The organism is Actinoallomurus sp. NPDC050550, from assembly GCF_040655075.1.
GTDB lineage: Bacteria > Actinomycetota > Actinomycetes > Streptosporangiales > Streptosporangiaceae > Actinoallomurus.
In genome coordinates this window covers 10,516-60,808 of sequence record NZ_JBFAJC010000062.1, presented here as the reverse complement: position 1 = coordinate 60,808, position 50,293 = coordinate 10,516, and the positions used below count along the sequence as shown (strand labels likewise).

General features: G+C 69.9%; 43 protein-coding genes and 7 tRNA genes. 15 read left to right on the top strand and 35 right to left on the bottom strand.

Going from position 1 to position 50,293, the window contains the following annotated elements; all coding sequences use genetic code 11:
- The 12 genes from AB0I04_RS46625 to AB0I04_RS46570 form a co-directional block, all read right to left on the bottom strand.
- Positions 1-528, bottom strand: a 528-nt coding sequence (locus AB0I04_RS46625; protein WP_360900269.1) for a hypothetical protein, incomplete at its 3' end; no start/stop codon positions are given.
- Positions 529-655: 127 nt separating this feature from the next.
- Positions 656-1,423, bottom strand: a complete 768-nt coding sequence (locus AB0I04_RS46620) for an SDR family oxidoreductase (RefSeq protein ID WP_360900266.1) — start codon at positions 1,421-1,423, stop codon at positions 656-658.
- 18 nt (positions 1,424-1,441) lie between these two features.
- Positions 1,442-2,452: a sugar-binding transcriptional regulator gene (locus AB0I04_RS46615; protein WP_360900263.1), complete on the bottom strand. Its 1,011-nt coding sequence runs from the start codon at positions 2,450-2,452 to the stop codon at positions 1,442-1,444.
- Between the two features lie 69 nt (positions 2,453-2,521).
- Entirely contained in the window at positions 2,522-4,018 is a 1,497-nt protein-coding gene (locus AB0I04_RS46610; RefSeq protein ID WP_360900260.1) for a sugar ABC transporter ATP-binding protein, read from the bottom strand.
- A gap of 10 nt (positions 4,019-4,028) precedes the next feature.
- Complete coding sequence (locus AB0I04_RS46605; RefSeq protein ID WP_360900257.1) at positions 4,029-4,994, bottom strand: sugar ABC transporter substrate-binding protein; 966 nt, start codon at positions 4,992-4,994, stop codon at positions 4,029-4,031.
- 76 nt (positions 4,995-5,070) lie between these two features.
- Positions 5,071-6,078, bottom strand: coding sequence for an ABC transporter permease (locus tag AB0I04_RS46600; protein ID WP_360900254.1), 1,008 nt, complete (start codon positions 6,076-6,078; stop codon positions 5,071-5,073).
- 26 nt (positions 6,079-6,104) lie between these two features.
- The gene (locus AB0I04_RS46595; protein WP_360900251.1) at positions 6,105-6,899 is read right to left on the bottom strand and encodes an SDR family oxidoreductase; all 795 of its coding nucleotides are present in this window, start codon (positions 6,897-6,899) and stop codon (positions 6,105-6,107) included.
- The gene (locus tag AB0I04_RS46590; RefSeq protein WP_360900248.1) at positions 6,896-8,413 is read right to left on the bottom strand and encodes an FGGY family carbohydrate kinase; all 1,518 of its coding nucleotides are present in this window, start codon (positions 8,411-8,413) and stop codon (positions 6,896-6,898) included. Before AB0I04_RS46590 ends, AB0I04_RS46595 begins: the two co-directional genes overlap by 4 nt.
- A complete protein-coding gene (locus AB0I04_RS46585; RefSeq protein ID WP_360900245.1) occupies positions 8,410-9,366 on the bottom strand; it encodes a transketolase C-terminal domain-containing protein in 957 nt (318 codons plus the stop codon). Before AB0I04_RS46585 ends, AB0I04_RS46590 begins: the two co-directional genes overlap by 4 nt.
- Positions 9,363-10,241, bottom strand: a complete 879-nt coding sequence (locus AB0I04_RS46580; protein ID WP_360900242.1) for a transketolase — start codon at positions 10,239-10,241, stop codon at positions 9,363-9,365. Before AB0I04_RS46580 ends, AB0I04_RS46585 begins: the two co-directional genes overlap by 4 nt.
- 140 nt (positions 10,242-10,381) lie before the next feature.
- A complete protein-coding gene (locus tag AB0I04_RS46575; protein WP_360900239.1) occupies positions 10,382-12,712 on the bottom strand; it encodes a LuxR C-terminal-related transcriptional regulator in 2,331 nt (776 codons plus the stop codon).
- A 57-nt stretch (positions 12,713-12,769) separates the two neighbouring features.
- The gene (locus AB0I04_RS46570; RefSeq protein WP_360900236.1) at positions 12,770-12,970 is read right to left on the bottom strand and encodes a hypothetical protein; all 201 of its coding nucleotides are present in this window, start codon (positions 12,968-12,970) and stop codon (positions 12,770-12,772) included.
- Here AB0I04_RS46570 and AB0I04_RS46565 point away from each other — a divergent pair.
- On the top strand, positions 12,962-13,243 hold the full coding sequence (locus AB0I04_RS46565; protein ID WP_360900234.1) for an alpha/beta hydrolase: 282 nt from the start codon (positions 12,962-12,964) through the stop codon (positions 13,241-13,243). The genes AB0I04_RS46570 and AB0I04_RS46565 overlap by 9 nt on opposite strands.
- Here AB0I04_RS46565 and AB0I04_RS46560 read toward each other — a convergent pair.
- The 3 genes from AB0I04_RS46560 to AB0I04_RS46550 are packed head-to-tail and all read right to left on the bottom strand — an operon-like array spanning position 13,240 to position 15,763.
- Positions 13,240-13,944 (bottom strand): class I SAM-dependent methyltransferase, encoded by a 705-nt coding sequence (locus AB0I04_RS46560; RefSeq protein ID WP_360900232.1) that lies wholly within the window; start codon positions 13,942-13,944, stop codon positions 13,240-13,242. The genes AB0I04_RS46565 and AB0I04_RS46560 overlap by 4 nt on opposite strands.
- Positions 13,945-13,973: 29 nt before the next feature.
- Positions 13,974-14,621 carry a response regulator transcription factor gene (locus tag AB0I04_RS46555; protein WP_360900229.1) on the bottom strand — a complete coding sequence of 216 codons (648 nt, stop codon included), beginning with the start codon at positions 14,619-14,621 and terminating at the stop codon, positions 13,974-13,976.
- The gene (locus AB0I04_RS46550) at positions 14,609-15,763 is read right to left on the bottom strand and encodes a histidine kinase (protein ID WP_360900226.1); all 1,155 of its coding nucleotides are present in this window, start codon (positions 15,761-15,763) and stop codon (positions 14,609-14,611) included. The genes AB0I04_RS46555 and AB0I04_RS46550 overlap by 13 nt, the downstream gene beginning before the upstream one ends.
- Positions 15,764-15,875: 112 nt before the next feature.
- Here AB0I04_RS46550 and AB0I04_RS46545 point away from each other — a divergent pair, with 112 nt between their 5' ends.
- On the top strand, positions 15,876-17,066 hold the full coding sequence (locus tag AB0I04_RS46545) for a serine hydrolase domain-containing protein (protein WP_360900223.1): 1,191 nt from the start codon (positions 15,876-15,878) through the stop codon (positions 17,064-17,066).
- A gap of 142 nt (positions 17,067-17,208) precedes the next feature.
- On the opposite strand, the gene AB0I04_RS46540 is transcribed toward AB0I04_RS46545, so the two are convergent.
- Genes AB0I04_RS46540 through AB0I04_RS46530 form a run of 3 tightly spaced genes read right to left on the bottom strand, consistent with a single transcriptional unit; the run spans position 17,209 to position 24,815 of the window.
- Positions 17,209-22,140, bottom strand: a complete 4,932-nt coding sequence (locus tag AB0I04_RS46540) for a DNA repair ATPase (RefSeq protein ID WP_360900220.1) — start codon at positions 22,138-22,140, stop codon at positions 17,209-17,211.
- Positions 22,137-24,212, bottom strand: a complete 2,076-nt coding sequence (locus tag AB0I04_RS46535) for a flotillin family protein (protein WP_360900217.1) — start codon at positions 24,210-24,212, stop codon at positions 22,137-22,139. The genes AB0I04_RS46540 and AB0I04_RS46535 overlap by 4 nt, the downstream gene beginning before the upstream one ends.
- 24 nt (positions 24,213-24,236) lie before the next feature.
- Positions 24,237-24,815 carry a hypothetical protein gene (locus AB0I04_RS46530; protein ID WP_360900214.1) on the bottom strand — a complete coding sequence of 193 codons (579 nt, stop codon included), beginning with the start codon at positions 24,813-24,815 and terminating at the stop codon, positions 24,237-24,239.
- Between the two features lie 326 nt (positions 24,816-25,141).
- Here AB0I04_RS46530 and AB0I04_RS46525 point away from each other — a divergent pair, with 326 nt between their 5' ends.
- The 3 genes from AB0I04_RS46525 (at position 25,142) to AB0I04_RS46515 (ending at position 27,433) form a co-directional block, all read left to right on the top strand.
- Positions 25,142-25,780: an alpha/beta hydrolase gene (locus tag AB0I04_RS46525; protein WP_360900211.1), complete on the top strand. Its 639-nt coding sequence runs from the start codon at positions 25,142-25,144 to the stop codon at positions 25,778-25,780.
- A gap of 99 nt (positions 25,781-25,879) precedes the next feature.
- Positions 25,880-26,770, top strand: a complete 891-nt coding sequence (locus tag AB0I04_RS46520) for an SAM-dependent methyltransferase (protein WP_360900208.1) — start codon at positions 25,880-25,882, stop codon at positions 26,768-26,770.
- A gap of 30 nt (positions 26,771-26,800) precedes the next feature.
- Positions 26,801-27,433: a uridine kinase gene (locus tag AB0I04_RS46515; RefSeq protein WP_360900205.1), complete on the top strand. Its 633-nt coding sequence runs from the start codon at positions 26,801-26,803 to the stop codon at positions 27,431-27,433.
- 4 nt (positions 27,434-27,437) lie between these two features.
- Here AB0I04_RS46515 and AB0I04_RS46510 read toward each other — a convergent pair whose 3' ends face one another.
- Positions 27,438-28,526: an aldo/keto reductase gene (locus AB0I04_RS46510; RefSeq protein ID WP_360900202.1), complete on the bottom strand. Its 1,089-nt coding sequence runs from the start codon at positions 28,524-28,526 to the stop codon at positions 27,438-27,440.
- A gap of 123 nt (positions 28,527-28,649) precedes the next feature.
- On the opposite strand from AB0I04_RS46510, the gene AB0I04_RS46505 reads away from it, so the two are divergent.
- Positions 28,650-29,525 (top strand): helix-turn-helix transcriptional regulator, encoded by an 876-nt coding sequence (locus AB0I04_RS46505; protein WP_360900199.1) that lies wholly within the window; start codon positions 28,650-28,652, stop codon positions 29,523-29,525.
- Between the two features lie 50 nt (positions 29,526-29,575).
- Here the strand turns inward: AB0I04_RS46505 and AB0I04_RS46500 are convergent, their stop codons facing one another.
- Positions 29,576-30,181 (bottom strand): helix-turn-helix domain-containing protein, encoded by a 606-nt coding sequence (locus AB0I04_RS46500; protein ID WP_360900196.1) that lies wholly within the window; start codon positions 30,179-30,181, stop codon positions 29,576-29,578.
- A gap of 127 nt (positions 30,182-30,308) precedes the next feature.
- Between AB0I04_RS46500 and AB0I04_RS46495 the strand changes: the two genes are divergently transcribed.
- The 3 genes from AB0I04_RS46495 (at position 30,309) to AB0I04_RS46485 (ending at position 31,744) form a co-directional block, all read left to right on the top strand.
- Positions 30,309-30,692 carry a nuclear transport factor 2 family protein gene (locus AB0I04_RS46495; protein WP_360900193.1) on the top strand — a complete coding sequence of 128 codons (384 nt, stop codon included), beginning with the start codon at positions 30,309-30,311 and terminating at the stop codon, positions 30,690-30,692.
- A gap of 75 nt (positions 30,693-30,767) precedes the next feature.
- Positions 30,768-31,658, top strand: coding sequence for a helix-turn-helix transcriptional regulator (locus AB0I04_RS46490; protein ID WP_360900190.1), 891 nt, complete (start codon positions 30,768-30,770; stop codon positions 31,656-31,658).
- On the top strand, positions 31,649-31,744 hold the full coding sequence (locus AB0I04_RS46485) for a DUF397 domain-containing protein (RefSeq protein WP_360900187.1): 96 nt from the start codon (positions 31,649-31,651) through the stop codon (positions 31,742-31,744). The genes AB0I04_RS46490 and AB0I04_RS46485 overlap by 10 nt, the downstream gene beginning before the upstream one ends.
- Before the next feature lie 58 nt (positions 31,745-31,802).
- Here AB0I04_RS46485 and AB0I04_RS46480 read toward each other — a convergent pair whose 3' ends face one another.
- The 3 genes from AB0I04_RS46480 to AB0I04_RS46470 form a co-directional block, all read right to left on the bottom strand.
- Entirely contained in the window at positions 31,803-32,852 is a 1,050-nt protein-coding gene (locus AB0I04_RS46480) for an aldehyde reductase (protein WP_360900184.1), read from the bottom strand.
- A gap of 29 nt (positions 32,853-32,881) precedes the next feature.
- Positions 32,882-33,337: a MerR family transcriptional regulator gene (locus AB0I04_RS46475; protein WP_360900181.1), complete on the bottom strand. Its 456-nt coding sequence runs from the start codon at positions 33,335-33,337 to the stop codon at positions 32,882-32,884.
- Positions 33,338-33,456: 119 nt separating this feature from the next.
- Positions 33,457-33,966, bottom strand: a complete 510-nt coding sequence (locus AB0I04_RS46470; protein WP_360900179.1) for a hypothetical protein — start codon at positions 33,964-33,966, stop codon at positions 33,457-33,459.
- A 151-nt stretch (positions 33,967-34,117) separates the two neighbouring features.
- Here AB0I04_RS46470 and AB0I04_RS46465 point away from each other — a divergent pair, with 151 nt between their 5' ends.
- Entirely contained in the window at positions 34,118-35,266 is a 1,149-nt protein-coding gene (locus tag AB0I04_RS46465) for a sensor histidine kinase (protein WP_360900176.1), read from the top strand.
- The gene (locus AB0I04_RS46460; RefSeq protein ID WP_360900173.1) at positions 35,263-35,916 is read left to right on the top strand and encodes a response regulator transcription factor; all 654 of its coding nucleotides are present in this window, start codon (positions 35,263-35,265) and stop codon (positions 35,914-35,916) included. The genes AB0I04_RS46465 and AB0I04_RS46460 overlap by 4 nt, the downstream gene beginning before the upstream one ends.
- Before the next feature lie 25 nt (positions 35,917-35,941).
- Here the strand turns inward: AB0I04_RS46460 and AB0I04_RS46455 are convergent, their stop codons facing one another.
- Positions 35,942-37,345: a glutamate decarboxylase gene (locus AB0I04_RS46455; RefSeq protein WP_360900171.1), complete on the bottom strand. Its 1,404-nt coding sequence runs from the start codon at positions 37,343-37,345 to the stop codon at positions 35,942-35,944.
- 121 nt (positions 37,346-37,466) lie between these two features.
- Positions 37,467-38,411, bottom strand: a complete 945-nt coding sequence (locus AB0I04_RS46450; RefSeq protein ID WP_360900168.1) for an alpha/beta hydrolase — start codon at positions 38,409-38,411, stop codon at positions 37,467-37,469.
- A 131-nt stretch (positions 38,412-38,542) separates the two neighbouring features.
- Here AB0I04_RS46450 and AB0I04_RS46445 point away from each other — a divergent pair, with 131 nt between their 5' ends.
- The gene (locus tag AB0I04_RS46445) at positions 38,543-39,145 is read left to right on the top strand and encodes a TetR/AcrR family transcriptional regulator (protein ID WP_360900165.1); all 603 of its coding nucleotides are present in this window, start codon (positions 38,543-38,545) and stop codon (positions 39,143-39,145) included.
- A gap of 120 nt (positions 39,146-39,265) precedes the next feature.
- Here the strand turns inward: AB0I04_RS46445 and AB0I04_RS46440 are convergent, their stop codons facing one another.
- Positions 39,266-41,050, bottom strand: a complete 1,785-nt coding sequence (locus AB0I04_RS46440; protein ID WP_360900162.1) for a serine/threonine-protein kinase — start codon at positions 41,048-41,050, stop codon at positions 39,266-39,268.
- 206 nt (positions 41,051-41,256) lie between these two features.
- Between AB0I04_RS46440 and AB0I04_RS46435 the strand changes: the two genes are divergently transcribed.
- Positions 41,257-42,642 carry a metallophosphoesterase gene (locus AB0I04_RS46435; RefSeq protein ID WP_360900159.1) on the top strand — a complete coding sequence of 462 codons (1,386 nt, stop codon included), beginning with the start codon at positions 41,257-41,259 and terminating at the stop codon, positions 42,640-42,642.
- Here the strand turns inward: AB0I04_RS46435 and AB0I04_RS46430 are convergent.
- From AB0I04_RS46430 to AB0I04_RS46395, 8 genes are all read right to left on the bottom strand, one after another.
- Positions 42,585-46,250: a LamG-like jellyroll fold domain-containing protein gene (locus AB0I04_RS46430; RefSeq protein ID WP_360900156.1), complete on the bottom strand. Its 3,666-nt coding sequence runs from the start codon at positions 46,248-46,250 to the stop codon at positions 42,585-42,587. The genes AB0I04_RS46435 and AB0I04_RS46430 overlap by 58 nt on opposite strands.
- Positions 46,251-46,826: 576 nt before the next feature.
- Positions 46,827-46,897, bottom strand: a tRNA-Asn gene (locus tag AB0I04_RS46425).
- Position 46,898: 1 nt separating this feature from the next.
- A tRNA-Met gene (locus tag AB0I04_RS46420) sits at positions 46,899-46,977 on the bottom strand.
- Positions 46,978-46,982: 5 nt separating this feature from the next.
- Positions 46,983-47,054 (bottom strand) — tRNA-Glu (locus tag AB0I04_RS46415).
- Positions 47,055-47,062: 8 nt separating this feature from the next.
- A tRNA-Glu gene (locus AB0I04_RS46410) sits at positions 47,063-47,134 on the bottom strand.
- A 6-nt stretch (positions 47,135-47,140) separates the two neighbouring features.
- Positions 47,141-47,233 (bottom strand) — tRNA-Ser (locus tag AB0I04_RS46405).
- Between the two features lie 7 nt (positions 47,234-47,240).
- Positions 47,241-47,313 (bottom strand) — tRNA-Leu (locus AB0I04_RS46400).
- Positions 47,314-47,368: 55 nt separating this feature from the next.
- Positions 47,369-47,440: transfer RNA gene (locus AB0I04_RS46395), tRNA-Trp, on the bottom strand.
- A gap of 352 nt (positions 47,441-47,792) precedes the next feature.
- Here AB0I04_RS46395 and AB0I04_RS46390 point away from each other — a divergent pair.
- On the top strand, positions 47,793-48,173 hold the full coding sequence (locus tag AB0I04_RS46390) for a hypothetical protein (RefSeq protein WP_360900153.1): 381 nt from the start codon (positions 47,793-47,795) through the stop codon (positions 48,171-48,173).
- A 30-nt stretch (positions 48,174-48,203) separates the two neighbouring features.
- Here the strand turns inward: AB0I04_RS46390 and AB0I04_RS46385 are convergent, their stop codons facing one another.
- A complete protein-coding gene (locus AB0I04_RS46385; protein ID WP_360900150.1) occupies positions 48,204-49,142 on the bottom strand; it encodes a hypothetical protein in 939 nt (312 codons plus the stop codon).
- Between the two features lie 182 nt (positions 49,143-49,324).
- Here AB0I04_RS46385 and AB0I04_RS46380 point away from each other — a divergent pair, with 182 nt between their 5' ends.
- Entirely contained in the window at positions 49,325-50,092 is a 768-nt protein-coding gene (locus AB0I04_RS46380) for a DUF72 domain-containing protein (RefSeq protein ID WP_360900147.1), read from the top strand.
- Positions 50,093-50,293 lie beyond the last annotated feature (201 nt).

Genomic DNA, 50,293 nt, shown 5'->3' with positions numbered 1-50,293 from the left:
CTCCCGCCCCGGAACAACGTCGATCGTGCCCTGAGCGTGGTTGGTGTACCACCCGGAGTCGTCCCACTGCCGCCAGCGCACGTCGCTGGTGTGGAGGTTCTTGTCCAGCGGGATGATCTTCCCGTGCGGGTACTGCGGGCTCATCAGCACGGTGCCCGCCGAGACCGGGCGGTTGTTCGCGTCCAGCTCGATGACGGTGGCGTCCACCTGCGGCTGCTGGGAGATCGGCTGGTCGCCCGCCGCCGCGGCGTACGTCTTGGCACGCTGCTCCGGCGTCTTGGCGTCCTTGTCGACCGAGTTCGCCTTGAGGGCGCGCACGGCGGCGGCCGTGGTGGGCGGGTCGGTGTCGATGACCTCTTGGAACTTCAGGCCGTCCATCGTCTGCTGAAGCATGTCGGCGATGGCGGTGATGGGCGGCGGGTCCGTGTCGGCACGTGCCGCCGGAGCCGGCGCGACGGCCGATCCCAGCAGCGCGCCGGCGGCCGCGAGGCCGATGATGCTCCGGCCCCGTAGGCGAGAGATTCTCATGATCGACAAGCTAAGTGAACAAGATCATCAGCGTGCCGATCTTTAAGGATTCCGAAATGTGATCTATCTCCCGGAAGGAACCTGCAACAGATCCGAGCCGTCGGGAAAGGCCCCGGCCGACGCGGCGCTACCAGCAGACGAAGCCGCCGTCGACGAGCAGGTCGGTCCCCGTGACGAAGCTCGCGGCGTCGCTCAGCAGGAAGACCACCGGCCCGACCATCTCGTCCACCGTCGCCATCCGGCCGAGTGGCGTGTCCGCCTCGAACCCCTTGACCCGCTCGGCGACCTCGGCGCGGCGGTTCATCGGGGTGGCCGTGTAGCCGGGGCTGACGCTGTTCACCCGGACTTTCCGGTCGCACCACTCCGTCGCGAGGCTCTTCGTCAGGTGCATCACCCCGGCCTTGGACGCGTTGTAGTGCGCCTGGGTCAGCCCGCGGTTGGCGATCGTGCCCGACATCGAGGCGATGTTGACGATCGAGCCTCCGCCGTTGCGCAACAGCGCACGCCCCTCCGCCTGGCAGGAGAGGAAGACCCCGGTGAGGTTGACGTCGATCACCCGGCTCCACTGGTCCGCCGGCATCTCCTCCGCGGGCGCCGCGTTGGCGATGCCGGCGGCGTTGACCGCGAGCCGGAGCGGGCCCAGTTCGCGCTCGGTACGGTCGACCGCCTCCGCGAGCTCGTCCTCGCGCGTGACGTCCGCGGGGACGGCGACGCCCCGGCGGCCCACGTCCTTGATCGACTGGACGGTGCCGGTCAGGTCGCTGCCCGGCAGGTCGAGGCATGCGACGTCGGCTCCCATCTCGGCCAGCCCGGTCGCGATGCGCCGGCCGATGCCGCTGCCGGCCCCTGTCACGAGGGCCACCCGGTCATCGAGCCGGAAAGAGGGTACGGACATGGAACGCTCCTGATCGTTTCATTCGGATTCCCTGGCCAGCCGGCCCGCGACGCCCAGGTCGGTGATCAGCACGTCGACCCAGCCGCCGCGCAGCGCGGCGCGGATCGCGGCGTGCTTGCGGTTGCCGCCGGCCACCCCGATGCGGCGCGGGACCGCACGGAACGCGTCCGGGGAGATCCCGATGACGCGGTCGTCCAGCGCGGTGCCCAGCAGGGCACCGGCCTCGTCGAAGAAGTGCAGGCAGATGTCGCCGACGCCGGCGAGTTCGCGCAGCTCACGCTGCTCCTCGAGGGAGAAGATGTTGCCGCTCTGCCGCAGCAGGGGCGACGGCTCGAGGCTGCCGATGCCGACGATGGCGATCGTCAGGCGCTTCCACGCCTCGGCGGCCTCGGCGACCTTGGGGTCGGCCGCGATGGCGTCCCGGGCGGCGCTGTTGCCGACCAGCCCCGGGGCGGGCACGAACACCGGGTCGGCCCCGGTCATGTCGGCGAGCCGGCCCATCAGGCGGGTCGCCTGCACCTGGACCGCCGGGTCGCCCACGCCGCCGACGAGCTGCACGACCTCCTCCAGGAAGCGCCCGCCCGGCCGGGACCGCATGGCCTCCACGGTCGCCAGCAGCGTCGCGCTCCAGGAGGAGATGCCGAGCCGGTCGCCCTCCATGAGCGTCGTCTCCAGGTAGACGGCGGTCGCCGCCCCGAGGGCCGGGATGACCGCCTCGGCCTCGCCCTCCACGTCGACGACCACGACGTCGCGCAGCCCGTACCGTGCCTGGATCGCCTCCTCCAGGTCGGCGAAGACGCCGTCCGGCGGGACGACGATCGTGCGCACGATGCCCAGCTCCGTGGCCTGCTTGAGGAGCCGGGACACCCGCGGCTGGGAGATCCGCAGCTCCTCGGCGATCTTCGGTTGCCGCATGCCCTGCTCGTGGTACAGGCGCGCGACCCGGGTCATGAGGCGCAGCTGCTCGTCGGTGGTCGCCATCCGGGTCGTACGGCGAGCCGCCGGGTCACTGTTGCGGCTGAAGGTCATCGAGGTCCTTTCTGCGGGGACCGGCGCGGAGCCGCCGGCGCGCGAGGCGAGGCGTTCACGCCACCGGCGTCATGCCGTCGCGAGGCGCATCACGGCGGCGTCCGTCGCGTCATCGCCGTCGAGGATGCCGCGCTGGCTCCCGCGGCTCAGGACGAGCACACGATGCGACAGCCCCAGGACCTCGTCGAGGTCGGAGCTCACCACGATCACCGCCATGCCGGACCGTGCCAGGTCCGCGATGACATGGTAGATCGCCGCCCGGGCGCCGACGTCGATGCCGCGGGTCGGCTCGTCGAGGATCACCACCTTGGGACGGCGCTGCAGCCATTTCGCGATCACCACCTTCTGCTGGTTACCGCCGGAGAGGGTGCGCACCGGCTGGACCGGCCGTCCCTTGATCTTCAGCAGGTCGATGGCCTCGGCGGCCACGGTGCCGACCCGGCGGGGGCTGAGCCACCCGCCGTGCCCGACCCGGTCGAGGTTCGGCAGCGCGACATTGTCGCCGATCGTCATGTCCAGCACGGCGCCCTGGTTCTTGCGGTCCTCCGGGACGAGCACGACCCCGGCCTCGATCGCGTCACGCGGCCCGCGCAGGCGCACCCGGTGTCCTTCCACCGCGACCGTTCCCGACGCGACCGGGTCCACGCCCGCGATGGCCCGGACCAGTTCCGTACGGCCGGCGCCGACGATGCCCGCGATGCCGAGCACCTCCCCTTCCCGTACGCCGAAGGAGACGTCCCGGAAGGAGCCGTCCGCGGCGGTGAGGCCGTCGACGCGGAGCACCTCCCGGGGCCGTGCGGTCCCGGTGTCGGGGAAGATCCGCTCGATGCTGCGCCCGACCATCTCCTCCACCAGCCGCGCCACGGGCACCTCGGCGGTCGGGTGGGACGCGACGCCCTGCCCGTCCCGCATCACGACGATCCGGTCGCAGATGCGGGCGATCTCGTCGAGGCGGTGGCTGACGTAGATGAAGGACACGCCGTCGCTCTTGAGCGCCTCGATCCGTTCGAAGAGGTGGTCGACCTCGTCCCCGCCGAGCGCGGCGGTCGGCTCGTCGAGGATGAGCAGCCGCGCGTCCAGCGTCAGCGCCTTGGCGATCTCGACCTGCTGCTGCTCCGCGACGCGCAGGGTGCGGACCAGGCGGGTCGGGGAGATGTCCAGCCCGAGCCGCCGCAGCTGCTCGCGCGCCCGCCGGTTCATCTCCGCGGTGTCGACCCGCCCCCGACGCCGCAGGAGACGGCCGACGAAGACGTTCTCGGCGATCGACAAGTCGGGCAGCAGACGCATCTCCTGGTGGATGAGCCCGATCCCCTGGCCGATCGCCTCCCCGGGCGAGCCCGGGGCGTACGGCCGGCCGCGCCAGGTCATGTGGCCGGTGTCGGAGGCGAAGGTGCCGGCGACGATGTTGGCCAGCGTCGACTTGCCGGCGCCGTTCTCCCCGAGCAGCGCCACGACCTCGCCCGGCCGTACGTCGAGGTCGATGTGGTCCAGCGCCTGCGTCGGGCCGAAGCGCTTGGACACCCCGCGGACGACGAGCCCGTCGTGGGTTCCACTGACGTGCGTCATGGCCGGGTCCTCACGGGTGGGTGGCGATGTACTGGTCGGCCGTTGCCTTGTCCTGGCTGGTCAGCAGGTAGGCCGGCTGAAGCTGCTGGGCCGGGACCGTCTTGCCGTTGATCACCTGGACCGACGTCTGCACCGCCATGCGGCCCATCTTCTGGGTCTGCTGGACCATCGTGGCGTCGATGGTGCCGCTGCGCACCGCCTTCAGCCCGGCGAAGTCACCGTCGAAGCCGACGATCGTGTACTTCTTGCCGCCGCCGGCGGCCCGGACGGCCTGGGCGGCGCCGAGCGCCATCGCGTCGGCCTGCCCCCAGAAGATGTTGATGTCGGGGTGGGACTGCAACATGTCCTGGGCCACCGAGAACGCCTTGTCCTGCGCCCAGTCGGCGGTCTGCTGCGCCACGACCTTGATGCCCGGCGCCGTCTTGAGCGCTTGACCGAAGCCGTTCTGCCGGTCCACCTGCGGCGTCGTGCCGATCTGTCCCTGCAGGACGGCGAGGTTGCCCTTGCCGCCGGACTTCTTGATCACGTACTCGCCGAGGGTCTTCGCGGCGGCGACGCTGTCGGTCGCGATGAACGACTTGCCGGGCGCGTCGGGCGGGTTGCGGTCCACCGTGATGACGGGGATCTTCGCCCGGTTCGCCGCCTTGACCGGCACACCGGCGGCGGTCGCGCCCGCCGGGATGTAGATGATGGCCTTCACCTGCCGGCTGATGAAGTCCTGGATCTGGTTGACCTGGGTGGCGGCGTCGCCGTGGGCGTCGGCCACGACGACCTTGACGCCCTCCTTCTTGGCCTCGGCGGTGACCGACTGCTTGATCTGGTTGAAGAAGTCGGCCTGCAGGTTCGCGACGGCGAGGCCGATCGTGATGTTCTTCCCGCCGCCGGCGGCGGCGGTGGCACCACCGCGTCCGCAGGCGGCCATGCTGAGGGTCACCACGGCGGCCAGGCCACCGGCGATCACGGAACGGGCTTTCATTTGGTCTCCTTGGGTGAGGGATGGGTCCCCCGAGTTCAGGGGCCCGAGCGGGTACGGCCGCCCGGGCGGAGTCGGGTCAGTCGGCCTCGCGCCGCCGCAGCACGTCGAGCATCACGGCCAGGGCGATGACCAGGCCGATGACGATCTGCTGGACGAACGGCGAGACGCCGAGGAGGTTGAGGCCGTTGCGGAGCACACCGATGATCAGCACTCCGATGACGGTGCCGGTGACACGGCCGACGCCGCCGGTGAGGCTCGCGCCGCCGATGACGACCGCGGCGATGGTGTCGAGTTCGTAGCCGTCGCCGGCGCTGGGCTGGGAGGAGTCCAGGCGCATCGCCAGGAACACGCCCGCCAGCCCGGCCAGCAGCCCGGCCACGACGTACACCCCGGTCGTCGCCCGCTTCACGTTGATGCCGGCCAGCCGGGCGACCTCCCGGCTGCCGCCGATGGCGTACAGCGCCCGGCCGCCCGCGCGGTACCGCATGTACGCCCACCCGGCGGCGTACAGCAGGATCAGCACGACCGAGGTCACGGTGAAGATGCCGAGGTACCGCGTCGATGACAGGTTGTCGAACCACGGGGCGTACCCGACGATCTGCTGGCCGTCGGTGATGACGTTGGCCACTCCGCGGGCGATCGAGAGCATCGCCAGGGTCGCGATGAACGGCGGCAGTTTGGTCAGCGTGACGCCGAGGCCGTTCGCCAGGCCGCAGACCGCGCCGACGGCCACCGCCACCACGGCGCTCAGCCACAGCGGCAGGTGCGCGTGGTGCGACAGCCAGCCGAGCACCATCATCGACAGCGCCAGCACCGCGCCGACCGACAGGTCGATGCCGCCCGTGACGATGACGGCGGTCGCGCCGAGCGCGAGGATGCCGAGGATGGTGACCTGGTCGACGATGTTGAGGACGTTGTTCCAGGTCAGGAAGTACGGGGTCGCGATGTAGAGGGCGATGCACAGGCCGAGCAGGCCGAACGCCGGTCCGCGCGATCCCGCGAGCAGCCGGCCCGCCCACGGGGCCCGCGCGTTCTTCGGTGGTGGTGTGTCGATGGCCGTCACGGCGTTCTCCGTCGTGCTCATCAGATCCTCCGGGGTTCGGGGGACGGCTAGCTCATGAACATGCCGCCGTCGATGTTGATCGCCTGGCCGGTGATGTACGCCGCGTCGTCGGAGGCCAGGAACAGGAGCAGGTTGGCGACGTCGTCGCTGGTCCCGGCCCTGCCGAGCGGGATCGCGGCGACCCATTCGGCCATCAGCTCACCCGGCCCGTAGTCGCCGAGCAGCCGCCCCCACTCGCGGTCGTTGTAGTCCCACATGTCGCTGCCGACGATGCCCGGGCAGTAGGCGTTGACCGTGATCCCGTCCTTGGCCAGCTCCTTGGCGAGGCTCTGGGTGAGGCCGACCACGCCGAACTTGCTGGCCGCGTAGTGCGGGGTGAAGACAAAGCCCTGCCGTGCCTGGCCGGAGGCCGCGTTGAGGATGCGCCCTCCGCCGCCGTGGCGTCGCATGATCGCCGCGGCCGCCTGCGCACACAGGAACGTGCCCGTGGTGTTGACCGCCAGGACCCGCTGCCAGTCGTCGAGGGTGAGGTCCTCCAGGCGGCTGATGGTGATGACGCCGGCGTTGTTCACCAGGACGTCGAGCCGGCCCCACGTGCGTTCGGCGAGGTCGAAGGCGCGGGTCACGTCCTCGGGCGAGGTGACGTCGGCCCGCATACCGAACGTCCCCGTGGACGTCTCGGCCGCGATCTTCGCCGCCGCCTCCTCGACGGAGGCGGACCGGTCCAGCAGCAGCACGTCGGCGCCCTCGCCCGCGAACCGGGCGGCGATGCCGAGCCCGATCCCCGCCGCGGCGCCCGTGACGGCCACCGCTTTGCCCTCGTACCTCCGGTATCGCGTCATCGCCGCCCTCCCAGCGCCATCGGATGCCCGTCGTCCTCCACTGAGGTCGCGTCGTTCGCGCTCAGGCGGGCGCGGCGCACGGCCAGGTGCCAGTCGGCGATGCGCCGGCGGCGGGTGCCCTCGTCCAGGCTCGGCACGCAGACGTCGCGCGGTCGGTCGAGTCGTTCGAGGTCGGCGCGGCTCCAGACCCCCGCGGTCAGGCCCGCGAGGTGGGCCGCGCCGAGCGCGGACAGGTCGCGGGCCCGGGCGAGTTCGATCGTTCGCCCGCTCGTGTCGGCCTGGAGCTGCATGAGCGTGCGGTTCCCGGTGGGGCCGCCGTCGGCGAGCAGCCGCGACACCGGGCCGATGTCGCGTTCGACCGCCGCGACGACGTCCTCGACCTGGAACGCGATCGACTCCAGCGCGGCCCGCGCGAGGTGTGGCGCCTTCGTGCCGAAGCCGATCCCGCTGATCAGGCCGACGGCCTCGTCGTCCCACCAGGGCGCGCCGAGTCCGCCGAAGGCGGGCACGATGACGACTCCGTCGCTGCTGTCGGCCGCGAGGTCGGCCAGGGCGGCCGGCTCGACGCCGAGGACGCCGGCCAGCCAGGTCAGCGTCGCCCCGGTGGAACGGATGTTGCCCTCGACCGCCCAGGTCGGAGCGCCCGTATCCCAGGCGACGGTCAGGCACATCCCGGGCGATACGGGGGTCGACGCGGAGGCCGCCGCCATGATGGAGGAGCCCGTGCCGTACGTCGCCTTCACGGTGCCCGGCTGCCAGCCCGCGTGCGCGAAAAGCGCCGCGTGGGAGTCGCCGAGCACGGCGGTGACGGGTACGCCGTCGGGCAACGGCGGCAGCCCCCGCGTCCGGGGGAAGGGGCCTTGGGAGGAGACGATCCGCGGCAGGACGCGCTCCGGAACGCCGAACAGGTCGAGGAGCCGGTCGTCCCAGAGGCGCTGCCGGACGTCGAGGAGCTGGGTGCGGGCGGCGTTGCCGAGCTCGATGAGATGCCCGCCGCCGAGCTTGAACAGCAGCCAGGAGTCGACCGTTCCGAGGCACAGCTCGCCCGCGCGGGCGCGCCGGCGGTCCGGGTCGTACCGGTCGAGCAGCCAGGCGGCCTTGGGCGCGGAGAACATCGGGTCCAGCGGCAGCCCGCTGACCTCCCGGACCAGCGCGGCGGAGCCCATGGCCCGGGAGACGGCCAGGTCGGCCGCCGTACGCCGGTCCAGCCAGCTCAGCATCGGGCTCAGTGGCACGCCGGTGGCCCGGTCCCACAGCACGAGCGACTCGCGCTGTGTGCTCAGGCCGACGGCCTCGACCCGGGAGGGGTCCTGCCCGTCCAGGCAGGCGGCGACGGCCCGGCGGCAGCTCTCCCAGATCTCCTCCGCCGACTGCTCGACCCAGCCGGGCGCGGGCGTCGCGAGGGCGACCGGGGCCGACCCGTGCGCCACGATCTCGCCGTTCCGGTCGACGAGGACCGCCTTGGTCGCGCTGGTCCCCTGGTCGACGGCCAGGATCAGCGGTTCCGCGCTCATCCGGCGCTCACCAGCTCCCGTACGGCGGCGGCGATGCCGTCGGCGGTCAGGCCGAAGTACTCCAGGAGGAAGGACGCGCTTCCGGTCGGCGCGAACCGCCGGGGCACGCCGAGGATGCGCATCGGCACCGGATGGTGCTGCGCGACGGTCGTCGCCACCGCCGCGCCAAGCCCCCCGGTCGTGGTCGCCTCCTCGGCGGTGACGATGCCGCCGGTCTCCCGCGCGGCGCTCAGGACCGCGTCGACGTCCATCGGCTCGATGAAGGTCATGTTGAGGACGCGGACGCCGATACCCTCCGCGCGCAGGGTCCGCGCGGCCTCGACCGCGCGGGAGACCAGGGTGCCGATCGCCATGACGGTCACGTCATCGCCGTCCGTGAGCCGGATCGCGCGCCCGGGCTCGAACGGGGTGCCCTCCGGGGTCACCGCCGGCACCTTGAACCGGGGGATGCGCAGGTACGCCGGGCCGCTGAACCCGGCGGCCCAGCGGACGGCGGCACGGGTCTGCTCGGGGTCGGCGGGCACGGCGACGGCGAGGTCGGCGATCGCCCGCATCCACGACAGGTCCTCGATCGAGTGGTGCGTGGGGCCGAGCTCGCCGTACGCCATGCCGGGGCTCTGGCCGCAGAGGATCACCGGGACACCGCTGTAGGCGGCGTCGGTCTTGATCTGCTCGGTGGCCCGGCCGGTCAGGAACGGCCCGGCCGCGCTGACGAAGGGGATGAATCCGCCGTTGGCCAGTCCGGCGCCGACTCCGACGAGGTCCTGTTCGGCGATGCCGACGTTGATGAGACGATCAGGGAAACGCTTCTTGAACTCGACCAGATTGCTGGAGCCCACGGAGTCGTTGCAGACGACGATCACGCGCTCGTCCTCCGCCGCCAGGGCCATCAGCTCGTCGGCGAAGGCCTGCCGGCAGTCGTACGTCGTATCGGGGACGAGTTCGGTCGTCATGTGAGCTCCTCGAGTGCGGCCTTGACCTGGGCGGCGGTGGGCACCTTGTGGTGCCACTCCACACGGTTCTCGATGAAGGACACGCCCTTGCCCTTGACCGTGTGGGCGATGACGGCGACGGGCCGCCCGGTCTCGGAGGGGCGCAGCGCCGCGAGCAGCCCCTCGTGGTCGTGGCCGTCGACGTCGCGGACCTCCCACCCGAAGCCGGCCCACTTCTCGGCCAGGGGTTCGAGCCGCTTGGTCTCCTCGGTGGGGGCGCCCTGCTGCAGCCGGTTACGGTCGACGATCGCGGTGAGGGACGCGAGGTCGTAGTGGGCGGCGGTCATCGCCGCCTCCCAGTTGCTGCCCTCCTGCAGCTCTCCGTCGCCGAGGACCACGAACGTGCGCCAGGACGCGCCCGACACCTTGGCCGCCAGCGCACAGCCGACCGCGACCGGGAAGCCGTGCCCGAGCGGCCCGGTGTTGGTCTCCACGCCGGGGACCTTCGTACGGTTCGGGTGGCCGTTGAGCGCGGACATCGGCGCCATGAAGGTGGCGAGCTCCGATTTGGGGAAGTAGCCACAGTGCGCGAGCGTGGCGTACAGGGACGCGGCGCAGTGTCCCTTGCTGAGGATGAACCGGTCGCGCTCCGGCCGGCGCGGATCCTCGGGGTCCACGTCGAGCACCGCGCCGAACAGGGTGACGAGGATGTCGGTGACCGACAGGTCACCGCCGATATGGCCGAGCTGCGCGCCATCGATCATCGTGATGACGCTCCGCCTGACCTCGGTGGCCAGCCGCGCGAGATCGGTGGCCCGGTCGGAGGTCCCGAGGCCGGCGGCCTGATCGCGCCACGCCCGGTAGCGGGCGGCGGCGTCTGGGTCTGCAGTGAGCATGTACCCGTCCTTGTTCGCTGACTGGTCGGGACGGCTTGAATAGATATTCAAGACTGAATGGATCTGCAACCGACGCTAAGCGTGGTTACGGACACATGTCAATGGGTGAACACGTAGATTTCGGACAGCCGCGATCGGGATCAGCCGTGTTGGTCCCGTTCAGTCACCCAGACGGCGATCCGGGCGCGGGAGTCGAACCCCAGTCGGGTGAGGATGCGCTGGGCATGCGCTTCGGCCGTCCGCGGAGCGATCACCAGGGAGGCGGCGATCTCCTTGTCGCTCAGTCCTCGGGCGATCAATCGGGCCACCTGGCTCTCCCGAGGCGTCAGCGGCGGGAGCCGGTCGCCGGGCGAGGCGGCGGGAGGCTGTCGTTCACCCAGCACGTAGTCCAGTGCCTCGTCGTAGTCCAGTGCGGCGCCCCGCCTGTACTCGGCCTGGAAGGCGGACTCGCCCAGGGCACGGCGTACCCGGAGTTCGGATTCCTCGCCGTGGGCGACCGGGTGCATGTAGCCCGACAGCGGGCGCCCGCCCACCATGTCCCAGATCGAGTGCAGGATGCCGTACGATCGGGCCGCCCGGCCGAACCGGTCCTGCGCGGCGGCGATCAGGGTGAGGACCTCCAGGCTCAGGCCGACGCCCCGCGGATCGTCCAGGGAACGATTGAGCCGCACGGCCTCCGACACCAGTGCGCTCGCGCGCGGCAGGTCGCCCTGCCGGAAGACCGCGGCACCGAGCACGGTCAGCGTGTACGCCTTGTGCCAGCGCTCGCCGTGCCGCCGGCACATCGCGAGCGCCTCCTCCCCGACGGCGATCGCGAGCGCTTCGTCGCCCGCGATCGAATGGGCGGCGCACAGCCGGATGAGGCCCTCCACGACACCGGTGTGGTCGCCGATCGCCCGCTGGCGGCTCACCGCCTCTTCCAGCAGCGGAATCGCCGATTCCGCGTCCTCGCGGGCGAGGGCCAGCATTCCCGCGCAGAGGGCGGCGTAGGCGAGGGCGGCCGGATCGCCGAGGAGTTCGCCGAGGCTCCGGCACTCCCGGAGCACCGTCTCGGCGCCACGAGAGTCGCCCTGAATGACGGCCAGCACACCGGTCGTCCACAAAGCGTGCAGCCGCGCGCCTGAGGGCCGGGTCTCCATCGCCAGCCCGCGCTCCAGCCAGCCGCGTCCTTCGGCGAGGTGGACGCCGTGGATCCAGTGGTACATCAGGTCGGCGGCCATGGCCAGCCCGGCCTGCGCCTCTCCGGCCTCGGTGTAGCCGTATTCGAGGGCGACACGGAGGTTGGCGTGCTCGGCTTCGAGCCTCGCGAGCCAGCTCCGCTGATCCGGGCCGGACATGCGGGCGCGGGTCTCGCCCGCCAGCCTCCGGTAATGGTCGTGGTGGCGTCGGCGGAACACCTGTGCACGGCCGGATCGCTCCAGCCTCTCCCGGCCATACTCGCGGACCGTCTCCAGCAGCCGGTACCGGATGACCGGCCCGTTCCGTCGCGGGATCAGAATGGACTTGTCGACCAGTCCGATCATGAGATCGACGACCTCGTGGCGCTCGATGCCCTCGCCGGCGCACACCGCCTCGGCGGCCTCCAGATCGACGCTCCCGGCGAAGATCGACAGGCGGGACCACAGCAATCGCTCCTTGACCGTGCACAGGTCGTGGCTCCAATCGATCAAGGCACGCAGCGTCCGATGCCGGGGCACCGCTTCGCCGTGGCCGACGAGCAGCCGGAACCGGTCCTCCAGCTGGATGAGCAGCTGGTCGATCGGCAGCGTCCGCAGGCGCGCGGCCGCCAGTTCGATGCCGAGGGGAATCCCGTCGAGCCGGCGGCAGATCTCGGCCACCACGCCCATGCTCGCCGTGGTGACCGCGAATCCAGGGGCCGCGGCCGCGCCGCGCTCGGCGAACAGCCGCACCGCGTCGGAGCGCTGGAGCAGCCGCGCGGGAGTGCGCGCCGCAGCGTCGTCCGGCAATGCCAACGGCGGCACGTCCAGCAGTCGCTCGCCCCGGATCCCGAGTGAGTGCCGGCTGGTGGCGAGGATCCGCAACCGCGGCGCCGACCGCAGGATCGCGTCCGCGACGGCCGCGCACTCATCCCCCAGGTGTTCGCAGTTGTCGAGGACGACCAGCGCCCGCCTGTCGTACAGGTGGCCGGTCAGCAGGTCCAGGGCCGGCCGGCCGAAGTGATCGCGCAGACCCAGCGCCTCGGCGATCGAACGGGCCACGAGGTCCCGGTTCCGCACCGAGGAGAGATCGACCAGCCACACGCCGTCGGGAAAGGCCCTGTGCACCACGGCGGCGACTCGCAGGGCCAATCGGGTCTTGCCCACCCCGCCCGGGCCGGTCAGCGTCACGATGGGGGCATCGGACAGCATTCGCCTGACCTCGGCCAACTCGCGCCGACGTCCGACGAAACTCGTGTTCTCGGCAGGGAGGCCGTGCACCTGCGCCCGCCCGCCGGTCTCCCCCGTAGCCATAGGTCGATGTCCGGGCCGTGCGGCCGACGGGACCCATCGTACGAGGCAGGGATCGGTTCAGTTCACGTCGACGTCGTCGAGGAACTCGAGCATCCGCGTCAGGACCCGAAGACACGCCGAAATCTCGACGTCGGTCAGGTCGCCGCCGACCCGGCCCAGCATGGCGCGCTCGCGGGCCTTAAGGGCGGTGACGGCGTCCGCGCCCTCGTCGGTGAGGTGGACCAGCGATGACCGCGGCGAATCAGGGAGATGGCCCACCGCACGATGAGCAAGCACTCCGCCGACGAACGGGACTGGCGCGTCCCCGTGCCGGGCACCTGGGCCCGCGCAGCGAAGATCACCGTTCCCGTGCTGGCCGTCAACGGCGACCTCGACTCACCCGATCACATCGCGATGGCCGAACGGCTCGTCGGCGCCGCCGCCCACGGCCGGGCGGCCACCGTCGGAGGCACCGCGCACTATCCCAACATGGAGCGGCCGGACGCCTACAACGAGATCCTCATGGAGTTCCTGCGAACCCTGCAAGACTAACCGAGGTCCTTGCGCCAGACGAAGGCGGCGGAGATCGGGTGGTTGCGGTAGCGCTCCCACTTCGGCTTCACGGCCAGCCAGCGGTCGTCGATGACGCCCTCCCGCATCTCGACGAGCCGCCAGCCCGCCGCGACGCCGGCCATGACGTGGTCGCTCAGCAGGTGGACATGGGTCGTGATCGCGATGGGCTCGCCGGACTCGCTGGTGAAGTGGGTGGGCATGCCGGACGCCATGATGAAGTGCGGGTGGAACGCCACGATCACGCACCGCGCGCCCGGCTCCGCCAGCCGCCAGGCCTCGGCGTAGAACGGCTTCAGGTCTGCCAGGTGCTCGTCGATGAGCGAGGAGATGACCAGGTCGTACGCGCCCGAGTCGAGCCCCGTCGCCGTCACGTCGGCCTCGAACAGCCGGTCGTGTCCGCCCTTCGACCGTGCCACCGCGAGCATCTCGGGCGTCAGATCCACGCCGTCGATGGCGGTCACCCCGTGCCGCCGCAGCCAGGCGGCCGTACGTCCCGTGCCGCAGCCCAGGTCGGCGGCGCGCCGGACCGTCGCCCACGACGGCTCGGTGAGCTCGTCGAGCAGTGCGAGGTCCATGACGTCCTCGACCGTCTCCTCGTACGTGCTCACCCATTGCCCGTAGCCGGTCCGTACGTCCACCATCCGGTAGCCGCGCGTGTCGAAGTCAGCGAACTGCACCATGGGTGTGAGTATCCCGCAGATGATCATCATCACGGCCGGCGGCTGAGGTAGGTGAGGACCGCGAGGACGCGGCGGTGGCCGCTGTCGTCCGGCGAGAGGCCCAGCTTGGCGAAGATGTTGCCGATGTGCTTGTGGACGGCGTTCTCGGTGATGACGAGCCGGGCCGCGATCGTGGCGTTGTCCTCCCCCGCGGACATCAGGGCGAGCACTTCGCGTTCGCGCGGTGTGAGGTCGTCGATCGGGTCGTGGGCGCGACGAGTGAGGAGTTGCGCGATCACCTCGGGGTCCATGACGGTGCCGCCGGCGGCGACCCGCCGCAGCGCGTCGACGAACTCGCTCACCCGGCTCACCCGATCCTTGAGGAGGTAGCCGACGCCGCCGCGCCCGTCGGAGATCAGCTCGCTGGCGTACTGCTGCTCGACGTATTGGGAGAGCACGAGTACCGGCAGGCCGGGATACCGGCGGCGGACGCGGAGGGCGGCAAGGAGGCCCTCGTCGCGGAAGGACGGCGGCAGCCGTACGTCGACGATGGTGACGTCCGGCCGGTGTTCTGCGACGGCGGCGACGAAGCCGGGGGCGTCCTGGGTGATCGCGGCGACGTCGAAGCCCTTGGCGGTCAGCAGGAGTTCCAGCCCGCTGGACAGCAGGACGTTGTCCTCGGCGATCACGACCCGCATGGCAGACTCACCTCGATCGTGGTCGGGCCGCCGGCGGGGCTGTGAACGTGGACGGTGCCGTCCAGCGCCAGGACGCGACGACGAATTCCGGCGATCCCGGTCCCCAGCGTCTCGTCGGCACCGCCGATCCCGTCGTCGGTGACCTCGATCGACAGCCGGTCACCGGCGCGTGCGACGCGGACGGTGGTTCGGGTGGCGCGGCTGTGCTTGGCGGCGTTGGTGAGCGCCTCGGCGACCGTGAAGTAGGCCACTGTCTCGACCGCGGCGGGGACCGTTCCGAGGTCGCCGATATCGAGGGTGGTGTCGATCGCCGATCGGGTCCCCAGGGCGGTCAGCGCCCCGGCGAGGCCGCGGTCGGCGAGGATCGGCGGGTAGATCGTCCGGATCACCTCGCGGAGCTCCGCCATGGCCTCCTCGGTACCCTCATGCGCCTCCTTCAGGAGTCTGTCCAGCATCTGGGGGTCCTCGCCCAGTGACTCACGGGCCGCGCCCAGCCGCATCGCGATGGCCACCAGCCGGGCCTGGGTGCCGTCGTGCAGGTCGCGTTCGATCCGCCGGAGTTCCGCGCCGTGCGCGTTCATGGCGCCGGCCCGCGTCTCGGTCAGGGTCTCGACGCGCTGTGTCAGCCGCTCGGCGGCCGACGGGGACAGCAGCGCCACGCAGGTCCGGGCATGGAGGCGCGCCAGCGGCGGAACCAGCCAGTAGGTCAGGGCCGCGAAGATGACAATTTGTCCGGTCCCCAGGGTCAACGCCGTACCCCACCCGGTCAGTGGAACACCGGCGGCGAAGCCGCCCGCGCGGGTGCCGGCGGGCAACGCCCACCACAAGGGCACCGTGACGGCCGTGGCCACCGCGTTACCGGCGCACAGCACCGCGACGAGCCCGAACGCCAGACTGGTCACGATGTACGTGCACAGCCACCCGAGAACACGCCACGCACCGACGCGGACGGAACCGGAAGGCGGACGGCGCAGCATCCGCTCCGCGCGGCGACGATGCCAGGACGCCCAGGCGCGGGCCATCATCGGGACGATCAGTACGGGCAGCGCGAACAGGGCGACCGCAGCGGTGAACAGGCTTGCCAGCAGATAACCCAGACCGCGCCACATCGCCGAAAGCCGACTGGCCGCGTGGTGGTTCATCCGCCCAAGTCTGGGCCATGGAACCGAGCCCGGAACTACAGCCTGCTACCCCTTTTTTCCACTGGTGAGCGACATCGTCCGCTCACTCCCGCCAGACCTAGCGTCAACGCCCATGCGATCCATCCGACGAAACCTGACCCTGGCCGCCATCGTGGCCGGAACCCTCTCCACCAGCGCGCCCAGCGTGAGCGCCGCCCCGCACCACGACGACCGAACCCGGCTCCGGCGCGACGCCGACGCGATCACCGCACTCGGCGTTACGGGCGTCCAGGCCCGGTTGATCACCCCTGACGGCCGGAACCTGACCGCCACCAGCGGTGTCGCCGACCTGACGAGCCGGCGGCCGGTCCCTCGGAACGGCTACTTCCGGATCGCCAGCATCACCAAGGCGTTCGTGGCCACCGTGATCATGCAACTGGCCGGCGACGACCGGCTCTCCCTGGATGACACGGTCGAGCGATGGCTGCCCGGCGTGGTGACCGGAAACGGCAACGACGGCTGCGCGATCACCATCCGCCAACTGCTCCAGCACACCAGCGGCATCCACGACGACTACCCGGACTACACCTCGGCGGACGACTTCTACCAGCACCGGTACGACGTCTACACCCCCGAACAGATCGTCGCTCGGGCGATGCGCCACCGGCCGGACTTCCAGCCCGGCAAGGACTGGAATTACTCCAACACCGGCTACGTCCTGCTCGGCATGATCATCCAGCGGGTCACGGGACACCCCTGGCATCAGGAGGTACGGGATCGGATCGTACGGCCGCTCGGCCTCACACACACCTTCTGGCCGGGCGCATCGCCCAAGCTGCCCCGGCCACACGCCGACAGCTACCAGAGATTCAAGCCCGGCGAGCCGCTCGTGGACGTCACCGAACAGGTCGGCCCGTTCGCCGGCGGAGAGGCCGGACTCGTCTCCACCACCGCCGACCTCAACCGGTTCTTCCGCGCCCTGCTCGGCGGCCGGCTCCTGCCCTCGGCGCAGCTGGCGCAGATGAAACGGACCATCCCGATCAGCAAGGAGTTCGAGCAGTTCATGCCGGGCGCCCGCGACGGGCTGGGGCTCTTCTCACGCGCACTGTCGTGCGGCGGCACGTACTGGGGCCACGAGGGCGGTGATTCCGGCTGGATCAGCGCCGCCGGCGTCACCGCCGACGGCCGCCGCAGCGTCACGGTCTCGTTGTCGGGCGTGCGCGCCGATACCACGAGCGACGTCCTGCGCGTGGAACAGGCCGAGAGCAAACTGATCGACGACGCACTGTGCGCACCCCCGGAAGCTGGCCGTACGCGGCGTTGAGGGCACCCGCGCAGAGCGGGCTCTGAAGGCACGGCGAGCAGTCTTCGCGGCCGCTCGCCGGCCGACCGGTCGAGGCCCTGACTCCCGAAGCGAATGAGCAGGGGCGCTGTAGCGATCGTCTTCGTCGTGGCCGGTCGCCGGCTCACTCTCGGGTGGCGCGGGTGATGGCGGTCTCGACGGCGGCGACGCGGTCGGCGAGGAGGCCGAGCGCGCCGACCGCCCTCGTCATCGGGTCGTCCTCCGCGCCGCCGAGGGCCTGGGAGCGCTGGTAGGCCGCCTTCACCGCGGCCCACCGCTCGGCCCGGTCGGCGGTGAGGGTGCCGCGCAGCTCCCCCAACTTCAGCAGGTTCGCCTCGGCGCCGGAGGCGAGGGTCTGGGCCTCGCCGACGTAGTGGTCGTCGATGACGGCCTCCAGCTCGGCCTCGTTCATCACCGGCACGATCCGCTCGGCGAGCTTGTTCATGTTCCGGTACGAGCCCTGGAGCTGGAACGGCGGCTCGGTGCGGGAGGCGTCGGCCTGGGCGGCCGAGGCGATGTACGTGCGGTTCGTGGCCAGCACGACCTCCCGTACGCGCAGCAGCCTGCGTAGCACCGCGGTGATCTGCTCGACCTCCGGGCCGGAGTACGGGTGGGCGAGCCGGTCCGGCGAGACGGTCGTGTCGCCCTGCGCGAGCCGGACGAAAAGCTCCACGTCGCCGCGCTCCCGCGTGGACAGCGGCGCGAGCACGGGGTTGGAGGTGAGGGAGTTCTCCAGGTAGCTGAGCGCGAAGAGGTCCTCGCGGCCGGAGAGCACGTCGCCGAGGTTCCACACGTCGGCGCGGTTGGCGAGCATGTCGGGGATCCGGAAGCGCTGCCCGGACTCGGTGTACGGGTTGCCGGCCATGCAGACCGCGAAGCGCTTGCCGCGCAGGTCGTACGTGCGGGTGCGGCCGTCCCAGACGCCCTCGATGCGGCGCTGGGCGTCGCAGAGGGAGATGAACTTCTGCAGCAGCTCCGGCGAGGTGTGCTGGATGTCGTCGAGGTACAGCAGGACGTTGTTGCCCATCTCGAGGGCGAAGTTGATCTTCTCGACCTCTTGGCGGGCGGTCGCGTCGGGCGCGTCCGCCGGGTCCAGGGAGGTGACCGACGGGCCGAGCGCCGGGCCGTTGACCTTGACGAACATCAGCCCGAGCCGCCCCGCGACGTACTCCATCAGGGTCGTCTTGCCGTAGCCGGGCGGGGAGATGAGCAGCAGCAGGCCCATCTGGTCGGTGCGTTTGGCGTCGCCGGCGGCCCCGAGTTGCTTGGCGAGGTTGTCGCCGATGAGCGGCAGGTACACCTCGTCCAGCAGCCGGTTGCGCACGAACGCGCTGAGCACGTGCGGCCGGTACTCCTCCAGGCGCAGCCGCTCTCGCTCGGCGCCGACCAGTTCGCCGCGGAGCCGCTGGTACGCGCGGTAGGCGGGCACCCGCTCGGCGCGGAACCGGCCGGTCCGGGCGACGCTCTCGTCCAGGCGCAGCTCCATGCGGCGGCCGGTGATCCGCGGGTGCGCGCCCAGGAGGCCCTCGACGGTCGCCGTCAGGGGCGACGACACGTCGTACCGGTCCAGCGGGCCGCACAGTTCGATCGCCACGGCCTCGGCGAGGTCGTCGGCGGGCAGGCCGGTCGTGGCCAGGTACGAGCCGAGCCACGCCTCGATGAGCTGCTGCCGGGCGGCCAGGCCGCCGTGGTCGAGGGCGCGCAGGTCGTCACGGTAGCCCGGGGAGCCGCCGAGCGCCGTGCGGAAGCCGTCGAGGAGCGAGCGCGCCCCCGCGCCGGTGACGAATCCGGCGGGCTCGGTGGCGAGCTCCTCGAACAGGTACTCCCCGATCAGGTCGCCGGTGTCGTCCGGCGGCAGGATCCGGGTGGCCGCGTCCGGGCCGTGCAGCGCTCCGGCGGTGAGGAAGGCGAGGGCGGCGCCGGTCAGCTCCCGGCGCAGCACCCCGGCCGCCGGGGGCTCGCCGAACGCCGCGCGGGCGCGGGCCAGCGATCCGGCGCGGGTCGTCCAGGTCCCGCGCGACGCCTCGTCGGCGCCGTACGCCCAGAACAGCTGGGCGGCGGCGCGGGCGGCGGGCGGGTAGCGCAGCAGGCCCGCGCCGTCCCGCAGCCGCAGCAGGGCGTCGAGGATCAGCGCGGCGTCGTGGTCGTGCACGCCGCGCTCGTACCCTTCGTCGTAGCGGGCCTCGGCGGCCGTACGGACGACGGCGAGCAGCTCGCCCTCTTCGGCGGCGCGGCGGAGGACGTCCGCCGGGGTTCCCGCCAGAATCTCCGCCGCGAGGTACTCCCCGCGGTACACCGCGGCGGTCTCCGACACCAGCGTCTGGTCCCAGTACGGGCGGGTCGCCGCGAAGGCCGGGTCGCGGACCGGGGACCGGTAGTCGGTCGCGGTCACGGCGTACGCCATGCCGCCGTCGTGCGGGACGAGGGTCAGGTCGACGGGCTGGGTGTTGACCGCGAACCGGTGCGCGCCGAGCCGGATGCTCTCGCCGCCGTCCTCGTACAGGTCGGTGCGGTCGCGCAGGGCGCGGCCCGCCTCCTGCCGGGCGGTCTTGAGCAGGCCGTCGATCTCCTCGGCGCGTACGGCGTCGCCGGCGGCGCGCAGCTGTTCGACGACGGAGCGGACCTTCTCCACCATCGGGTCGGCGGCGAAGTAGGCGTTGATCTCGTCGAGGGATTCGAGCGCGGCGGCGCGACGGCGTACGCCGACGAGGATCCGCGTCGCGGACTCGGCGAGCCGGTCGGCGCGGCGGGCGCGCTCGTCCAGCAGCGTCTGCTTGCGCGCGGAGAACGCCTCGTAGACCTCTTCGCGCTTGGCGGTGAGCTCGGCGACGAAGTCGTCGAACTCGGCGAACCGGGACTCCAGGTTCTCCAGCTGCAGCATGACGCGGCCGAGCTGGTCGTCGCAGGCCTCGGGTGTGTCCGCCATGGCCAGCGCGCCGGTGACGGCCTGGCCGAGCAGCGCGAACTCGGCCGCGAACGCCGCGCGCCCCTCGGCGTCCAGGAGCTCCCGGCGGCGGGCGTCGAGCGTGGCCTGCGCCCGGTTGATGCCCGCGAGGACCTCGCCGACCCGCTCCAGGATCGAGGTGCGCACGGTCGCGTCGGTGATGTCGAGGGTGCCGACGACGTCGGTGACGACCTCCAGGCCCTCGTACTGCTCGGCCAGCCGTTCGCGGATCGGGACGGCCTCGGCCGTCGCGGCCATCGCCTCGATCGCGGCGAGCAGCCGGTCGATCTCCTCGTGGTAGGCGGTGAACGCCTCGGGCTCGCGCAGGAACTCGACCGCGCGGCGTCCCGTCGAGGCCAGCTCATCAGTCAGCCGGTCGGCCAGCCCGTCGATCCGGGCGAGGTCGGCGTATCGCATGTCGCGGAGGGTGACGAGGCGGCCCTGGGCGCGGCGCAGCCCGGTGAGGCGTGTCACCCAGCCGTCGGCGGTGTCCGGCGAGTCGCCGCGGGTGAGCCGGATCAGCGCCGTGATCTTCTCGTCGGCCTCGGTGAGCGCGGCGGCGGCCTGGGCGGTGAGCCGCTGGACGGTCTCGAACTCCTCGAGAACCTGCCCGGCCGTCGCCCGTACGTCGGCGAGCGGGGCGCGCAGCTCGCCGAGTTCGGGGTCGCCGAGCCAGTGGAAGTGGTCGAAGGCCCGCTCGCACCCGGCGATCAGCGCCTCGAACACGCCCGCCGTCGGGGTGGTCTCCTCGACCATGCGGGCCACCGACAGGCAGTCGGAGATGCCCCGGACCAGGTCGGCGTTGCCCACCCGCTCCAGCGGCCCGGTGCCGGCCGGCTGCGCCGCGGCGTACGCGTCCGAGAGGTACGGCGTCTGCCACACCTGCATCGCGTGCACGCGGGTCGGCTCGCCTTCGTCGGCCCGGAACACGACGAGCGTGCCGTCGTCGAACAGCGAGTAGCCGTGGCAGGTGATCGGGGTGGCGACCTCCTTGCGGATCACGTTGTACGGCAGCAGGAGGTAACGGCCGGCCTCGCGGGCGTGGAAGACGTACAGCACGTCCTCGCCGTTGGTGGAGCGGATGACCCGCTCGTACTCCAGCCGGTCGACGTCGGTGTCGAACGTCTTCGCCGCGCCGGTCACCAGGTAGTAGCCGCCGGGGAAGATGATGCCGTGGTCCTCCGGCAGCCGCCGGCACGCCTGCCCGATACCGTCCAGGCGCACGACCGTCTTCGTATGGGTGTTGAAGACGAGGTACCGCCAGTCGTTCTCCTTGTACGGGCGGATGCGCAACAGGATGAGCGCGCCGACGCGGGCGTACTGCACCTCGGCGTCGGCGAGGCTCTGCAGCGGCTCGTCGACCGGCTCGCGGTAGATGCCCTCGCCGGTCTCGGTGTTGTTCTCGATCTTGACGGTGAGGTCGCCGCCGACCGTCTCGACGAAGACCTCGTCCTCGATGGAGACGTGCGGGTGACGGCCGAGGATGTGGTCGTCGCGGGTGGTCTCCACCCACTCGAAGTCGTACCGGGGCGGGAAGACGTGGTCCGGCTCGCCCAGGTTGTCCAGGTACGTGGCGGTGCCGTCGACGTCGACCGTCCAGCGCAGCACACGGGTGTCGTGCTCGGCGGCCAGACCGGTCTGGAAGACCGCCAGCAGCCTCCCCTCGACATGCCGCAACTGCAGCAGCCGGGCGTCACGGTAGTAGCGGTACAGCTCGCCGAAGTCGCGCTCGAAGCCCGGGTCGCGCAGCACCTCCGGCGCGTCGTCGGTCGCCTCGAACCGGAACTCATCGCCGTCCCGGACGAACCGGTACAGGGCGAACACGTCGCCGACGGTCGTCTGCGGCCGCAACCCGATGAACACGTTGAAGCCGAACAACATGAGCCCGCCGACCGCGGCGATGTCGCGCGGCACGCAGTTGTGCTCGGTACGGATCCGCTCGGTGCCGACCAGCCGCAGCTCCGTACCGCCGAACACCTCCAGCCGCCGGGCGTTCAGCGCCTCGGCCCGCCGGACCAACTCCTTGGCCTGCTCGCCGAGCCGGGCGCGGAGCACCTCGTAGGTGCCCGCGTCCAGGCTCGGCGCGGCAGGCGTCTCCCCGCCCTCGATCAATTCTCGACCGCTGCCATGTTGGAGATCGCCGCGTCGGCGACACCGAGACGCTCGGCCTGGTCGAGCAGCTCACGGGCCTTCTCGCCGTCGCTGCCCCCGGCCTTGATCCGCTGCATGAGCAGCGCGGACAGGGTCAGGTTCTTCACGTCGTCGGTCTTGATCGAGCCGACGAGCCGGGCCAGGTCCTCCGGCATGCTGCGGGAGCCGTTCAGCCAGGGGCTGGCGAACCGCTGCGCGACGTCGGAGTGCTCGACGAACCCGTCGACGCCCTTGCCGAGGCTGATCGCGCCGACGACCCGGTCGAAGAAGGCGCTGTCGCCGCCGACGATGTCGATGTCGGCCTTCTCCAGGCCGGCGGCGAGCACCGACGCCTGAGCCTCGACGACCTCGCGCTGCACGGTGAGCCCGGCGAGCCGGACCTCCTTCTCGGCCTCCAGCCGCAGGCGGTACTCCTCGTGACCACGGGTGGCGTCGTCCATCGCGGCCATGCCGGCGGCCTTGTCGGTCAGACCCTCGGCCTCGGCCTTGAGCTTCTCGCGGATGCCGTCCGCGTCGGCGAGGGCCTGCTCGCGGTTCGCGACGGCTGCGGCGCGACCGGCCTTCTCGATGCCCTCGGCCTCGGCCAGGGCCTTCTCCCGGTTGACGCTGGCCTCGGCGCGCCCGACCTTCTCGATCGCCTCGGCGTCGCGCTCGCGCACCTGGACGGCGGCCAGGCCCTCGGCCGCGGCCTCCGCCTGGATGCCCTCGGCGAGCCGGATCTTGGACTGGGCGTCGAGCTCGGAGGTCTTCTGCCGCGCCTCGGCCAGCAGCACCTCCTCGCGGGCCTTGAACTTGGCGGACTCCTCGGCGGCCTCGGCCGCCTTGATGCCCTTGACCAGGTTCTCCTGGGCCTCCGCCTCGGCCTGGATGATCAGGGCCTGGCGGGTGCGCTCGGCCTCCTCGACGAGGCGGAGCTTCTTGATGCCCTCTTCCTGCTCGGCGACCGTCTTCTCCACCGCGATCCGCTCGCGGACGACGTCGGCGATCTCCCGCTTCTCCGCCTCGACCTCCTTGTCCTTGGCGATGCGGGACAGCTCGGTCTCCCGTTCACGCGCGATGACCTCGAGCATGCGGTCCTTCTCGATCCGCTCGTTCTCGACGGCGATGACGCGTTCCTTGTTCTTCTCCGCGACGGCGATCTCGCGGTTGCGGTTCTCCTGCTGGACGCCCAGCTGCTCGTCGGTGCGGATGTGCGCGGTCTGCGAGGTCAGGCGCTCCTCGGCCTGCACCTTGGCGATCTCGGCCTCCTCGCGGGCCCGTACGGTCTCGATCTCCCGCTTCTTCTTGACCTCCGCCTCGGCCTGGCGGCGTTCGAGCTCGAGGATGGCCTCCCGCGCGTCGACGTTCTGGCGGGTGATCTCCTTCTCTTCGTTGCGCTGGTACTCGTTGGTGCGCACGTGCTCGAGGGCGGTCAGCTCGGTGATCTTCCGGATGCCCTGGGCGTCGAGGATGTTCGTGGGGTTGAGGCTCTGCAGCGGCGTCTGCTCGAGGTGGTCGATGGCCGCGTCCTCGAGGTGGTAGCCGTTCAGGTCGGTGCCGATGAGCTGCACGATCTGGTCGCGGAACTCGTGCCGGTGCGTGTAGAGGTCGACGAAGTCCAGTTGCTTGCCGACCGTCTTCAGCGCCTCGGAGAACTTCGCGTTGAACAGCGTCTGCAGCGTCTCCTCGTGGCTGGCCCGCTGGGTGCCGATCGCCTGCGCCACCTGGATGACGTCCTCGACGGTCTTGTTGACCCGGACGAAAAATGTGATCTTGATGTCGGCGCGGATGTTGTCCCGGCAGATGAGGCCCTCGTGCCCGCTCCGCTCGATCTCGATGGTCTTCACCGAGATGTCCATCACCTCGGCCTTGTGCAGCACGGGCAGCACGATGGCCCCGGTGAAGGTGACGTCCACCTTCTTGATCTTGGAGATGATGAGTACTCGGCCCTGTTCGACCTTACGGAAGAGCCGGCTGAACAGGTACGCCGTGCCCAATGCGACGATCAGGATCGCGCCGATGAGGACGGCGATCGCGATGCCGATGGAGTCCATCAATGGTCCTTCTTACGGGGGAATTCAGTTGGGTGGACGGTGCGGATCGAGCTCGGCGTCATACGGCATCACCCAGAAGAACTGGCCGTCGGCGTCGTAGTCGAAGATCAGTGCGGTATCTCCTGCTTTGAGGATCTCTTCGCCTGATTGGTTCCGTTGCTGGCGAACCTGAATGACGGCGGCCGAGCCGTCCTCGGCCCGCACCTCGGCCTGGCCGTACGTCAGGTCCACCCGGCTGGTCCGGATGACGCACATCCGGCCGACGAAGTCCCGCCGGGAGGGCAGCTTCTCCTCCGGGATCATGTACCGCAGGGGCCGCATCAGCAGCCTGGTGATCAGGACGGACACGAGGATCGCGGCGGCGAGCACCCCGATCTCCGGGACGCGCCCGGTCAGGTCCTCACGGTGCAGCAGCACGGCGCCGGCCACGCCGGCGAACCACGCGAGCGCCGCGAACAGCGACAACGCCACCGCCGTGACCATGGTCGCGGCCGCGTCCAGCAGGCCGACGACGACCAGCAGCCAGTAGGCGAGAACGATCACCAGGAGGGCGCCGAGGACGACCGCCGGAAATGTAAGTGCCGCGTGGATGAATTCCGTCACGCGCGCCTCCCCGTGGGCATGCCGTCAGCGGTGCCGACCAGGCTTCCCGGCGCTCCTATAAGCGGTCGAAAACCGCTTATGCGGCAAAATCCGTTCGCCGCGGGAAGCACCGTACAGCATCGCATCGACGGTGATGCGTGGCATACGGCACATGTACGAGAACACGCAGGTCGCCCGCGCCTCGGGCAGACGACCTGCGTGTTCGTGCGGGCGCCCATTCACTCCTGGTGAGCACCAGCACCCACCCGAGACTCGAGCCGATGAGTTTCGCGCGGCCGAGCGGTCATGACAGGTTGTCCCCTACGCCTCATCGAGAGGACCCTGACATGGCGACCTTCGTCCTGATCCCCGGCGGGGCATGCGACCCGGCGTACTGGCGGCCGCTCGCAGCCGAGTTGCGCGGGCGCGGCCACGACGCCGTGCCCGTGGACCTGCCCTGCGAGGACGACACGGCAGGGCTCGCCGAGTACGCCGACGCCGCGGTCGAACAGATCGGCGACCGCACCGACCTGGTCGTCGTGGCGCACTCGCTCGGCGGCTTCACCGGACCGCTCGTCTGTGACCGTGTGCCGGTCGATCTCCTCGTGATGCTCACGGCGATGGTCCCCTCCCCCGGCGAGGCTCCCGGCGAGTGGTGGAGCGCCACCGGGCACGACCAGGTGGTGCGCGAGGAGACCGAAGACATCTACTACCACGACGTCCCCGCCGAATTGGCCGCCGAGACGGAAAGGCACTCACGCGACCAGTCGGACACCCCCGCCAAAGAGCCGTGGCCACTTCCCGCATGGCCGAACGTGCCGACGAAATTCCTGCTGTGCCGCGACGACCGACTGTTCCCGGCGGGATTCATGCGACAGGTCGTACGAGAGCGCCTCGGCATCGTCCCCGACGAGATCGACGGTGGTCACATGGTCATGCTCAGCCGCCCCGCCGAACTGGCCGATCGCCTGGCCGGCTACCTATAAAGCACCGAAAAAGCCGCCCGGTCGTTATCTCAATGGCCTTTTATAAAAATCATAATTGTGCTATGATGAAGAAAAGGCGATGTAGGTTCTGCTGTCGTGATGGACAATGGACGACCCAGCCGGACAGCGCTCACGGCCGCGGCGGCGCGCGCGGCCCACCTCATCGTCGACTCGCCTCCCCTGCTCTTCGCCGACACCGTCGCGTACGACCTTCTGGGAGAGCAGGCCGAGGAGTTCGTCGGCTACCACCGCGCTCACGGCGAGCACCCCATCCTCCGCGGCGTCCGGGCGACGGCCGCCGTCCGGAGCCGCTACACGGAGGACCGTCTCGCCGAGGCCGTGGCCCGCGGCGTCACGCAGTACGTCATCCTCGGCGCGGGCCTCGACTCGTACGCCTACCGCTCCGACCCGGCCGGCCCCGTCCGCGTCTTCGAGGTCGACCATCCCGCGACGCAGCGGTGGAAGCGCCGGCTCCTGAATCAGGCGGGCATCGCGATCCCGGGCACGGTCGCCTTCGTCCCGGTCGACCTTGAGACCGAGTCACTGGTGGACGCCCTGGTCCGGGAGGGGTTCGACACGTCCCGGCCGGCCTTCGCGAGCTGGCTCGGCGTGACCATGTACCTCACCCGGGACGCCATCGCCGAGACCCTCACAGCGGTCGGCGGCCTCGCCGCGGGCACCGAGATGGTCCTCGACTACACGCTCGCCCCCGAACTCCGCGACGCGGCGGCCCAGGAGTACGCCGACGCCGTGGCGCCGATGGCCGCCGAACAGGGCGAACCCTGGCTGAGCGCGTTCCGTCCCGAGGAGATGTCCGCCCTACTGGAGGAGCACGGCTTCGGCCTGGTCCAGCACACCCGCCACCAGGACGCGGTCGACGCGGCCCTCTGGGAGCGGACCGACTCGGTACGGCCCTCGAACCTGTCGGCCCTCGCCCACGCGACCGTCCTGGTGGCGGCGACGCCGCGCTCCCCACAGCCGTCGGGCTGATCCGGCTGATCCGGCTGCGAGGATGGCGAGGTGCGCATTGAGCCCATATCGCCGTCCCTCCTGGTCGAAGAGCTCGCCGACCGCGTCGCGGCCCTTCCCCGTACGTCGTGGGCTCGGGTCGCGATCGACGGCGCGCCGCCCACCCGGCCGGAGGACCTCGCGGACGCACTCGTGGACCCGCTCCGCCTGCGTGGCCGTGAGGTCCTGCGGGTGTCCGCCGGGGACTTCCTGCGCCCGGCATCGTTGCGCTTCGAGTACGGCCGCGACGACCCGGACGTCTACTACGACGGCTGGCTCGACGAGAGCGGCCTGGTCCGCGAGGTGCTCGCCCCGCTCGAACCGGGCGGTACGGGCCGGGTCCTGCCCAGTCTGTGGGACAGCGCCGCGGACCGGGCCACCCGCGCCTCGTACGTCACCCTGCGCGAGGGTGGCGTGCTCCTCCTCGACGGCGCGCTCCTCCTCGGCCGAGGCCTGCCCTTCGAGCACGTGGTCCACCTGTCGATGTCCCGTGGGGCGCTTGCCCGGCGGATCGACCCCGAGCAGGAGTGGACCCTGCCCGCCTACGCCCGGTACGAGGCCGAGGCCCAGCCGGTGCAGGTCGCCGACGTCGTCATCCGCGTCGACGACCCGAGGCACCCCGCGCTGGTGGAGCAGCGGCCGTGACCTCTTACCGGCCGGCACGGGCCCGATCGGCCGCTCGTTCGAACCGCACGTCGCCGAACATCACGTTCCGCGTCATCGGCCTGGCCAGGAAATCGTGCGGGAATCCGAGTTCGATCGCGCTGACCTCGTCGAGCTCGGCGAGCGCGCCTTCGGTGAACGACAGGTCGAGGGCACCGAGGTTGTCCTCCAGTTGGGCGACCGTTCGGGCTCCGATGATCGGAGCCGTCACCGCAGGGTCGCGCATGGTCCACGCGAGCGCGGCCCGCGAAGGCGTGGTGTCCATGCCGGCCGCGACCTTCTTGACGACCTCGGCGATGGCCAGGCCGCGTTCGGTGAGTGCGCCGTTGGCCGCCGCGACGTTCTTGCGGGTACCCACGGCATCGGCCGAAGCGCCCTCGTGAGCCAGATCCGCCCGCGTGTACTTGCCGGTCAGCACTCCGCTGGCCAACGGTGACCAGGGAATGACCCCGAGCCCCATCTCACGGGCCATGGGGACCAGGTCGCGCTCGACGGTCCGCTCGATCAGGCTGTACTCGATCTGCAGCGCGATCAGCGGCGACCAGCCCCGCAGGTCGGCGATCGCCTGCATGCGGGAGACCTGCCACGCCGGCGTGTCCGAGATGCCGACGTACAGCACCTTGCCGGCCCGTACGAGGTCGTCCATCGCCCGGAGCACCTCCTCGACGGGGGTGGTGCCGTCCCAGGCGTGCAGGTACAGCAGGTCGATGTAGTCGGTGCCCAGCCGGCGAAGGCTGTCCTCGACCGAGCGGACCATGCTCTTGCGGTGATTGCCGCCCGAATTCGGATCGCCCGGCCTGGTGGTCAGGGTGTACTTGGTGGCGAGCACGAGCCTCTCGCGCTTGTCGCGGGAGAACTCCCCGACCAGTCGTTCGGACGTTCCCTCGGTGTACTGGTTGGCGGTGTCGATGAAGTTGCCGCCCCGGTCGACGTACGTGTCGAAGATGCGGCGGGCCTCGTCCTTGTCCGCGCCCCATCCCCAATCGGAGCCGAACGTCATCGTGCCCAGCGCCAGCGGTGACACACGCAGTCCCGATCGGCCCAGCAGACGGTACGTGTCCAGCGATGCAGCCATGGTGGTCTTCCTGTTCTCAACTGGGGTGTTCCTGGTCCAGGGTGCGGCGGCCGCGGGTGCGCAGGTAAGGGAAGCTCTTTCCTGGGACTGGCCCTCCCACCCGGCCGAAATAGGATCACCACCATGAGCGCCAACGTGGACGTAACCCATGAGCTGGCGGTCTTCCTACGGGACCGACGCAAGCGCCTGGCTCCCGAAGAAGTCGACCTGCCGACGAGCAGGCGTCCGCGCCGCACTCCCGGGCTCCGCCGGGAGGAGGTCGCCGAGCTGGCCGGCGTCAGCGTCGACTACGTGATCCGGCTGGAGCAGGGACGCGGGCTGCGTCCCTCCCCGGAGGTGCTCGACGCCCTCGCGCGGGCACTGCGACTCAGCGAGGATGAGCACGCGTACCTGTTCGACCTGGTCGGGCACAGGACGACGGGACGGCGGGGCAACGTCACGGCGGACTCACTCGCCCACCTCGTCCGTGCGATGTCGCCCTTGCCCGCGATGCTGGTCGACCGGCGTTTCGACATCCTCGCCTGGAATCCGGAGATGGCCGAGCTGATGCTCCGGTTCGACCGGCTGCCGCCCGAACAGCGCAACACGATGACACTGTGCGTGCTGCATCCCGCCTACCGCGACTTCTACCGCCACCGGGAGCAGACGATCCGGGAAGGCATCGCCGACCTACGAGCCGCGTGGGCCGCCGATCCCGAGGACGCGGCACTCGCCGACTTGATCGGCACGCTCAGGTCGGGGAGCGAGGAGTTCGCCCGCCTCTGGGAACGGCGCGACGTCAAGGTGAACGGACACGGCCTCAAGGCCCTGCTTCACCCCGATGTCGGCCCGCTCACGATCGAGTTCGACGTGCTGACGCCGCTCGGAGACACGACGCAGCGCCTGGTCGTCTACCGTCCCGCCGACGTGCCGTCGAAGAAGGCACTGGACCTGATCGCACGTAGGACGGGCGAAGAGTCCTCGCCCCTCCGCGCGATGGAGTCCACACCGGCCAGGTGACCTGGTCGTCGGTCGGAGCGTGGATCGTGGCGTTCGGGAGCGTGCGTTGCTCACCGGGGCCGGGGTCGTAGCCCGTCGAGGACGAGCTGGGCGATGTGTGCCGAGCGCTCGCGGCTGGTCTCCGCGCCGGCGTGGCGGATCGCGGCGAAGGCGCCGGCGACCAGTGCCATCACCTCGTCGGCGGTGAGGTCGTCGCGTACGGTGCCGGCGGCGCGCGCGCGATCCAGTAGGTCCGCGACCTGGCGGGTGAGATCCGCCGCGACATCCGGCGCGGCGGTGCGCAGGTCGAACTCCGCGGCCACCAGCGCGCTCTTCACCGCGACGTTCTCGGCGCCGCTGGCGATCATCCGGGACAGCAGCCTGAACAGGGCTGCGGGATCGCCGGTGCCGGCGAGCACTCCTCCCTCCGCCACCAGTTGCTTCAGCTGATCGATCGCGACGGCGAGATACAGCGCTTCCTTGGCCGGGAAGTGCCGGTGGACGGTGCCGGGGCCAACACCCGCGCGGCGGGCGATCTCATCCAGCGAGACGCCGAGACCTTCCGTCGCGAACAACCGCTGCGCGGTCCGCAGCACCCGCTCGCGATTGCGGCGCGCGTCAGCGCGCAGCTCACGGCCGTGAGCTGTCGGGACGGGCTCAGGAGGCTGGCTGGACATCTCGGCATCAGCATAACCGGGGCGTCGCACCGGATATTGTGCGATCGTATAACCGGGGCAGCGCACCGGTTACGGGCTCGCGCCGCTCCTCATGACCAGACCCGCCAGCCGTGAGGAGATCACGCCGATGACCACACGCGATGACGCCGGCGCCCTGATCCGACGGATGCAGGAGTGCTTCAACACCCGACAATTCGACCAGGCCGCCGACCTTCACGCCCCCGGCTTCTTCAGCCATCCGCTCGGCGGTGGGTTCGAGGCGGGCATGGACGCCTGGCGCACACTCACCGCCCGGTTCCCCGACATGCGCGTCGTCGCCCAGGACATCCTGATCGACGGCGACAAGGCCGCCGTCCGCTCGACCGTCGAAGGGATCACGACCCCGGACGGCGACGCGCAGCCGATGCTGTTCGAGATCTTCCGCTTCGACGATGGCGGGTTCGCGGAGATGTGGGGGGCCACCACGGGATTCCCGCCTTCAGCCAGCCCCGAGGATGTGCTCGGCCGCTGAAGTAGCGCCGATTGGAGTGCTAGGACGGGAGAAATCCCAAACACCGCGAAGAAAGAATTCTTCGCGACGCTCAGCATGCAATGGAAACGCTTGGCGTTACGGCCGCCATTTCCACCCAACATCCGTACGCTGACCAGCGAAGACGCCATCAGGAGGGAATCCACAAATTCCACAGAAAGGTACAAGATGCGCACTCCCCCAAGCCCCGCACTGATCGCTCTCGGCCGCCTCGTCCGGCGTTATCGGGACGCGTCAAGCATCCTCCAGGCCGACCTAGCGAAAAGGCTCGGCTACTCCGACGGATGGCTGAGCAACGTCGAGACCGGCCAGCTACGTCCCCGGCGCGAACACGTCACCGCGATCGAGCAGGCGCTCGGTCTCCCGCCTGGCGTACTTATGGAGGTCTACGACCTCCTGGAAGGTGAGAGCCTGCCGGGCTGGATGCGCGACTGGCTCGACGAGGAGCGCCGCGCGTCGGCCCTCCGGGCGTTCGAACTGTCACTCATACCGGGTCTGCTGCAGACGCCCGACTACGCCCGGGCGGTCCTCGACGACGACGAGATGGCCGTCAACGCGCGCCTCGAACGGCAGGCCATTCTCATCGGCGAAAATCCACCTACACTCAGGTGTGTACTGGACGAAACGGTCCTCACTCGCGGCTTCGGCGATGCGAAGGTGATGCGCGATCAACTAGAGCATCTGGTGAATTCCGTGTCCCCCCGGCTCGCAGTCCAGATCATCCCGTCCGGGGTCCGTCATGAAGGCCTTCAAGGGTCATTCACGATCGCCACCGCCGATGGAGCCGACGTGGCCTATGTCGAGACCGTCGTTCGCGGCCTGGTCACGAGCAACCGGGACGACATCACGTGCCTCATCGACGTCTGGGAGTCGATCCGGACGTGCACCCTGTCCCAGCGGGAATCGATCGAGCTCATCAAGAGAACGGCAGACGAACAATGGACCTGAACAACGCGGACTGGCGCAAGTCGCGGCGCAGCGGCACCAACGGCGGGAACTGCGTCGAGGTCTGCGTCGCGGAGCAGGCGAAATAGCCCATCTTGTTCGATGCCTCCTGGCCGTGAACGGCCCGGCCAGGAGGCATCGAACAGGTCAGCCAACCACCAGATTCAAACGGATCAGGTTTTCCGCAGTCTCGACGATCGTGGTCTCCGGGTCGCGGGGCATCCACCCGAGCGTGGTGCGGGCTTTCTCGGTGTGCAGGACGGGAATTACGCCCAGTCGGCCGACCGCGTCCGCCAGTGCGGGGTTGGACCGGGCCGCCTCGCGTACCTGATCGGCTGTCAACTCCTGGGTCGGCACCTTGGCCGCCGACGCGCCCAGGTGCTCGGCGAGTATCTGAGCGACCTGGAGGAAACTGATCGCCTCGCCGCTGGAGGCCAGGAACCGCTCGCCGACAGCGGCGGGATGCCTCATGGCCCGTACGTGGAGGTCCGCGACGTCGCGCACGTCCACCACGCCGAAGTAGACCGGGGGCACCGCCGACATGCCGCCTTCCAGCATCGCCTTGACCAAGCCGGTCGAGGTTGACAGGTGTGGTCCGAGAAGTGGGCCGAAGATCCCGCTCGGGTTGATCACCGTCAGTTCGAGGTCGTTCCCTTCCGCTTGGACGAAGTCCCAGGCCGCCCGTTCGGCGATCGCCTTCGACCTGATGTACGGGGAATTGTCGTCAGCGGGGTCCGTCCAGTCGGTCTCGTCGTACTCGTTGCCGGGCTTGTGGCTGTATCCCACCGCGGCGAACGACGACGTCATGACCACTCGCTTGACCTCGGCGTCGCGTGCGGCCCGCAGGACGCGAAGCGCGCCGTCCCGCGCCGGAGCGATGACCTCGTAGGGGTTCTCCGGTTGAGTGGCCGGAAACGGTGATGCGACGTGCAGGACGTACGTGCACCCGGCCGTCGCGTCGGCCCAGCCTTCGTCCGCGGACAGATCGGCGCTGACGATCTCCAGCCGACCGCCCGGATCGGCCACCATCGCCCGAAGCTCGCCCGCCCGCCTGGGCGAGCGGACGGTCGCACGTACCCGGCACCCGTCCGCGAGCAGGCGGCCGACCACGTGCGACCCGAGGTGACCGCTGCCACCGGTCACCAGCACAAGGCCATCGTCGTTCGTGGACCCCAGCGTCATATCGTTCCTTGTCATCAATGCATTGTGAAAAGCGCCGCGCACTTTCACGCCATCTCGGGAACGACGCGGATGATCTCCGCGAGGACCCGGCGCTCGGTCTCGGCGTCGCCGCGCTCGCGCGCGTCCCACAATTCGGCCTTGAGCCGCAGGTAGCGCAGGCGGACCTGCATGCGTTCCATCTCTTCGGCGATCCGCTCGGCGTTGCGCTGGAACAGCTCGCGCATCTGTCCGGCCTCCCGGTGCCCAGAGGCCAGATGCCGGAGATAGGCCCGCATGTCCTGGACACTCACCCCGGCACCTCGCAGACAGCTCAGCGCCTCGATCCTGTCCACCACGGCGGCGCTGTAGCGCCGGTGACCGCTGCTCTCGTCCCGGTCGACCGAGTCGATGAGACCGATCTTCTCGTAGTAGCGCAACGTCGGCTCCGACAGGCCGCTGAGCCGGGAGACCTCCTGAATCGTCAGTGGACAGGCGTCCTGGACCTTCTGTGCCGCTGTCATGCACCGAGTGTCGGATACTTGAAGCGCTTTAAGTCAAGCGCGATCACGCGCGATGTCCCCTGCCCGGAGAAGGCCGGCCAGGGGACGTCGGAAGTCGTGCTACGGCATGTGCCGGGGCCTCAGGCGACGGCGGAAGCCATACGGGCGGCCACGAGGCGGCTGCGGAGCAGGATGCCCAGACGCGTGGCGACCACCATGCTGAGCGTGAAGAACAGGATCGAGTCGCCGAAGGCGGCCGGGCTGATGCGGTTCTCGACGAGGAACCGGCCCAGGTCCCGGGTGAACCAGTGCTGGCAGCCGTACACGAACAGCTGGCGAAGCGCGCTGATCAGGACCCAGACGACGACGTACGCGTAGCCGGCGTCGTACCAGCCCTTGCCCTCCTCGTCCACGCTCACGCGCAGCATCGCGCAGGCGAACGCCCCGATCGCGATCCCGGCGACGACCGATGCGGCCTCCAGCGTCAGGCCGCCCCCGGCGGCGTCGAACTTCGGCAGGACGAACGGCACGATCACGGCACTGAGCAGGAGCGGGCGGACGATGGGGAAGAGCGTCACCCGGTTGTGCCCCCAGTCCTTGATCAGGATGGCGGCGAGGATCACCAGATTGACGATCGTTATCGCGGACAACACTCTCTCCTCGGGCTGCCCCGGCGCACCCCGGCCGGTCGTGTTCGTCACCGTAGGAGGAGAGCCGGGTGGAGATCGTCCGCCTTCCGGGTGGATATGTGGGTGGGACCCGCCGCATAATCGGCCGGATCACCTTGGTGGGGAGGGGTGGATGGCGCGAAGGTCGTTTCCCGGCCGGTTGAGCGGTCAGTGGCCGGTCCGCGCGGCGATGCTCGCCGGGCTCGCTTTCATGGTGTGGGGAGAGACCACCCACGAGGGCGCCGCCGGGCTGCACGGCACGCACCTGTGGACCTCGATCACGCTGGCGGCGGCGTCGGCCGCGTGGCTCGCGTGGGCGGTCATCGGACCGCGCGGGGACTCCCCCGCGCTGCGAGCGGCGATCGCGTGCACCGGTGTGGCGGGCAGCGCGCTGCTGTTCGTGCATCCGCAGCCCGCCGTGTACTGGTTCACCTTCTGGGCCTGTATCGACGCCGGCACCGTGTTCCCCCGCCGCGAGGGCGCGATGCTGATGGGCGGCTGCTGCGGCGTCCTCCTCACCGGCTACCTGCTTGGGCACGGCGACGCTCTCGCCACGTTCGCAGCGGTCACCTTCGTGGCCTACCTGGTCGGGCGCAACCACCGCCTCCACGCCGACCGCGCCGAGCAGGCGCGGCTGCTGGCCGAGCAGACCGTATTGGCGAGCGAACGCCAGGCGCAGGCGGCGACCCTCGCCGAGCGCGGCCGGATCGCCCGTGAGCTGCACGACGTCCTCGGGCATTCGCTGACCGCCCTGTCCCTCCAGCTCGAGGCCGCCGACGCCGCGCTGGAGTTCGCCGGCGACCGCGACCAGGCCCGGCGGCACCTCGCGCGGGCCCGGACGCTCACCCGGTCGGGTCAGGAAGAGGCCGTCGCCGCCGTACGGACGCTGGGCGACGGCGAGGTCGCCGTCCAGGAGCTGATCGAGGGACTGGTCGAGGCGTTCCGCCATGACACGGAGGCGTCCGTCGAGTGGTCGCTGCGCGGTGACGCCTGGCCACTACCCGCCGACTCGGCGCTGGCGATCTACCGAGCCGTCCAGGAGTCCCTCACCAATGCCCGAAAGCACGCTCCCGGCGCCGACGTACGCGTCAGCCTCGACTACCTCGACGACGGTCTGGCGGTCGAGGTGACCAACGGCGCGGCACGCGCGCGCGTCACCGAGACCGTCGGCGGCGGATACGGACTGTCCGCGATGCGTGAGCGCGTCCGGCTGGCAGGCGGCACGGTCACCAGCGGATCGACCGAGAACGGCTGGCGGGTGCACGCCCGGGTCGGCCGGTGAGCGAGCCCACCGTCCGCGTGATCGTCGCGGACGACCAGGCCACCGTACGGGAGGGGCTCGTCGCGCTCCTCGAGCTGCTCCCGGGCGTCGAGGTCGTCGCCCAGGCGGAGGACGGGCACGCGGTGCTCGCGGCGGTCGCCGCCCATCGGCCGGACGTCGTGCTGATGGATCTGCGCATGCCGGGGATGGACGGAACAGAGGCGACCCGGCGGATCGTCGCGGACCATCCCGAGGTCGCCGTCGTCGTGCTCACCTCGTACGCCGACGACGAGTCGGTCCTGACCGCCCTGGCCGCCGGCGCCCGCGGCTTCCTGACCAAGAACGCGGGCCATCGTGAGATCCGGCAGGCCGTCACAGCCGCGGCGGCGGGTCTGGCCCCCGTCGACCCGGCCGTCCAGGCACGCCTGGTCGCGACCGCCCGCGTTGGACGCGTTCCCGAACGCACGCGGCTCCCCGACGGGCTCACCGTACGGGAGGCCGAGGTGCTCACGCTGATCAGCGTGGGGCTGTCGAACGGGCAGATCGCCGCCCGGCTGCACATCGAGACGGTGACCGTGAAGTCGCACATCAACCGGGCCTTCGCCAAGGCGGGGATCACCGGACGAGCGGAGGTCTCCGACTACACCGCCCGCCACGGCCTGACCGGCTGACCCCCGCCTTTCCCGGAAAGGACGATCAATGGTGGAAGCTCGTGCCGTCCTCGGGGCCCATCATCGGCCGGGGCTGCTTTCGCAACCACGGCAGTAGGCTCCCCAGGTCCTCGATGAGCCTGTCGGCGAGGTCCAGCGAGAATCCGTTCCGCACCACAATGCGGAGTACTGCCAGGTCCTGGCGGTTGGCCGGGAAGGTGTAGGCCGGAACCAGCCAGCCGAACTCCCGCAGCCGCCGAGAGACGTCGAAGACGTCGAACTCGGTCACCTCGTCGGTGGTGGTGAAGGCGAGCACCGGTAGCTGGTCGCCGCGAGTGAGCAACCGGAAGCAGCCCATCGCCTCGATCCGCTCGGCCAGGTGCGTCGCGACGTCCCGGCTCGCCTGCTGGACGGCGCGATAGCCCTCGTAGCCGAGCCGCAGGAAGTTGTAGTACTGCGCGACCACCTGCGAACCGGGCCTGGAGAAGTTGAGCGAGAAGGTGGGCATGTCGCCGCCCAGGTAGTTCACGCGCTCCACGAGTTCTTCGGGCAGCGCCTCGCGGTCGCGCCACAAGGCCCAGCCGACTCCCGGGTACACCAGCCCGTACTTGTGGCCGGAGGTGTTGATCGAGGCGACGCGGGGAAGCCGGAAGTCCCATACCAGGTCGGGATCCAGGAACGGCGCGATCATTCCGCCGGATGCGCCGTCCACGTGGACGGGCACGTTCCACCCGATGCGCTCCTCCAGCGCGTCGAGGGCGGCGCAGATCTCGGCGACCGGCTCGTAGCTGCCGTCCATCGTCGAGCCGAGGATGGCCACCACGCCGATGGTGTTCTCATCACACCGCGCGGCGGCTTCTTCCGCACCGAGGTGGAAGCGGTCACCGTCCATCGGCACCTGACGCGCCTCCACCTCCCAGAAGTTGCAGAACTTCTCCCAGCACACCTGCACGTTGGTGCCCATCACCAGGTTGGGTCGCGCCCCGGCGGCGTACCGATCGGCATTGCGGTGCATCCATCGACGCTTGAGCGCCATCCCGGCGAGCATGCACGCTTCGCTCGATCCGGTCGTTGAGCAGCCGGCCGCGGTTTCGGGGTCGGGGGCGTTCCACAGGTCGGCCAGCATCGCGACGCAGCGGCGCTCCAGTTCGGCGACCTGTGGGTATTCGTCCTTGTCGATGATGTTCTTGTCGGCGGTCTCGGCCATGAGCGTGGCCGCCTGCGGTTCCATCCAGGTGGTCACGAACGTGGCGAGGTTCTGGCGGGAGTTGCCGTCCAGCATCATCTCGTCGTGGACGAGCTGGTAGGCGGTCGCCGGTGCCATCGGACGCTCGGGAAGCCGGTGCCGTGGGAGGACGGCCTCGACACCGGATACCGGGTCCGCCTCCCCGAACAGCGGATTCACGTGTAGCGGCCGTTGACGACCTTCCTCGCCCTTGTGCAACGCCATCGGTCGTGACCTCCTTCGTCGGCTTGCGCGAGCCGCAAGCCTGACAGGCGGCGCCTTAAGAGGACGTATGTGCGCCCATCGCCCGGCGCTCGGCAGCGCCGGCGCTGCCGAGGTCATTGCATCACGAACCCACTCGGCGAGCCGCGACCGCGGTCTCGGGCGCCAGGAAGGTGGTCAGCGCGGCCAGCATCTCCTCGGGGGCCTCCTCGGCGGGGTAGTGGCCGCAGCCGGGAATGATCAGGCTCTCCACGTCGTCCGCGGCCAGTTTCATCGTGTTCCCGACCAGTTCCCCGGAGTTCTCCGCTCCCGCGATCGTCAGGACGGGAAGGGTCAGCCGCCGGGTCTTCCGCCGCTGGTTCTGGGCGATGGTCGTGTCGAGCGCACGGTAGAACTCGAAGCTGGCACGCAGGGCTTCCGGATCGGACGCGAGAGTCTGGACGTAGTGCTCGACGGCGTAGCCGGGCAGTTTCCTCGCGGCTTTGGTCGCGAACTGGTGGCCGAAGTAGAGGTGTTCACGCCCCTTGACGAGTTGCTCGTTGACCTCGGCGAGGCGGTTGACGGCGAAGTGCCAGAGCCGGTCGTTGGCCTCCGTACTGCCGAAGAGAGGCGGAGAGGGAGACAGGCCGGGGATCGCGGCCTCGGCGACGGCCAGGCGGGTGAGGCGGTCCGGATGATCCGCGGCCAGGGCGTAGCCGGTCCACATCCCCACATCGTGACCGACCATGGCGAACCGCTGGTGGCCGAGCGCGGCCATCAGCGCCACCATGTCGCCCGCGAGGGTCCCGGTGTCGTACCCGTCCGAGGGTTTGTCGGACAGCCCGACACCGCGCGGATCGACCGCCACGACCTGGAAATCCTCGGCCAGCGCCGGCATCAGGAGGCGCCAGGCGTACCAGGTCTGGGGCCAGCCGGCCAGAAGCAGCAGGGCGGGTCCGTCGCCTCCGGTGACCGCGTGCAGGCGCAGTTCACCGGTGTCGACGTACCGGCTGGCGAACGTGTCGGCGAATCCGGCCGGGAGGTTCGGCGCTCGACGGACGGAGCCGAGGCCTTCCGGAGCTGAACTCATGACGGTTTCCTTTCACCGGACTGGATGGGCTCTCGCGCTGGGCCACGCTAGCCATCATGGACCGATCAGTCAAAGATACTTGGATCGATCGATCCAAGGAGCGCGTAGGATCACAGCCCGGGAGGTACGGCATGTCAGGCCGGAAGCAGTTCGACGTCGGTGCGGCCCTGGACCAGGCGATGCGGGTGTTCTGGCAGCGCGGCTACGCCGACGCCTCGCTCGACGCCCTCGGAGCCGCCACGGGTCTCGGCCGTGGCTCCCTCTACGGCGCCTTCGGCGGCAAGGACGCTCTGTTCCGCCAGTGCCTCGACCGCTATGCGACGACCTACGGCGCCCAGTACGAGCAGGCGCTCACGGCGCACCCCGGTGATCCGGTGCGCGCGGTAGAGGCGTTCTTCGACGTCGTCCTCGCGCGCATCGCCGACCCGTCGGTCCCCGCGGGCTGCCTCATCGCCCAGTCCGCGGCGCAGTCGCCGACCCTGAAGGAGGACAACAGCGCCCACGTACGGGCTCTCCTCGACACCCAGCGCCGCCGCGTACGCGCGGCACTGGCTGGTTCCTCGGCCGACCCTCACGTACTCGACGAACTGGCCACATTCGTCGTCGCCGTCAACCAGTCGCTCGCCCTACTCAGCCGCACCGGCACCCCGGACGCCGAACTGCGCTCCGTGGCGCGGCTCGCCTGCACGACAGTGGCGGACACCCTCACCCGCACAACCGCCGTCCAGAACTGACCGACGCCGGCTCTGTCAGGCAAGTTCGGTCGAGGCCGGTTGTGTAACTTTCAGCCGTGCGCCGACCGTGCCCGCACGATCCCTCGTCACCTACCAGATCAGCTGAGAACGACACCGAACCTAAGGCGTCGGTGTGGTCTTTCCCGACGAGCAGGTGTTGTCGGTGAGTGAGGTGCCCGCCGGACAGCCGTACCGGCGGACGCTCGCGACGATCTTGTTCAGATCGGCGTCGGTGAACCCGCCGCGGACATCGCGGTCGGCGAAGACGGTGAACATCAGCGGGCCGGACGTCGCGGCGTCCTTGCCCGCGGCCATGGCGACCGTCTCGACGAGGGCGTGCGGCGGCGTGCAGGCGTCGTGCCGCGCGGTGGTGGTCACTGTGAACGACACGCGCTCCGCCGTGATGCCGTGCATTGTGACGGTGCCGGCCGGACCGGGCTCGGACTTCGGCGGGTGCGGCGGTGTGTCGACGCCGCCATAGAGGGCCGACACCCAGTTACGGGCCTCCGTCTGCGCCCTGCCGGTAAGCGCCGACATCTGATCGGCGCCCGGATTCGCCACCGGGCCCGAGCCGCCTCGAAGGCCGGTCTGCGCCCGCGTGCACTTGCCCTTCTGGCTGTCGGCCACCGCGTTCTCACCGACGTACACCTGCCCCCGGGAGTCCTGGACCCACGATGACCAGTTGGGCGTCTGCACCTTCCAGCCGGGAGGGACGTCGTACGCTACGCCCCACTCCGGCGCGAGGACGGCCTGCCAGCCCGGTGTCACCGGCTTCGGGTTCGACGGCACGCTCGGGGTGACGCTGTGGGAGGGCGCAGGGGTAGGTATGGGGTCCGGCTTGCCACCTCTGAAGACACCGCTGAGGCCGACTGCCCCGCCCCCGAGCACGACGCCCGCGACCACGACCGCCGCCACCGCGGTGAGGACGGCCTTGCGGCGGCGCGGGGGCGATGGTTCGGCGGCCGTCGCTTTTTGCCCCCTATCCCACGTTTCGGTGGGCGCTGGCTGAGGCAGCCGGTCGGGTCCCGTCGGCATCGCCGGGTGGTGTGCGCCGTCGGATCCTCGGAGCAGGGCGGCGACGGCCGCCGCGCCGGCGGGCCGCTCGCCAGGGTCCTTGGCCAGCAGTTGCAGCGTCACCTTCTCCAGGGCCGCGGGCACGTCGGGGCGGCGGGCGCGCAGCGGGTCGGGAGCCTCGTTGAGATGCCGGTACATGAGGGCGGCCGCACCGGTGTTCCGGATGAACGGCGGCGTTCCGGTCAGCAGCTCGTACAGGACACAACCGAGGGCGTACAGGTCGACGCGTGCGCTGAGCTCCCCACCGCGGAACTGTTCGGGCGCCATGTAGAGCGGTGTCCCGATGAAGCCGCCGGTGGCCGTGAGCCGCGTTGTGGTGTCGGCAAGCCGGGCGATGCCGAAGTCGCAGATCTTCACCCGGCCGTCGCCCAGCAGGAACAGGTTGGCCGGCTTGATGTCTCGGTGAACGATGCCGTGCGCATGCGCCGCGGCCAGCGCGTCGGCGGTCTGCGTGGCGAGCGTGACCGCTTGGCCGATCGGCAGGCCACCGGGATGCCCTGCCAGGAGCGTGCCAAGGTCCTGTCCGGTGAGCAGCTCCATGACGAGAAACAGCAGACGTCCTCGTTCGGACGGGTGCTCATCGACGTCGAAGATCACGGTGATGCCGGGATGCTGGAGCGCTGCGGTGGTCTCGGCCTCACGCCGGAACCGCTCAGCCGCGGTCTGGTCGGCCGTCAGTTCGACGGGCAGAATCTTGATCGCGACCGGTCGACGCAACCGCAGGTCGACGCCGCGCCACACTTCGCCCATGCCGCCGGCGCCGATCCGTTCCTCGAGCCGGTATCGGCCGCACAGTTCCGCTCCGCGCCGCAGGCCCGAGTCGCTGCGCAAGACGCCTCCCAATGGTCGTGATCAGCTACTCGCAGGACATTCCACCAGAACCTCACAGCTCTCGCAGGCATCAGCACAACGGATGCGGCACATTGGCGAGACCTACGCGATCACCTGACGTTCATGCCGTGGCCGACCACCGGTGGCGAGAGTTTGATCTCCGCCGGTTTCACTCGCCCTGCTTCCTCATGATCGGGAGATGGGCGATGACGCAGGACCTGGGACGGCGGACCTTCCTGACGGCGACCGGTGCGGTGGCCACCATGGCGGCTATCGGCACGCCCGCGTACGCGACGGAGGACGCCCGCGACGCGGCCACCGCCGACGAGTACGTGGACGTGCAGCTCCTCAACATCACCGACCTGCACGGTTACCTGCACGGCAGCAGCGTCATCACCGGCGCCGGCGCCGCCCGCTACACCGTCGGCGGCGTCGGCTACCTCGCCGCCCACCTGAACCGGCTCCGCGACGGCCGGCGCAACTCGATCTTCTTCGGCCCGGGAGACATGTTCTCCGGGTGGGAGTTCGACGCCGAGAGCGTCGCCGACGAGTCGACCGTCGAGGCGCTCAACCGCATGGACTTCCGGTTCAGCTCCGCCGGCAACCACGAGTTCGACAAGTCGCCGGCGTTCCTCACCGCGCACATGGAGTGCGGGATCCCGTTCCCTGAGATCGGCTGGGACGACGAGTTCGCCGACTCGACCGGCCGCCGGTTCCGGGGCGCGAAGTTCCGGTACTACAGCGCCAACGTCGTGTGGTCGGCGACCGGCCGGACGGTCGTCCCGCCGTACAACATCGAGTGGGTGGACGCCGGGTACGGGCGCCGCATCCCGATCGGGTTCATCCACCTCACGGCGTTCGGGACGGAGACCTTCCCGGCGTCGTTCCAGCCCGCGCTGAAGACCCTCGACGAGGTCGAGACGGTCAACCGGTACGCCGCCCTGCTGAAGGCGCGCGGTGTCAACGCGATCATCCTGAGCATGCACGACGGTGCCGTCGCGGGCAGTGACTTCAACAGCGGCAGCAGCCCGTCCGGCCCGGCGTACGACCTGGCCCGGCAGGTGTCCCCGGACGTCGACGCGATCGTCACCGGGCACTGGCACTGCCGGTTCAACATGATGGTCCCCAACCCGAACGGCGTCCCGCGCCCCTTCGTCGAGGCCGGCTGCAACGGCCAGCTGATCAACGAGATCAACCTGCGGCTCGACCGCCGTACGGGCAAGGTCATCCGCGAGCTCACGGTCTCCACCAACCACGCCGTACCGCAGCATCCGCGACTTCGAGAGCTTCGTGAAGTTCGTCCGCAGCCAGAAGGTGCTGACCCCGGCCCCGCTGAACCGCGTCACGGCCAAGAACGCCGGCTTCGCCGCCCGCGCCGTCGAGGTCCCGCCCACCCCGTCCGACGAGCCCCGGATCGGCAACAACCTCACCTACGGCGACTTCCGAATTCCCTGCTGACGCGGCGCCGACCGCCGACGGCAGGTGCCCGGGTCCGCCGAGGTCGGCGGGCCCGGGCACCTGCCTGGTCATCGGCTCATCGCACCTCCCGCGCGTACGGCGCGACGGTGAGCCGGTCGATCAGCGGCGCGTAGCGGGAGCGGAGCAGCACGCCGGGGAAGGTGTCCGAGGCGTAGGTGGTGCCATCGAAGTTCGGCAGCTCCTCGGAGCGGAATGCGATCGTGTTCTGCCCCTTCTTCAGTTGGACCGGGACGGTCAGCTCCCAGAAGTTGTTCTGGTGGAAGCTGTGCGGGAAACCGACCCGCTGCGCAGCGCTGCCGTTGACGCTGATGTCGGCGTGGCGGGCGAGCGGGTCCGGGTTGTAGTGGGTGGCTTCGGACTGCTCCGGGTTGGAGTAGCGGACGCGCAGCGCGTACAGGCCGCTCCGGTCGGCGGTGACGGTGAACGTCGCGGTGTTGCCGTTGCCCGGGTCGCCGCCGATACCGGTGATCGCCGTACCTTCGGTGGCCAGGGAGAGCGGAGTCAGCGTGGCCGTGCCCGCGAGCTTGGCGTCCTGCGCCTCGTACGTACGCGCCGGGAGCGCGCCCTCCGTGGGCGTGACCGTGAGGCGGTCGACGAGGGTGGCGGACGAACCTCCGGTCAGCGTCACCTTGTTGATGCCGCCCGAGAGGGAGACCGCCACGCTGCTCCTGCCCTTGGCCGAGCGCAGGACGTCGTGCCCGTTGACGGAGAGCCGGGCGCTCCCGCCGCCGAGGGTGTCGACCTTGAGCGTGGCTTCGCGGTCGGTGGGTGAGTAGACCCAGAACGTGGCGGTCCCGCCCTTCGGGAGCCGGGCCGCACCCGAGCCGGTGGCGGGGGTTCCGGCGTGCTCCGGCAGCTCGTAGACGGGCCGCGCCCCGCCGCCCAGCCAGGCCAGTTCGCCCTCGTACACCTGGGTGCTCGCCGAAGCCTCGGGGAGGGTGAGGGTGAGGCGGTCGACGATGGCGTCGCCCTTCGTGGCGCGCTTGCCGTCAGCGCTCTTGGCGGCGAGTGTCAGGGTGTGCCGGCCCTTGGTGAGCTTGACCTTGGTGTCGGTGTGATCCCATACCACCCACTTGTAGCCCAACGGTAGGTACAGTTCCTGCTCGCCGTCCGCCTTGCCGTCCACCCGCAGGAAGACGTTGGTGGGGCCTTGCTCCTTCACCTTGTCGAAGGTGTTGAGCGAGTTGGCGAAGACGCTCAGGTCGTAGGTGCCGTCCTGCGGCACGTCCACGGTGAAGTCGAGCGTGACGTCCGAGCCGGTGCGCAGGCCGCCCACGTCGTAGCCGCCGGAGGTGTAGAACTTCGACACGTCACGCGTCGAGCCCTCCGGGCCGTTCTTGGAGTAGCCGGACCCCGTGTGGGCGGCGTCCTCCGCCTCGTACGAGCCCTGCCAGCGCACGGGCGGGGACTGCGTGCCCGCGGCCTTTCCGGCCGGGCTGAGGACGATCTCGTAGGCCGAGGACTCCTTCAGCTTCGGCAGCCCGCCGTCGCCGAAGTCGACGGCGACCGTGCCGTCGTCACCGACCTTCAGGTTCTGCTCGGTAAGCAGCTTCGGGCCGGAGGAGTCGCCCACCTGCCCGGTCCACTCGATCTCCCGTACCCAGGCGTGCACGCGATCCCCGAAGAGGTTCTTCGGGATGTCACCGAAGGTGATGTGGCCGTTGCCGGTGGAACCGCCGAAGATCAGCCGGGCCTGCCGCTTGTCCTTGTCGAGCGTGGCGACGCCCTGCATGGTGTAGTTCTCGCCGGGGAACGGCGGGGTCACCTTCACCGTGTGGCCGCTCATCGAGGCGTACGAGTGCAGCAGCCACCACTGACCGTTGCCGCGGTTGGACTGCACCGCGGAGTCGGAAAGGTTGCCGTCGATGTTCCAGTAGGCGATGTCGGCGTCCACCTTGGACTCCTCGATCGCGGACACCCACTGGATCATCTGCCCGGGGACGGAGGTGTGGTAGTTGAAGGCGTACTCATCGACGTTGATCGGAAGCCGGGTGCCCTCCTTGGCGGTGCCTTTGAACAGCTCCTTCTCCCACGTCCGATACTTGGCGACGTTCGCGCGCACCGCCTCGGGGTGGCTCAGCTCGTGCCAGGTGATGACGTCCGGGAGGGTGCCGGCGGCCAGGGTGTGCGTGAGAAAGCCCTTCACCTGGTCGTAGAGGACGCTGGTGTTGGGGCCGGCGATTCGGGCGCTGGGCATCTTGCCCTTGATGAGCTTGTAGACGTCGTCCCAGGCGGCGAAGTAGTCGTGCGGGTCGCTCAGCCAGCTGACCTTGTTGTAGCTCCACTGGCCGGTGCCGAACATGTTGCCCTCGGGCTCGTTGAACGGCACGAAGACGATGTTGTCCCGGTACTTCGCGGGCAGTTTCAGGACCTGGTCGACCTGCTTGGCGATCTTCTCCTTGTAGAGCTTGAGCTTCTCCTCGGGGGTGTCGCCCGGCCACTCGTACGGGAAGCCGCGGTGGATGTCGGTCATGTAGATGTACACGTCACCGTTGGTGGAGTCGGCCAGCGGCTTCACCACGTCCAGCGCGTCGGCGCCGGGGTGCTGCGGGCCGTCCTGTGCCTTCGTGGCAACCGTGCGCAGGCCCATGCCCTCGATGAGGTTGTTGGTGGGGACGTCCGGTCCGTACACCCCGTAGAGCGTGCCGGAGGCGCCGCCGTGGAAGGCGCCGGTGTCCGAGCCGAGATCGACGGTGAGCTGCCCCTCCCGGACCACGGTGACGGTCGCCGTCACGGCGTGCCCGGCCGCGGTCCCCGACACCGTGAACGTCCCCGGCTGAGCGTACTTCTCCGGTGGTACGGCGTCCCAGGTGATCGGCGTGTCGCGGTCGTAGCCGTCGGAGAAGGAGGAGCGGACGGCGGTGGGGAGGGACGGGGCGGTCCCGGTCGTGGTACGGACCTCGAATGACGTCTGCGAGAGCTGCTGAAGAGTGGGCACCGTTCCTCCGACCGCACCGGCCACCTGCGCCGGGCTGAGCGCCGAGTGCCACACGGTGAAGTCGTCGATCGCGCCCTTGAGCAGCGGATCCGGGTAGAAGGACTTGCCGATGTAACCGGCCGCCGTGGCCGAACCGTCCAGCAGGTCCTTGGCCTTGATGCCGGTCTCGGCGGAGGAGACCGCCACGCCGTCGAGGTAGGTGGTGACCCGGTGGGCGGTGCTGTCGAGGGTGACCGTGACGGTCCGCCACCCGTCCGCGGGAAGCATCGCGTAGCCGTTGACCTGCGCTTCTGCACCCCCTCCGCCGGTGGTCACGGCGGTGCGCAGCAGCCCGTCCCCGCTGTACGGGGTCGTGAAGAGGTACTTGGTGGTGTCGGTGCCCAGATCGAAGATCCGTTGCCAGGACGACTTGTCACCGCTCCACTTCACGCGGGCGGAGATCGTCACGTCGGCTGCGTCGCCGAGCACTTCGCGGGGCAGCCGGACGTACGCGCCGCCGGAGTCGGACGCGCCGCCGGGCAGGGCGAGCGCATTGCCTCCGTCCCTGCCCGCGACGGACTGGGCGGTGGAGCCGTTCACCAGGCTCGCCGTCAGGCCGTTGCCGGAACTGTCGATGATCTTCCCGGAGGCGAGATCGTCCTGGTCGAAGGTGTAATGGGCGGCTGGCTGGAGCGTGTCGGCCGCCTGCGCGGAGGTGACCGGGGCGGCCAGCAGGCCCGCGCCGAGGGCCAGCGCCACGGCGGCTGGGGCCCTGCGCCGCGTGGTTCTGTAAGCGGATGGCATGGATGGCGTCCTTTCAGATCGTCGTCGAACCGATTCGACTTCAGTCGCGACGGTTGGCGGGACCGATCGGATGGTCAGGCGTTACGGGGTCAGGCGCTACGGAGGTCAGGGTGTCGGGGAACGCGACGCAATGGCGCCGGTTCTTCGGCGGTGACGGACGGTACGGCGGGACCGTGCGGGCTGACAGGAGTCGGAGGGGTCGTGCCTGGAACGGCCGACGAGCGCGGGTGGGAGTCTCCGTCGGCGCCTACGTGGCACGGTTCGGGCATGGACGGCTCGGCGATTCGGCCGCGGAGGCGGGAGCTCCTTTCGACTTGACCCAGGTGTTCGATATTTCGAACACAGTTCGCAGTGTGGGCGAGACCGTAAGCGCAGACGGAGGTGATGGTCAAGACCTTGCGCCAGCCCTTGGCGGGTGCGCACCGGGTTGCCCGGTCGCGGACATAACACTCCACCGCCCGCACCTACCCGTGCCGACACGGCGCCCGCCGAGCGCCGCCCGCCGCACGAGGGAGCGATCGGGACCGAACGTGGCAGGCCGGCCAGGAATACCTGGCCGGCCTTTCGCCGAATCGGCTCCGGCGGCTGGATTCGAACCAGCATTGCACGGTTAACAGCCGCGCATCCTGCCATTGGATGACACCGGAATGGTGGCGCAGGTGGGATTTGAACCCACGATCTCTAGCTTATGAGACTAGCGGGGACGGCCGAGCTCCCCTACTGCGCTCCGCGTGACCCCTGCGGGACTCGAACCCGCTTCCTGGAATTGAAAGTCCCAGGACCTAACCCATGGTCGAAGGGGCCATGAAGCGTAGCCCGTGCCGGAATCGAACCGGCGCCGCCCGGTAGAGAGCCGGGAGTCCTCACCACTGGACCAACGGGCCTTGCCGCGGAGGAGAAGAGGATCGAACTCTTACGAGGCCAGTAGGACCTCACTCGGTTTTCAAGACCGGCGCCGTCGCCTGCCGTCGGCTGGCTCCTCCATGTGCGTACCGCCCCAGGGATTCGAACCCTGAACCTTCCGGTCCTGAACCGGACGCCTCTGCCGTTGGGCCAGGGCGGCATGGAATGGATATGAAATTGTCAAGGAGCGTCCCGTCGACGTGACGGTCGTCCCGCATGGGCGGCAGGAGTCGAACCTGCTTTCTACCGACTTTGGAGGACGGTCGCCTATCCGTTGGCTCACCCACAAGAAAAGGCCGCCGGGATATCCTCCGGGCGGCCTCTGGACAGAGCATGACCTCTATCCGGGGCACTCCCAGAGGATGCCGCGCAGATTACTCGGCTCGGACCGCCATTCCCATGAGGCGGTGAGCGTCGAGCTCATCATGATGGACATCCTTCCTCGTTCCGTTCTGCTTCAATGATAAGAATTCCGGCCGCGGACACAACATATTTTCCGGGGAACGCGACGGGTCGACCGGCCACGGGCCGTCCGGCAAGAGCGACCGACCGGACCGCCGGCAGGTCGTCCGCTCACGCAAAGCAGCCTTGACCTGGGTCGACTTGCGATCACTCGAACATCAGTTCGATGATGACCGTATGCATGACGCCCGACCGCTCGACCACTACCCGCCCGGCTCCCACCGGATCGAGGCCCGCGACTCCTGGGTCTGGATCCACCACAAGGGGGCCTGGCGTAAGGGAGCGATCCACTGCTGGTACGTTCACGGCGAGACGTGGATGGCCTGGATGCAGCACGAGGATCCCACCCCGGACGTCCCGTGGTCGGCGTGGGGCCTGTACCTCTACGACGGGGTCACCATCAGACGCCGGCACGCCCCAGCGGCCACGGCCAGCATAGAGATCCCGACGGGCGACGCGCGCCGAGAACGGATCGCCGCCCTACTCCGCGACACCGGCTACAGCATCGAGCCGTACCGCCGGACCTCCGGCGACCAGAGGGCACTGCTCATCTGCTGAGGTCGCCACACGGCCGGACGACCACGCAGCTCAGTCGAACAACTCGTCGACGGACTGTGCGATGACGGCCAGGCGGATCCACTTCTCCAGCTGGACCAGGTCGCTGCAATTCTCGATCCGAGCACGCGCCTCATCGGTGATCGCGATCCCTCGAGCGTCCAGAACGGTGAGAATCGCACTGACCTCACCGCGTGCCAGCCCGCGTTCAAGGCCGCGTTCAAGGCCGCGTTCAAGGCCGCGTTCGAGACCGCGCTCCAGTCCGCGAGCCTCGCCACGGGCCTCACCTTCGGCGATGAATTTCTTGGCGAAGCTGCTCTGGTACTCATACTTCTCGGCGATCATTCGCGCCTCCAGGTAGCTGCGGGCATGCTCAGTCCGAAGCACGGCGAGCACGACGTCAGAGTACAGTCGGGCTCGTTCGTCGTCGATGTCGCACAGGACGCCGTCACATAGGGCGTCGAGGACGTCGAACCTTTCTGAACCATGCACCATGGCCGACAATACGGCCAGTTCGGGCGCTTTCGCGGCCTCTTTGTCATCGGTCACTACCGGGATCGATTCGGGGCCGATGACCAACGGTCTCAAAACCCAGCCAGGGTGACCGATGGGGATCGATCTCGCACACCACGATGCGGCCGCCGAGTCGACGCAGACGACCAGCAGCACGGCCGGGCACTCCATACGCGCCCTCAGGCTGGTCAGGTAGAGAGGCCAACTCCACCGCTTACGTGGATCGCGGCCTCGCTGAACTTCGACCACCACCGCGAGGACCGGACGATCCGCCCTCAGCACCACGACGGCGTCGGCCCGGAACTCGCTGGGGACAACCTCTGTTAAATCACCCGATTCAGTCTGAGCCTCCGAAAATTCTGGCATGGGCATATCGAACACCGCGCCAAGAAGATCGGCCGCGAGTTGCGGGCGGTTACGGAACAGCAGGGTGACTGCCTCGTGCTCTGCGGTCGGCATGCGCGAGAGATTAACGATTCCCGGTCGAACGCGTACGCGAATTTCACTGTGAATCCGCAGAATATAACGACCGTTTGGGATTAATATCGCCATTTCCGGCGATACAACGAGCCGCGAAGACCCGTGGCGCCGGGGTCACGACCGCCCCGTTTGGGGGGCGGGAGGTGGGTAGGACCGCCGATATGCCGATGCTCGTGGGGACGTCCGGGTGGCAGTACACGCACTGGCGTGACGTGCTGTACCCCGCCGGGTTGCCCCAGCGCGTGTGGCTGGAGCGCTTCACCGAATGCTTCGAGACGGTGGAGAACAACAACGCGTTCTACCGGCTGCCGAGCCGCGAGGTCTTCACCGGGTGGCGGGAGCGTACGCCGCCCGGATTCGTGATGGCCGTCAAGGCGAGCCGGTACCTGACGCACATCAAGCGGCTGAAGGACCCGGAAGAGCCGGTGGACCGGCTGATGAACGCGGCCGGTGGCCTGGGCGACAAGCTCGGGCCGATCCTCGTCCAGTTGCCGCCGACGCTGCAGGTCGACGTCGAACGCCTGACCCGCTGCCTGCGCCGCTTCCCGGCCGGGGTACGGGTCGCGGTGGAGCCCCGTCACCCCTCCTGGTGGACCGACGAGGTACGGGACGTGCTGGTCCGGCACGGCGCCGCGCTGTGCTGGGCCGACCGGCTGGGCCGACCGTTGATCCCGCTGTGGCGGACGGCGGACTGGGGATACCTCCGGTTCCACGAGGGTGCCGCGACGCCGTGGCCGGAGTACGGCGATCAGGCGCTGCGGTCCTGGGTCCGGCGGCTGGCCGAGACCTGGGACGACGACGCCGACGCGTACGTCTACTTCAACAATGACCCGGGCGGGGCGGCCGTACGTGATGCCGCGCGGTTCGCCGAGTTCGCCCGGCAGGCGGACCGGCGCGTGACCCGGACGCCCGCCCTCGCCACGCACTGACGGATCGCCAGGTCACCACGGGCAGCGCGGAGAAACCGTCGGTCAGGCGGTAACGGGTTCCCAGGTCATGGGAAGCGCGCAGAAACCATCGGTCAGGCGGCAACGGGGTTCCCAGGTCATGGGAAGCGCGCAGAAACCATCGGTCAGGCGGCAACGGGGTTCCCAGGTCATGGGAAGCGCGCAGAAACCATCGGTCAGGCG

Excerpts from the sequence above, each read along its gene's own strand:
- AB0I04_RS46520 (WP_360900208.1), top strand. The coding sequence starts at position 25,880 with ATGGACAATGGACGACCCAGCCGGACAGCGCTCACGGCCGCGGCGGCG.
- AB0I04_RS46505 (WP_360900199.1), top strand. The coding sequence starts at position 28,650 with ATGAGCGCCAACGTGGACGTAACCCATGAGCTGGCGGTCTTCCTACGG.
- AB0I04_RS46620 (WP_360900266.1), bottom strand. The coding sequence starts at position 1,423 with ATGTCCGTACCCTCTTTCCGGCTCGATGACCGGGTGGCCCTCGTGACA.
- AB0I04_RS46585 (WP_360900245.1), bottom strand. The coding sequence starts at position 9,366 with ATGACGACCGAACTCGTCCCCGATACGACGTACGACTGCCGGCAGGCC.
- AB0I04_RS46610 (WP_360900260.1), bottom strand. The coding sequence starts at position 4,018 with ATGACGCACGTCAGTGGAACCCACGACGGGCTCGTCGTCCGCGGGGTG.
- AB0I04_RS46495 (WP_360900193.1), top strand. The coding sequence starts at position 30,309 with ATGACCACACGCGATGACGCCGGCGCCCTGATCCGACGGATGCAGGAG.
- AB0I04_RS46385 (WP_360900150.1), bottom strand. The coding sequence starts at position 49,142 with ATGCCGACCGCAGAGCACGAGGCAGTCACCCTGCTGTTCCGTAACCGC.
- AB0I04_RS46380 (WP_360900147.1), top strand. The coding sequence starts at position 49,325 with ATGCCGATGCTCGTGGGGACGTCCGGGTGGCAGTACACGCACTGGCGT.
- AB0I04_RS46430 (WP_360900156.1), bottom strand. The coding sequence starts at position 46,250 with ATGCCATCCGCTTACAGAACCACGCGGCGCAGGGCCCCAGCCGCCGTG.
- AB0I04_RS46555 (WP_360900229.1), bottom strand. The coding sequence starts at position 14,621 with ATGCGGGTCGTGATCGCCGAGGACAACGTCCTGCTGTCCAGCGGGCTG.
- AB0I04_RS46465 (WP_360900176.1), top strand. The coding sequence starts at position 34,118 with ATGGCGCGAAGGTCGTTTCCCGGCCGGTTGAGCGGTCAGTGGCCGGTC.
- AB0I04_RS46605 (WP_360900257.1), bottom strand. The coding sequence starts at position 4,994 with ATGAAAGCCCGTTCCGTGATCGCCGGTGGCCTGGCCGCCGTGGTGACC.
- AB0I04_RS46390 (WP_360900153.1), top strand. The coding sequence starts at position 47,793 with ATGCATGACGCCCGACCGCTCGACCACTACCCGCCCGGCTCCCACCGG.
- AB0I04_RS46455 (WP_360900171.1), bottom strand. The coding sequence starts at position 37,345 with ATGGCGTTGCACAAGGGCGAGGAAGGTCGTCAACGGCCGCTACACGTG.
- AB0I04_RS46545 (WP_360900223.1), top strand. The coding sequence starts at position 15,876 with ATGCGATCCATCCGACGAAACCTGACCCTGGCCGCCATCGTGGCCGGA.
- AB0I04_RS46490 (WP_360900190.1), top strand. The coding sequence starts at position 30,768 with ATGCAATGGAAACGCTTGGCGTTACGGCCGCCATTTCCACCCAACATC.
- AB0I04_RS46615 (WP_360900263.1), bottom strand. The coding sequence starts at position 2,452 with ATGACCTTCAGCCGCAACAGTGACCCGGCGGCTCGCCGTACGACCCGG.
- AB0I04_RS46525 (WP_360900211.1), top strand. The coding sequence starts at position 25,142 with ATGGCGACCTTCGTCCTGATCCCCGGCGGGGCATGCGACCCGGCGTAC.
- AB0I04_RS46550 (WP_360900226.1), bottom strand. The coding sequence starts at position 15,763 with ATGAACCACCACGCGGCCAGTCGGCTTTCGGCGATGTGGCGCGGTCTG.
- AB0I04_RS46450 (WP_360900168.1), bottom strand. The coding sequence starts at position 38,411 with ATGAGTTCAGCTCCGGAAGGCCTCGGCTCCGTCCGTCGAGCGCCGAAC.
- AB0I04_RS46565 (WP_360900234.1), top strand. The coding sequence starts at position 12,962 with ATGGCCCACCGCACGATGAGCAAGCACTCCGCCGACGAACGGGACTGG.
- AB0I04_RS46580 (WP_360900242.1), bottom strand. The coding sequence starts at position 10,241 with ATGCTCACTGCAGACCCAGACGCCGCCGCCCGCTACCGGGCGTGGCGC.
- AB0I04_RS46435 (WP_360900159.1), top strand. The coding sequence starts at position 41,257 with ATGACGCAGGACCTGGGACGGCGGACCTTCCTGACGGCGACCGGTGCG.
- AB0I04_RS46480 (WP_360900184.1), bottom strand. The coding sequence starts at position 32,852 with ATGACAAGGAACGATATGACGCTGGGGTCCACGAACGACGATGGCCTT.
- AB0I04_RS46600 (WP_360900254.1), bottom strand. The coding sequence starts at position 6,078 with ATGAGCACGACGGAGAACGCCGTGACGGCCATCGACACACCACCACCG.
- AB0I04_RS46475 (WP_360900181.1), bottom strand. The coding sequence starts at position 33,337 with ATGACAGCGGCACAGAAGGTCCAGGACGCCTGTCCACTGACGATTCAG.
- AB0I04_RS46445 (WP_360900165.1), top strand. The coding sequence starts at position 38,543 with ATGTCAGGCCGGAAGCAGTTCGACGTCGGTGCGGCCCTGGACCAGGCG.
- AB0I04_RS46560 (WP_360900232.1), bottom strand. The coding sequence starts at position 13,944 with ATGGTGCAGTTCGCTGACTTCGACACGCGCGGCTACCGGATGGTGGAC.
- AB0I04_RS46485 (WP_360900187.1), top strand. The coding sequence starts at position 31,649 with ATGGACCTGAACAACGCGGACTGGCGCAAGTCGCGGCGCAGCGGCACC.
- AB0I04_RS46510 (WP_360900202.1), bottom strand. The coding sequence starts at position 28,526 with ATGGCTGCATCGCTGGACACGTACCGTCTGCTGGGCCGATCGGGACTG.
- AB0I04_RS46590 (WP_360900248.1), bottom strand. The coding sequence starts at position 8,413 with ATGAGCGCGGAACCGCTGATCCTGGCCGTCGACCAGGGGACCAGCGCG.
- AB0I04_RS46535 (WP_360900217.1), bottom strand. The coding sequence starts at position 24,212 with ATGGACTCCATCGGCATCGCGATCGCCGTCCTCATCGGCGCGATCCTG.
- AB0I04_RS46595 (WP_360900251.1), bottom strand. The coding sequence starts at position 6,899 with ATGACGCGATACCGGAGGTACGAGGGCAAAGCGGTGGCCGTCACGGGC.
- AB0I04_RS46500 (WP_360900196.1), bottom strand. The coding sequence starts at position 30,181 with ATGTCCAGCCAGCCTCCTGAGCCCGTCCCGACAGCTCACGGCCGTGAG.
- AB0I04_RS46575 (WP_360900239.1), bottom strand. The coding sequence starts at position 12,712 with ATGGCTACGGGGGAGACCGGCGGGCGGGCGCAGGTGCACGGCCTCCCT.